Source organism: Streptomyces sp. NPDC030021, assembly GCF_055574035.1.
The window spans coordinates 1-56839 of record NZ_JBVIAH010000033.1; the positions used below are offsets into that span (position 1 = coordinate 1).

A 56839-nucleotide genomic window follows, 5' to 3' on the forward strand; every position below is an offset into this window, starting at 1 on the left:
CCCCCCCCCCCCCCCCCCCCCCCCCCCCCCCCCCCCCCCCCCCCCCCCCCCCCCCCCCCCCCCCCCCCCCCCCCCCCCCCCCCCCCCCCCCCCCTTCGCCGTTCCAGGAGCGCCAGGAGCTCCAGGAGCCCTACGCCGCCCCTGTCCGCTCTGTCGGCCTTGTCGGCCCCTGTCGGCTCTGCGGCCGCGGCGCGGCTACGACCAGGCGGCGACGAAGTACCCCACGCCGTACGGTGCGTCCTCGTACAGCAGGCGCCCTTCCAGCTCCGCGCCCTCGGCGGCGCCGGCCAGCACCTGCCAGGGGGCCCGTCCGGCGGCCTGGAGCTCGGCCGCGAGAGCGGCGTCGATCCCGGCCAGCGCGGCCACGTCGGCGGCGCCCAGCGCGCGGGCGGCGGCGGCGTCGAAGGCGGCGGCCCGCTCGTCGAGGTAGCCGGGTGCCTTGAGGGTGCGGCAGGCACTGCCGTCCCCGAGGACCAGCATGGCCACGCGTTCGGCGGAACCGCCCAGGTCCGCGCCGAGGAGGCCGCAGCCGCTCGGGGCGAGGTCCGCGGCGACCGCCACTCCGGCGACCGGGGCCGCCGCCCAGCGGGCCTGTCCCAGCAGCCAGCCGGCCACCGCGAGGGAAGCCGGGAGGACGGTCCCGGTGGCGTGGCCGCTCGGCGGCTCGCCCAGGTCGGGGCCCAGGGTGACGCTCAGGTCCACCCCGAAGCCGGCGAAACCGCCGGGAGTGCCCTGGTCGTACGCGCCGCCCTCGGCGGCGGCCCCGACCACGACCAGCAGGTCGGGCCGGGACGCGGCGAGCACCGCCAGCGCGTCGGAGCAGGCGGTGCGGGCGTCGCCGAGTTCGGCGGCGGCCCCCGCGGCGACCTCCGGCACGAGCAGCGGCGGGGCGGGACAGACGGCAGCGGCTACGAGCATGATCCGCAGCCTAGCCGCAGGCGCGGGACCCGTGTCGCTCAGGAGGAGGCGGGCACCGAGCAGCCGGAGGCGACGGTCGGCAGCGGCGCCGGGACGCCCAGCGTCGGGATGCCGAGCATGACGCCCGCCGGCTGGGCGGGGGCGGCGTTGCGCTTCTCCCAGGCGTCGCCGGCGCGCGTCCGGCGCACGGTCAGCGTCGGGCCCTCGGCCAGCAGGTGGTGCGGGGCCGCGTAGGTGATGTCCACGGTGACCACGTCACCCGGGCGGACCTCCGCCTCCGGCTTCGTGAAGTGGACCAGGCGGTTGTCGGGCGCGCGGCCGGAGAGGCGGTGCGTGGCGCCGTCCTTGCGGCCCTCGCCCTCCGCGACCATGACCTCCAGCGTGCGGCCGACCTGCTTCTTGTTCTCGTCCCAGGAGATCTCCTCCTGGAGGGCGACCAGGCGCATGTACCGCTCCTGGACCACCTCCTTGGGGATCTGCCCGTCCATGTCGGCGGCGGGGGTGCCGGGCCGCTTGGAGTACTGGAAGGTGAAGGCGTTCGCGAAACGGGCCTCGCGCACCGCGTGCATCGTCTGCTGGAAGTCCTCCTCCGTCTCACCGGGGAAGCCCACGATGATGTCGGTGGAGATCGCGGCGTGCGGGATCGCGGCGCGGACCTTCTCGATGATCCCGAGGAATCGCTCCTGCCGGTACGAACGGCGCATCGCCTTCAGGATCGTGTCCGATCCGGACTGCATCGGCATGTGCAGCTGCGGCATCACGTTCGGGGTCTCGGCCATCGCCGCGATCACGTCGTCCGTGAAGTCGCGCGGGTGCGGGGAGGTGAAACGGATCCGCTCCAGGCCCTCGATCTGGCCGCAGGCGCGCAGCAGCTTGCTGAAGGCCTCGCGGTCACCCAGGTCCGAACCGTACGCGTTCACGTTCTGGCCGAGCAGGGTGATCTCCGAGACGCCCTCGGCGACCAGGGCCTCCACCTCGGCGAGGATGTCGCCGGGCCGGCGGTCCTCCTCCTTGCCGCGCAGGGCCGGGACGATGCAGAAGGTGCAGGTGTTGTTGCAGCCGACGGAGATCGAGACCCAGGCGGCGTACGCGGACTCGCGGCGGGTCGGGAGCGTGGAGGGGAAGGCCTCCAGCGACTCGGCGATCTCGACCTGCGCCTCCTCCTGGATGCGGGCGCGCTCCAGCAGCACGGGCAGCTTGCCGATGTTGTGCGTACCGAAGACGACATCGACCCAGGGGGCCCGCTTGACGATGGTGTCGCGGTCCTTCTGCGCGAGGCAGCCGCCGACGGCGATCTGCATGCCGGGGCGCTTCGTCTTCATCGGGGCCAGCCGACCGAGGTTGCCGTACAGCTTGTTGTCGGCGTTCTCGCGGACCGCGCAGGTGTTGAAGACCACGACGTCGGCGTCGCCGTCGGCGCCCTCGGGCGCCCGGACGTAGCCGGCGTCCTCCAGCAGACCGGAGAGCCGCTCCGAGTCGTGCACGTTCATCTGGCACCCGTAGGTGCGCACCTCGTAGCTTCGCTTCACGTCCACTGCCTGGCTCCGGTCGCTGCTGGTCATGCAACAAGGGTAGGCGGTACCCGGTGGCCCTCCGGTCCCCCGTTCAGCCGACCCGGGGGAAGGCGGCGGCCGAAGAGGACGAGCAGCAGGTCCTGGGCTTCTCCGTACACCGGAGTTCCCTCGCCGAAGGACCAGTCCAGGTCCTGCGCGCGCAGCTGGACACCGGTCAGGTCGGCGCCGAAGAAGCGCAGGGACCGGGGGGTGACCGCGTCGAGGAGGAGCCGCAGCCGGTCCTCGGGGACGCGGCGCGGGTGGCCGAGTGCGACGGTGATGTCGAGGCCGTGGACCACGTCGTGGGCGAGGGCTCCGGTGGGGCCGGCGGCGGGCGGCTTCCAGGGGTGTCCGGCGTTCTCGCGGAGCAGCGCGGCGAGCTCGCGCGCGGTGAAGGCGGCGGCGTCGCGGCGGGCCGTGCGATCGGTCATCCGGTGCAGGCTGCCGCGGGCCCGCAGCAGTTCGGCGGCGAAGCCGGGGAGGGTGGTGCGGAAGCCGAGGGACAGGTGGGCGGCGACCTCGCGGACGCGCCAGCCGGCGCAGAGCGACCGGGCGTCCCACCGGTCCGGGGTGAGGGCGTCCAGTACGTCGGCCAGCTCGCGGCGTTCGGCGGCGACGGCCGCGGCGATCGTACGGCGGCGCACGGAGGCGGGAGAGGTGGAGCGGGACGCGGGTCGGGGCACGGGTCCGGGCGTGGGTCCGGGCTTGGGTCGGGGCGCTGATCGGCTCATGGCTTCAGGGTCGAGGGGCAACCGGACATAAGTCCAAGAGTGGGTCCTTCTACGATCTAGAATCTGTGCTTATGGAACTGGCTCAGCTGCGCTACTTCGTGGCCGTGGTGGAAGAGGGCGGCTTCACGCGGGCCGGGGCGCGGCTGCACGTGTCACAGCCCGGGGTGAGCGCTCAGGTCGCGCAGCTGGAACGCGAGCTCGGGCAGCGGCTGCTCGACCGGTCCGGGCGGCGCGTGACCCCGACGGAGGCGGGCCGGGCGGTCCTCTCGTACGCGCGGGCCGCGCTGGCGGCGGTGGAGGGCGTGCGGCGGACGGCCGAGGAGTTCTCCGGCCTGCTGCGCGGGCGGGTGGCCCTGGGGCTGGTCCCGGGGGCGGCCGGGGCGGTGGTGGACGGGTTCGACGTGGTGGAGGTGCTCGGGGCCTTCCACGACGAGCACCCCGGGGTGGAGATCGCGCTCTCCGAGGACACCTCGGAGCGGATGCTGGCCGCGCTGCTGCGCGGGGAGCTGGACCTGGCGGTGGTCGGCCTCGCGGGGGAGCCGCCGACGGGCGTCTCCTGCCAGGTGGTGCTCGACGAACCCCTGGTCGCGGCGGTACGGGCGGACGATCCGCTGGTGGCGGCCGCCGTGGACGGCGCGATCCCGCTGACCGCCCTGCGCGGACGGGCCCTGATCAGCCTGCCGCGGGGGACCGGGCTGCGCGGGGTGCTGGAGCGGGCGTGCGCGCAGGCGGGCTTCGCGCCGCGGGTGGACTTCGAGGCGGCGGCGCCCGCCGTGCTGGTCCGGCTGGCCGCGCGGGGCCTGGGGGTGGCGGTGGTGCCGTCCGGGGCGGAGTCGGGAGCGGGCCCACGGGCCGGCGTCGGCAACGACACCGCCGGCGGCAGCGGCAGCGGCAGCGGCAGCGGCAGCGGCAGCGGCAGCGGCAGCGGCAGACTGTGCGCGCTGCGGATCACCGAGCCGGGGCTGACCGGGAGGGTCGCGCTGGCCTGGCGCACGGACGGACCGCCCGGGCCGGCCGCGCGCAAGCTGCTGGGAAGGCTCCGCTCGGGAGCTCCCGGACGGCCCGCGCCGTGACAGGACGGCGGACGGGTGGCAGGATCGCGGCCATGCCTCTCGTACCGCCCCGGATCAGCAGGCGCCACGCCCTGCGGGTCCTGGTGGCCGTACTCGCCGTGCTCGGCGTCCTGACGTGGTGGCTGAAGCCCTTCGGGCAGCCGGAACTGCAGGGCGAGCTCACCTTCAGCACGGGCGCGCGGACCGGGGTCTACCACCGGTACGGGCAGCTCCTGGAGCAGGCGCTCGGCCGGGACATGCCCGGGATGGACGTACATCTGGAGACCAGCGAGGGCTCGCAGGAGAACCTGAAGCGGCTGGCCACCGGTGAGGCGGACTTCACGGTGGCGACGGCGGACGCGGTCGCCAAGTACCAGCTCGACAAGAAGCCCGGCGCGGACCGGCTGCGCGGGGTCGCACGGCTCTACGACGACTACGTGCAGCTGGTGGTCCCGACCGACTCCCCGGTGCAGTCGGCCCGTGACCTGCGCGGCAAGCGGGTCGCGATCGGCCAGCCGGGGTCCGGCGTGCGGCTGGTCTCGGAGCGGCTGCTGAGGGCGGCCAAGATCGACCCGGTGCTGGACATCACGTCGGTGTCCATCGGCATCGACACCATGCCGGGCGAATTGGAGGCCGGCCGGATCGACGCGTTCTTCTGGTCCGGCGGCCTGCCGACGAACGCCGTGCGCGAGCTGTCGGAGCGTTTCGACATCCGGCTCGTGCAACTCGGCGACCTGGTGGAACAGCTGCAGGAGAGCGGCAGCCCGGGGCGCTACTACCGGACGGCCGTGATGCCGCAGGACGCCTACGCGCGGGCGCGCAACACCAGCTCGGTGTCGACCCTGGCCGTGCCGAACCTGCTGGTGACCACGGCGGGGACCGACCCCCAGCTCACCGAGCAGCTGACGCGGACGGTGATCCTCAGCCGCGACCTCGTCGGGCGCCAGGTGCATGCGGCGCAGCTCGTGGACCTGCGGACGGCGATCTACACCGACCCCCTGGACCTGCACGAGGGCGCGCGCCGGTACTACCGGTCCGTCAAGCCTTGAGGCTCCTGAAGGTCCCGAGCGTCCTGAGGGTCACGAGGGTCCCGAGCGTCCCAAGCGTCACGAAGAGGACGGCGCCGAAGGCAGCAGCATGGTCGCCGCCGCGGCCGCGCCGATCAGCCCCGCATGGGTGCCCAGCATCGCCGGCACCACCTGGATGTCCTTGACGAACGAGAGCGTGGCGTAGGCCGCGAGGTGGCTGCGGATCGGGGCGAAGAGGGTGTCGCCGGCGGTGGCCACCCCACCGCCGATGACAGCGATGTCCGTCTCCACGAGGGTCGCGGTGGCCGCGATGGCGGCGGCCAGGGCGCGGCCCGCCCGGTCGAAGGCGGCCAGGGCGATCGGGTCACCCTCGGCGGCGGCAGTGGCCACGCCCGCCGCCGTGGCATCGCCTCCGCCGCCTGCCTTGTCCGATCCGTTGTCCGACGGGGTCCAGCCCTGGTCCAGGGCCCAGCGGGCGATCGCCGTACCGGAGGCGATCGACTCGACGCACCCGTGGCCGCCGCACGCGCAGGGTTCGCCGTCGAAGGCCACACTGATGTGGCCGATGTGGCCCGCGTTGCCCGTGGGGCCGGGGTGGAGCTGGTTGTTCAGGATCAGGCCGCCGCCCACGCCCGTGGAGACCACCATGCACAGGGCGTTCGCGTGGCCCCGGGCCGCGCCCAGCCAGTGCTCGGCGGCGGTCATCGCCACCCCGTCACCGGCCAGCACGGTCGGCAGGTCGGCCCCGCGCGCCGCGAGCTCCGCCACGACGCGCTCCTGGACCGGGAACTCCCGCCAGGCCCCGATGTTGACCGGGCTGACCGTGCCCCGGGAGGTGTCCACCGGGCCGGCGCTGCCGATCCCGCAGCGGACCGCCGAGGCCCACAGCGGCGATGCGGAGAGGTCGGCGACGACCTCGGCGACCGCCGCCATGACTCCGTCGGCGTCCGCCCCGCGCGGGGTCGGGCGGCGGGTGGTGGCCGTCATCGTGCCGTCGGGGTGCACCAGCGCACCGGCGATCTTCGTACCCCCGATGTCGATCGCCACCGTCGGTCCGGAGGCCGCTGCGGCGGCCCGCGGTGCGGGGAACGGGGCGCTGGGAATGATCACGGTGGCGGCTCCAGGAAGGTTTCAGGATTAAGTATGCGCCGGGGGCGGCGCCGTGCTCTCGCGAGGCTCCAGCCTCGGCCGCTCGCTGATCCGCACGCCGGGCGGGCTGCCCGCGAGGACGGCCAGGAGTTCCTCGGCTGCCAGCCGGCCGAAGCCGGCGGTGTCCCGTACGAGCGCGGTGAGCCGGGGATGGGTGACCCGGCAGAGCGCGGAGTCGTCCCAGGCCACGATCGACAGCCGGCCCGGGACGGGGATGCCCAGCTCGGCGGCGACCGCGCTCCCGGCGACGGCCATCACGTCGTTGTCGTAGACGAGCGCCGTGGGCGGATTCGGCTCGGCGAGGACCCGTCGGGTGGCCGCCGCGCCCTCGGCGTCGGAGTAGTCGGTGACCACCGAGCGCACCTGGTCCGCGCCGAGACCGCGACGTGCGGCCTCGGCCCGCAGGGACTCCATCCGGCGGACCGTGTGGGCGAGGCCGGGGAGCCCGGCGACGTGCACGATCCGGCGGTGGCCCAGCCCGTACAGGTGCTCCAGGACCTGGGCCATGGCGCCGGCGTCGTCGGCCCGGACCGAGGACAGGGTCGTGGGGGGAGCCGGGGCAGGAGCCGGGGAGAGACCTCGCCCGCCCCCGTCGACGCCCCCGTCACCGACGCCCCCGTCACCGAGACCGCCGGCCGCTCCGCCGGCGGAGGACAGGGCCTCGCCGATGGTGACCGCGGGCAGGGCCAGTCCTTCCAGGAGCGCCGGTCGCGGGTCGCTCGTACGCGGGTCGACGACGAGGACGCCGTCGACCCGTCGCTCGGCCCACCAGCGGCGGTAGACGGCGCATTCGGCGTCGATGTCCTCGACGACCTGGAACAGCAGGGCCGTCCGGGCGGCGGAGAGGACCTCCTGGATGCCGGAGACGAGCTGGAGGAAGAAGGACTCGACGCCGAGCGTGTGCGCGGGCCGGGCGAGGACCAGGCCGACGGCTCCGGAGCGTTCGCCGGACAGGGCCCGGGCCGCGCTGTTGGGCTGCCAGCCGAGTTCCTCGGCGACACGTCGGATCCGGGCCCTGGTGTCCTGCGAGACGCCCGGCCGGTCGTTGAGCGCGAAGGAGACGGCGCTCTCCGACACACCGGCCTGCCGGGCGATGTCCTTGATCGTGGGTCTGCGGGCCATGGCCTGCCTCATTCGTCCTTCGGGTGCGTCACACGTGGCGGAATACGGACGGCAATGGCCGGACCGTACGCGATCCTGCCCTGACAGGCCGCTTTTATGACGATCCATTGGTTTCCGGGAGGGGTGTCGAGCCGGGGACGGGACTCCGTGACACGTCACCGCATCACGTCACCGCATACGGCGTGCCCCCAGCGGGGCCGTCCCCGTGCCGTGCGGCCAGGAGCTGCTGAACACGGGCTGCTGCGGCCTCCCGTTCCACCAGGTCCCCGGCCCGGCACCACAGGAGGCCCTGGCGGTCCGATGCGCGTACGGAGCTTCGCGCCCGGCCACCCCGGCCGGCTGCCCGGCGGCCTCCAGGCGGCCCGAGGCGGCGACGGCCCGGGCGAGTTCCGCCGGTGACCCGGTGTGCACCGGGGCCGGCAAGTCCCGGACCCGGTAAGGAGGTCGAGGCCGGGGCTCCGCAGCGCGCGCAGCGGTGCCCGGGCCGGGGTGGCGGCGGCCCGTGACCGAAATACCGCTGATACCACTGTCCATTTCCACACACTTCCTTGCCGCCAACCCACAACTAAAGCGCATTAGTTTCCTCAGACTCTTCTCCATGGAAGCCTTGTGTCAACTGGACTGAAGCGCATAAGTACACGAGTGGGGGCCCTGTTGACTTTCCTCACCCGCACCGGCAGGTTGTGCCGCATCCGGTGAATTCCTCCAGTACTCGCGTACTCCAGAACTCCAGGACGCCCCGTGCCCGATGACGCGCTCCGCTTCGGCGCCAACTACACGCCGGCCTGCGGCTGGTTCCACCACTGGCTGGACTTCGACCTCGCCGAGGTACGGGCCGACCTCGACTCGATCGCCGCACTCGGGCTGGACCACATCCGCGTATTCCCGCTGTGGCCGGTCTTCCAGCCGAACCGGACGCTGATCCGGCCGCGCGCCGTCGAGCAGCTCGTCGCGCTCGCCGACGCGGCCGCCGAGCACGGGCTCGACGTCAACGTGGACGGCCTGCAGGGGCATTTGTCGAGTTTCGACTTCCTGCCCGCCTGGACCCGGACCTGGCACCGGCGCAGCATCTTCACCGATCCGGACGTGGTCGCCGGGCAGGAGGAGTACCTGCGCACGCTGGCCGCGGCCCTCGCCGACCGGCCGAACTTCCTGGGCATGACGGTCGGCAACGAGATCAACCAGTTCTCCGGCGCCCCGCACCCCGACCCCGACCGGATCACCCCGGACCAGGCCGCCCGCTGGCTGGAGCGGATGCTCGCCGCCTGCGAGGCGGGCGCCCCGGGGCGGCTGCATCTGCATGCCGAGTACGACGCGGCCTGGTACCAGGACGGGCACCCCTTCACCGCGGCCCAGGCGGCCCGGCTGGGCGGGGCCACCGCCGTGCACTCCTGGGTGTTCAACGGCACCGCGCAGCGCCACGGCCGGAGCGGAACGGCGACCGAGCACCATGCCGCGTACCTGATCGAGCTGTCCAAGGCCTGGGCCCTGGACCCGCACCGCCCGGTGTGGCTCCAGGAGGTCGGCGCCCCGGCGCCGCTGATCCCGCCCGAGCACGCGGCGCACTTCACCGAGGCCACCGTCGCGAACGCCCTGGACTGCCCGGACCTGTGGGGCGTGACCTGGTGGTGTTCGCACGACGTGTCCCGGGAGCTCGCGGACTTCCCGGAGCTGGAGTACGGCCTCGGCCTGCTCACCAACGACCGCCGGACCAAGCCGGTCGGCGCCGCCGTCTCCCGGATCGCCGCGCGGTGGCGGGGCCGCGCACACCGCCCGGCACCGCGGTCCACCGCGCTCGCCGTGGACGTCGGCGGGGATGCGGGCGAGGTCACCGGCGCTGACGCCGGCGGGGCGGCGGGGGCTCCGGGGCGCTCGGTGTGCGCCCCGGGCGGCGCGTTCTTCGAAGCCTGGGCCTCGCTGACGGCCCAGGGGGTGCGCCCTGCGGTGGTCCTCGCGGAACGCGCCGCGGACCCCGCCCATCTGGCCGCGCGCGGCATCACCGAGGTGCTGCGCGTGCGCGACGTGACCTGACCTGACCTGACCTTTCCTGCCCTGACCTTTCCTGCCCTGACCTGACCTGACCTGACCGAGCGATCCCCCGATCCTTCGATCCACCGATCCCTTCGTGAGGAGCCCCGCATGCCCGAGACCGACAACGGCGTCGATCCCCGTACGCCGCCCGCCGCGGTACGGCCGACCCGGCGCAGGGTGCTGGCCACCGGGGCCGGGGCCGCCGCGCTGCTGGGCCTGGCGGGCCGCGCCCGGGCCGCCGCCGCGCCCGCCCCCTTACCCGTGGGAACGCCGGCACCGGCCCCGGCCGGCCTGGCCCCGTACGCCTCGTACTGGTTCCCGGACTCCCTCCCGTCGGGGACCCCCGGACCCGGGATCGTGTGGCGCTCGCTCAGCCGGTGGACCCCCGAGAGCGACCCCGACCTGGCCCACAACACCTCGACCGTGCCCCTGGCGGAACGATTCACCCCGGTCCCGGCGAACCGGGACGCCCGCGTCGGCCAGGCCCGTATCTCCTCCCTGGTCTCCTTCGGGCCCACGGCCGGGAACCCGTCCCAGGGCTCACCGACCGCCGACCACTACGCGCTGACGCACTGGGCGTACATCGACGAGCTGGTCTTCTGGGGCGGCTCGGCCGGCGAGGGCATCGTGCTCGCGCCGAACGCGCCCGTGGTCGACGCCGCCCACCGCAACGGGGTCCGGGTGCTGGGCAACGTGTTCCTGCCGCCCGTCGCCTACGGCGGCGACCTCCGGTGGACCCGCGACCTGGTGCGGCGGGACTCCCTCGGCCGCTTCCCGATCGCCGACAAGCTCGTCCGGGTGGCGCGGACCTACGGCTTCGACGGCTGGTTCGTGAACGCCGAGACCGACGGCGGGGACAGCGCGCTCGCCACCCGGATGCGGGAGTTCCTGCGCGCCCTGCGGGCGGCCGGCGAGCCCCACGGTCTGCGCATCACCTGGTACGACGCCATGAACAGCACCGGCCGGGTGGGCTGGCAGGGCGCCCTCAACGCGCTCAACCAGGAGTTCTTCGAGGACCGGGCCGGGAAGGTCTCGGACACGATGTTCGTGGACTTCCGCTGGACCCCGGACACCCTGGCCGCCTCGGGCACGCTCGCCGGCCGCCTCGGCCGCTCCCGCCACGAACTGTGGGCCGCCGTGGACACCGAGTCCCGCGGCTGGGACTCCGTCGTCGACTGGGACGCGATCGTCCCGCGCGGGCGGGACCACGTCGTCAGCTACGGCTTCTACCGGCCCGAATGGACCCGCAACCACCTCACCGACCGCTCCCCCGGAGCCTTCCACCGCGCCGACGACCGGTTCTGGACGGGCGAGTCCCTGGACCCGGCCCGGCCCGCGCCCGAATCCGGGTCCGGGTCCGGGTCCGCGTCCGGGTCCGCGTCCGGGTCCGCGTCCGGGTCCGCGTCCGGGTCCCGCTGGCGGGCCCCCGCGACGGTCGTCGCCGACCGGTCCACCGTCACCGCGCTCCCCTTCGCCTGCTCCTTCAACACCGGGCACGGGCTGCGCTGGTACGACGGCGGCAGGGTCGTCTCGGACGTGCCCTGGAACCACCTCGGGCTCCAGGACCGGCTCCCCGGCCGCCGCTGGGCGGTGGACACCGCCGGGGCGCGCCCCTCGGTCGGCCTGGACTTCGCGGACGCCTGGCGCGGCGGCTCCAGCCTGCTCGTCGAAGGCGCGCTGACCGCGCCCGCGATCATCGGGCTGCACTCCACACGGCTGCCGCTGACCCGCGGGTCGGTCCTGGAGCTCGTGCACGCCACCGGGCCGGAGCCGGTCCCGGCGGAGAACACGACGGAGACCGCGGCTGAGACCGCGGCTGAGATAGCGGTGGAGGTCGGTGTGGCCCTCCGCGAGCCGTCAGGCCCCGGCGAGCCGGTCCCCTACACGTGGCTGCCGGCCGGGACCCGGGACGCCGGGCAGGGCTGGCGCACGACGCGGGCCGGGCTGGCGTCGCTGGCGGGCAGGACCGCGTACGGCCTGGCGGTACGGATCACCGCGCTCGGGAAGAAGCCGGTGGTGTGGCGGATCGGCGCCGTGTCGGTGCGCGACGAGACCCGCACCCGGCGCCCGGCCCCGCCCACCGCCCCGGTCGTGGACGCCTCGTCCCGACAGGACGGCCGGGCCTGGCTGCGCCTGTCCTGGCGGGCGTCGGCCGGTCCCGGCGGGCGGCCGCGCCACTACGAGGTGTGGCGGGCCCTCCCCGACGGCACCCGGCGCTTCCTCGGGGGTACCTGCGGCACCGCCCTGTACCTGCCCGCCGTCCCGCGTGCCGGGCGGGAGCGGGCGGCGGCCTTCGAGGTCCGGGCCGTCGACGAGCTGTACGCGGTGTCGGAGGCGGCCCGCACCACCCTCGTCTGGTAGCCGGACCCACGAGACCTGGGGGTCAGGCGCCGTGGGGGTCGGTGCGCGGGACGGTCACCGTCACCCGCAGCCCGTGCGGCGGGTTCTTCTCGTAGGAGAGGGTCCCGCCGCCCGCGGCGAGCAGGGCACGGGAGATCGACAGGCCGAGCCCGGAGCCCTTGACGTTCTGGTGGCGGCCGCTGCGCCAGAACCGGTCGCCGACGCGGAGCAGCTCGTCCTCGGTGAGGCCGGGGCCGCGGTCGGAGACGACCACACGGACGGAGCGCCCCTCGCTGGAGACGGAGACTTCGACCTCCTCACCCGTGGGGGTGAATTTGAGGGCGTTGTCGATGACCGCGTCGAGCGCGCTGGACAGGGCGATGGGGTCGGCCCACCCGGTGAGGGCGGTCCGGCCCGTCTCGGTGAGCCGTACGCCCTTCTCCTCGGCGTACGGGCGCCACGCGGCGACCCGCTCGGCCGCCAGGGCCCCGATGTCGGTGAGGCTGATCTCGGCGGAGGTGTGCTCGGCCAGCGCCAGGTCCAGCAGGTCGTCCAGGACCTGGGTCAGGCGCTTGCCCTCGGTGCGCACGGAGGCGATCTCCTCGTTCCCCTCGGGCAGCTCGAGGGCGAGCAGCTCGATCCGCAGGAGCAGCGCCGCGAGCGGGTTGCGCAGCTGGTGGGAGGCGTCGGCGACGAACGCCCGCTGCTGTTCCAGGACCTCTTCGACGTTGTCGGCCATCTCGTTGAACGAGTGGGCCAGGCGTTGGAGTTCCGGGGGCCCGCCGGCGGCCGCGACGCGCGAGTTCATCCGTCCGGTGGCGATGCCGTGGGCGGCCGCGTCCAGGGTCTGCACGGGCTTGAGCACCCAGCTGGTGAGCTTGAGGGCAGCGCCGAAGGCGACCAGCATGGCGGCGGCGAGCCCGCCCGCGATCAGCAGCCAGCCCTTCAGGATGCGGGCGCGCATCTGGTCGGTCGGCGATTCGGTGGCGACGACCGCGACCACGTCGCCGTCGAGGACGACCGGGGAGACGACGAGCAGTTTGCCGTCGGTCTGCCAGGGCCACACCTGTGGGGGATCATGGCTGCGCCGGCCGGCCAGCGCCTCCGCGAAGGCCCGGCGGCCCTCGCCCGATTCCGGGAGCTGCCACCAACCCGGGGACCGGGCCAGGGCGTTGTAGTTGCGGTGGAAGATGCCGACGCGGATTCCGTACAGGGTCTGGTAGCGGGCGAGTTCGAGCCCGAGGGCATCGCGGCGCTCTTCGGCTCCGGTAGTGGATCCCGAACCCTCGGCATCGATGAAGAACTGCGCGAGGGCGGCGAAGCGGGCGCTGTCGTCGATCCGGTCGACCACCACCCGCTGCTGCTGGCCGGCGGCCAGGCTCACGGCGAGCGGGAAGCCGAGGGCGAGCAGCGTGCCCGCCATCAGGATGACGAGCAGCGGGAGCAGACGGGCACGCACGGCAGAGGGCCCCTAGGGAGCGGCCGGGGCGACGAGCCGGTAGCCCACCCCTCGGACGGTCTCGATGAGGGCGGGCATGCGCAGCTTGGAGCGGAGCGAGGCGACGTGGACCTCCAGGGTGCGCCCGGTCCCCTCCCAGCTGGTGCGCCACACCTCGCTGATGATCTGCTCGCGGCGGAAGACGACGCCGGGCCGCTGCGCGAGCAGGGCCAGCAGGTCGAACTCCTTGCGGGTGAGGGGTACGTCGGCGCCGTCCACGCTGACCCGGCGGTTGGGCAGCTCGATGCTGACGGAGCCGAGGTGGACCGTGGTGGGCGTGCCGGAGCCGGGGGCGGCGGCCTCGTCGGCGGCGCCGGTGCGCCGGGCGACGGCGTGGATCCGGGCGAGGAGCTCGCCGGTGTCGTAGGGCTTGACCACGTAGTCGTCGGCGCCCATGTTCAGGCCGTGGATGCGGGAGCGTACGTCGGCCCGCGCGGTCACCATGATCACGGGTGTGGCGGTGCGCTTGCGGATCTTGCCGCACACCTCGTAGCCGTCCTGGTCGGGCAGACCGAGGTCGAGCAGGATCACACCGTAGGGCTGGGGGCCGGCCGGGGCGCCGGCGACCAGGAGCGCCTGCAGGGCCTCTTCACCGTTGCGGGCGTGGGTGACCTGGAAGCCGTGGCGGGCGAGGATCGCGGACAGGGCTGCCGCGACGTGATCGTCGTCCTCGACGAGCAGCAGTCTCATGCCGTCCCCCTCTCCTCTTCTCTCACTCGGGCTTCACCACGCATGGTCACACGCAGGGCCGCACGTAGGGCCACCATGCATCCACGCCGATGCGGAGTCCCACGTCAAGGGGGTCCCGCCCCGGCGCGCCTTCCGTTATGCACCCGGTACGCGTCCATGATCGACCACATCGGTGGTGCGCACGGAGCGTATCCGGAAGAGGCCGGATCGTTATCCTCAATTCTCCCTCAGATGTGATGACGTTGTGCGCGTCACGTCACTACTGTCCTCCCAACCGAGGAGGACGGAGCAAGAAGCCGATGAGCGGAGTATCAGTGACCAAGGACGTGCAGGACGCGGCCGGTGCCGCAGACGACCTGGTCGTACTGAGCAACGTCAACAAGCACTTCGGCGCGCTGCACGTGCTTCAGGACATCGATCTGAGCATTGCCCGCGGTGAGGTAGTCGTGGTGATCGGTCCCTCGGGATCGGGCAAGTCCACGCTGTGCCGGACCATCAACCGCCTGGAGACCATCGACTCGGGCACCATCACGCTCGACGGCAAGGAACTGCCCTCGGAGGGCAAGGAACTCGCCCGGCTGCGCGCCGACGTCGGCATGGTCTTCCAGTCGTTCAACCTCTTCGCGCACAAGACGGTGCTGCAGAACGTCATGCTGGGCCAGCTCAAGGTCCGCAAGACCGACCAGGCGGCGGCCAAGGCGAAGGCGCTGTCCCTGCTGGAGCGGGTGGGCGTCGGCACTCAGGCCGACAAGTACCCGGCGCAGCTCTCCGGTGGCCAGCAGCAGCGTGTGGCGATCGCCCGGGCGCTGGCCATGGAGCCGAAGGTGATGCTCTTCGACGAGCCGACCTCGGCCCTGGACCCGGAGATGATCAACGAGGTGCTGGAGGTCATGCAGCAGCTCGCCCGCGAGGGGATGACCATGGTGGTCGTCACGCACGAGATGGGCTTCGCCCGCTCGGCGGCCAACCGGGTCGTCTTCATGGCCGACGGCAAGATCGTCGAGGAGGCCACCCCCGAGCAGTTCTTCAGCAACCCGCGCAGTGACCGCGCCAAGGACTTCCTGTCGAAGATCCTGCACCACTGAGGTCTGCTTCTGGTAGTCATCCGTATGCGGATCGCCGCCGGATCGTTCCTGTCGGCCGCGCGGGCGCCGTAAGCCTCGCTCGTCGTTCAACAACGTCTCATCCGAGGGAAGTTCACCATGAAGATCTCCAAGGCCGCTGCGGCCGCGGCCGTCGCCGTCGCCCTTGCCCTGACCGCGACCGCGTGTGGCGGCAGCAAGCAGGACGCCGCCGCCGACGGCGGTGCGTCCGGTGGCGCGAAGGACAAGCTCGTCGTCGGCATCAAGTACGACCAGCCCGGTCTGGGCCTCAAGACCCCGGACGGCAAGTACACGGGCTTCGACGTCGACGTGGCGACCTACGTCGCCAAGGAGCTCGGCTACGAGCCGAACCAGATCGAGTTCAAGCAGGCCGTCAGCGCCGAGCGCGAGAACCTGATCGCGAACGGCGACGTGAAGTTCGTCGTCGCGACCTACTCGATCAACGACAAGCGCAAGGAGAAGGTCGACTTCGCCGGCCCCTACTTCCTCGCGCACCAGGACCTGCTGGTCCGCGCCGACGACACGAGCATCACCAAGGCCGAGGACCTGAACAAGAAGAAGCTCTGCTCGGTCACCGGCTCCACCTCGGCGCAGAACGTCAAGACCAAGCTGGCCCCCGAGGCCGACCTGCTGGAGCAGGGTGGCTACTCCGAGTGCCTCACCGGCCTGGAGAACAAGGCCGTCGACGCCCTGACCACGGACAACTCGATCCTGGCGGGCTACGCGGCCCAGGAGAAGAACAAGGGCAAGTTCAAGCTGGTCGGGCTGAGCCTGAGCAACGAGAACTACGGCATCGGTCTGAAGAAGGGCGACAAGGAGCTCCAGACCAAGATCAACGCCGCGCTCAAGAAGATGGTCGAGGACGGCAGCTGGCAGAAGGCCGTGGACAAGAACCTCGGTCCGGCCAACTTCAAGAGCGAGCCTGCCCCGCAGATCACCGAAGGCAGCTGATTCATCGGTGAGGGGCGTCGCCGCCCGCCTGCCGCGGGCGGCGGCGCACCTCACCGGCCATCCTGGGGAGAGCGCAGGGCATCGTGTTCGATTTTCTTGATTCCGGGCAGTACGACGTGCTCGGAGCCTTCTGGGTGACGGTTCAGCTCACCCTCTACTCGGCGGCCGGATCCCTGGTCTGGGGCACCGCCCTGGCCGGGATGCGGGTCAGCCCGGTCCCGCTGCTGCGGGGCTTCGGCACCGCTTACGTCAACCTGGTGCGCAACACCCCGCTGACGTTGCTGATCATCGGCTGCTCGCTGGGACTCAACCAGACCCTCGGCATCGCCCTGGGCGGCAGCACGTTCAAGGAGATCGGCTTCCGGCTCGCGGTCCTCGGATTCATCGCCTACACCGGCACCTTCGTCTGCGAGGCCCTGCGCTCCGGCATCAACACCGTGCCCGTCGGCCAGGCCGAGGCGGCCCGCGCGCTGGGACTGAGCTTCTTCCAGGTACTCACCCTGATCGTGCTCCCCCAGGCTTTCCGGGCGGTCGTCGCACCGCTCGCCAACGTACTGATCGCGCTCACCAAGAACACCACGGTGGCGGCGACCATCGGCGTGGCCGAGGCGGCCCTGCTGATGAAGGAAATGCTCGAGAACGAGCCGCAGGCGCTCTTCGCGGTCTTCGCGATCTTCGCCCTCGGTTTCGTCCTTCTGACCCTGCCCACCGGTCTGCTGCTGGGCTGGGTCGCCAAGCGAGTGGCGGTGAAGCGATGAGCTCCGTGCTGTACGACACCCCCGGCCCCAAGGCCAAGGTGCGCAACTGGATCTACAGCGGGATCTTCGTCGTGCTGTTCGGCCTCGTCATGTGGTGGGCACTGTCCCTCATGAGCGAGAAGGGCCAGCTCGACGCCGACAAGTGGACGCCGTTCGTCACCGACAGCCGGGTCTGGACCACGTACCTGATCCCCGGCCTGCTGGAGACCCTCAAGGCCGGCGCGCTCTCCATGGCCATCGCCCTCCCGCTGGGCGCGCTGCTGGGCATCGGCCGGCTGTCGGACCACGCGTGGGTGCGGTGGCTGGTCGGCACGTGGGTGGAGTTCTTCCGGGCCATCCCGGTGCTGATGCTGATGCTGTTCGGCTTCGCGCTGATGGCGCCGCGGTTGATCGACGTGCCGTCCGACACCCGCCCCTTCTGGGCGGTGGTCACGGGCCTGGTCCTCTACAACTCGGCCGTCATCGCCGAGATCGTCCGGGCGGGCGTGCTCTCCCTGCCCCACGGCCAGAGCGACGCCGCCAAGGCGATCGGCATGCGCAAGGGCCAGACGATGTTCCACGTGCTGATCCCGCAGGCCGTGACGGCGATGCTGCCGGCCCTGGTCAGCCAGCTCGTGGTGATCCTCAAGGACACCGCGATCGGCGGCGCCCTGCTGGGCTTCGCGGAACTGCTCTCCACGAACCGGCAGATCTCGGCCAACTACAGCAACACCATCGCGACCCTCGTCGTGATCGCGCTGATCTACATCGCCGTGAACTTCGCCCTCACCTCGTCCGCCTCCATGCTGGAAGGCCGACTGCGGAAGTCGAAGAAGAGCACCGGTGCGGTGGTCGGCGTCAACGATGTCAACGACATGGCCACCGGGGCGAACTCGGGCGGGATCTGACCGCCCTCCCGGTTCAGGTTCAGGGCCCTTCGAGGGCCGATGAACGGTCAGCCATATTGCGTAGCCCGTGTGGTGCGGCGGAAATCATCCGCCGCACCACACTGCGTTGTACCGACCGATGCGGCCTCCGGCTTCGGCGGCGACCGGGAGGGAGGAGGGCCGATCGATCCGGTCCGTCAATAGGACCTTGTAATGATGCCGCCGCTCTTTACCGAGGTGAGCGGCGGGCAGGCGATGAAGGAAGGATCGCCATGGTCCTTCCACGTCACCGAATGGACGGTGACGTCGGGGCCGCCACGGTCACGCGTGCAGATGACGGCCGCCTTGTAGTGTCCGCCATTGCTGTGACCGCATTTGGCTAACCAGCCCCCACCGGTCGAGGACTGGTAGTTGACGCACCCGGTCGGCCAGCTCGCAGGGGTCGCGGTCGCCGCGCCTTGAAGTCCGAGGAGTGCCGTCGCCGCACCGGCGAGCAGTGCCGTGTACCGCTTCTTCATTGTCGCCCATCCTTTTCTCGGTGGATCCGGACATTCCCAGGGGACAGGAGGCAGCCGCCGGGGGAACTCCGCCGAATCCAATTCGAGCGACGTACTTCCCCCCGCTGCGCACGAAAGGCCTTCCGCTCCCCCGCACAGTCATGACGGTTCCACGCCCGCCGGAGCCGGGCAATCGGAAAAGCGAACTCCTGAGGGTTACTTGAGCATCACATTTCCCGGCTACGGAAAGGAACGGGGAAAACGCTGATCAGCCCACCCCCAAGAAGAGCAGGGGGGGATGAATTCCGAAAAACCGGCCGAATCGCGAAAGGGTGAATTCAGGCCACGTGGCGTCGATAATCAGGCTTCCGAGTGGCTGCGCCCGCAGTGAAGGCACGATCACGACCCCGCAGAACGGCTGGGCCGCTCCGCGACTCGGCGGTGCACGGCGGTGCCGGTCCCGGCGGAAGTGGCGGCCACTTCGGAATTTGCAGTTCCAGTTACCGCTCTGCCGACCGGTGTCACTTGACGCAGGCACCTACAGTGGGTTGCATACGTTCTGTGATCACATACCGGACATCGGGAGCCGCGCCATGGACCCGGTGATCATCGTCGGCGCGGGACCCGTCGGGCTGTCCCTGTCGCTCGCCCTGGCGGGTGCGGGCGTGCCCTCCGTCGTGCTCGACGAAGGGCCCGGCAAGGAAGAGGTCCGCCCGGCCCGTACCGTCGTCCTGCACGCCGAAACGGCGGCCATGGCGCACCGGCTGGGCTGTACGACGCTGCGCGACGAGGGGGCGTACTTCGCCGCCTGGCGCACGATGCGCCGCAGCCGGCCCGAGCGGCGGATCACCTTCGATGACCACCCTGCCCCGCTGCACGTACCGCAGCACGCGCTGACGCGCGGACTGCGCCAGGCCGCCGCGGCCCATCCGCTCGTCCAGCTGGTCACCGACAGCAAACTGGACTCCCTGGAGCAGGACGGCCGCGGCGTCACCGCGCACACCCGGGGCGCCGAGACCACCTGGTGGCGCGGGAGTTACCTGGTCGGCTGCGACGGCGCCCGCTCCAACGTGCGCAAGCTGCTCGGCATCCGCTTCCCGGGCCGCACCGCCGTGGAGCGGCACGCCGTGGCCGCGCTGCGCACCGAACTACCCTGGCCCGGCGAGGCCTTGCTGCACCGCAGCCCGCCGCAGGAGGTCACCTCGCGGCCGCTGCCCGACGGGGTGTGGCGGCTGGACTGGCTGCTCCCGCCCCGCGGGGAACTCGTGACTCCCGACGCGCTGGTGACCCTGATCCGCGACACCCTCGCGGTGTGGTGCGGCGGCACGACACCCCCGTACGACCTCATCGACACCGGGGTCCACACCCTGCACCACCGCCTCGCCCGCCGTTGGCGCGACGACCGTGCCTTCCTCGCCGGAGACGCCGCGCACCTGCTGGGCGCACTCGGCAGCCAGGGTGTCGAGGAGGGGCTCCGGGACGCCGAGAACCTGGCGTGGAAGCTCTCCCTGGCCTGGCACCAGGGAGCCTCCGAAGCCCTGCTCGACAGCTACGAGAGCGAGCGGCGCACCGCGGTCGCCTCCCGGCTGCGCGTCGCCGACCAGGCGATCCCGGCGCTGCGGGCCGGCGGCGGCCTGCGCACCTACCTGCCCGGCGCCGCGCGCTCCGCCGAATCCCTGCTCACCGACGGCCACCTGGGGCGCGGGCCGCTGGGCGCGGAACCCACGTACGCGCCACCGGTCGCCGTCCGGGAGGTGCCGACGGCCACGGAGCCGGGCGGTCCGGTGGCGAACGTCCCGGTGACCGCGCCCGACGGGGCGACCGTGCCCCTGCGGGACCTGCTCGGGCAGGGCCGGCTGCTGGTGGTCCTGGTGGCTCCCGGCACCGGGGTCTGGGACCGGCGCCACTGGCTCGGCGCCGGGCTGATGCCCCGCCTCGCGGCGGCGGTGAGCGCCCTGCCGGTCCGCACCGACCTGCTGGTCGCGGACAGCTACCCGGGGGCCCCGGCGCACACCGTGCTGCTGGTGCGGCCGGACGGGCACCTGGCGGCGACCTTCGCCGGGGTCCGCCCGGCGGAGCTGTACGAGGCAGCGGACACGGTACGGGCGGGCGCGCCCGCGTCCCGGGGGCCCGCGCCCTCCACGACGACACCGACTCCCACCCCGGCGCCGACACCCACCCCGGCGCCGACACCGACCGTGGTGATCGATTGACCGTCTCCGGGACTCCGTGGTTCACTCGCGGAATGACCGGCAACGACGTACGCCTGTGGCGGAGGGTCCATATGGACCTGCTCCGCTACGCGGGCTGCGTGTGTCGCCCTTCCTGCTGATTCGCCCTTCCCTCCGCGCGCCCCGTGCCGTCCACCGGCCTGCGCGCACCTCCGCGAACCCAGGAACGGTCCCCTTTGATGTCTGCACCTTTGATGTCTGCACCCGTATCCGCACCCTCGTACGCCCCGGAGTCCGGCTCCGCGGCCGGGGGCCACACGGCCGCCGAGCTCCTCGGCTTCGCCCTCCGCACGGCGGCCGACCCCGCGGTCGTGGCCTCGCTGCCGCTCGATCCCGAGGGCCGCACCTGGATCCGGCTGGACGGGCCGGGCGGCAGCGAGGCATGGCTGATCGGCTGGCCGCCGGGCACCGGCACCGGCTGGCACGACCATGCCGAATCGCGGGGCGCGTTCGCCACCGCCCGGGGTCGGCTCACCGAGCACTCGCTGACCGTGCGCCTGCCCTCGGAGGGCTGGAAGTCCCTGGAACTGGCCCCGGACGTCGACCGGCGCCGCACACTGGCCGCGGGCTCGGGGCGCGCCTTCCGGGAACACCACGTGCACGAGGTCTTCAACGAGTCGCAGGCCGAGCACGCGATCTCCGTGCACGCCTACTACCCGCCGCTCCCGCTGATCCGCCGCTACAGCCGCAGCGGCCCGGTGCTCAGCCTGGAGCACGTCGAGCGTCCGGCGGACTGGCAGTGAGCACCCCGGTCGGCATCGACGAGCTGCTGGAGCGGGTCCGCGCGGGCTACACCCGCGTGGATGCGCGGGAGGCGTACGCCGCCTCCCGCGCCGGGGCCCTCCTGGTGGACATCCGCTACCAGGCGCTGCGCGAGCGGGACGGGCTGATCCCGGGCGCGGTGGTGGTCGAGCGCAACGAGCTGGAGTGGCGCCTGGACCCCCAGGGCAGCCACCGCCTCCCCGAGGCCACGAGCCACGGCCTCCAGGTGGTGGTGATCTGCAACGAGGGCTACGCGTCCAGCCTCGCCGCGGCCTCGCTCCACGCCCTGGGCCTGCACCGCGCGACGGACCTGACGGGCGGTTTCCAGGCCTGGAAGTCGTCCGGCCTCCCGGTCGTGCCCGCCTGACGCTCCCCGGGCTCCGCCCGGACCCCCGCCGGCGTTCGAGGCGCTCCTTCAAGCCTCGCCGGCGTTTGAGGCGCGGGGGTCCGGGGGCAGCACCCCCGGACCGACGGCGCCGCACTAGCCCTTGGCCGTGGCCACTTCCACCGGAGGTACCCGCAACGCCACCCGGCCCGGGAGGGCAGTGGCTGCCAGGGCGAGCACCCCGGCGACCCCCACCACCGCCGCGTAAGCCACCGGCAGCACCGCGGGCGCCGCCGCCCCCGTCATGCCCACGCTGAACGCGGTCAGTACCGCCAGCGCGATCCCCGACCCCAGCGCCGTCCCGATCAGAACCACCGCCAGCGCCTCCGTCCGCAGCATCCGCAGCACCTGCCGGCGCTTCGCCCCGGCCAGCCGCAGCATCGCGAACTCCCGGAACCGCTCGGCGGTCGACATCGCGAGCGTGTTCGCCACCGCGATGGCGGTGAAGGCCAGCACCAGCCCCATCGCCAGCAGGTTGATCTCCGCCCCGGCGTCCTGCCGCTCCGCCCGTGCCGCGTCGGCGTCCGCCGCGGACAGCACCTGTACGCCCGGGAACACCCGTACCGCTGCGGCCAGTTGCTCCCGTCCGGTCCCCGAACCCGGTTCCGCCGCCACCAGCACGCCGCCGGCCAGTGGATTGTCCGCGTGCGCGGCCACCAGCCCGTGCGGCAGCGTCAGATCGCCGAAGCCGAGCCCCCGCGCGTACACGGCCGAGACCGTCAGCGTGACCGGGGTTCCGTCCCCCAGCGTCAGCTTCAGCGAGCTTCCCGGCTTCAGCCCCAGCTGACCGGCGGTGAGTTCGCTCACCGCCGCGCTCCCCTCGCCGAAGCCGTCCAGGCTGCCGCCGGTGACCTCCGGGTCCCAGGTCCGGGTCAGCCCGGCCGGGGTCACGCCCTGCGCGGCGTACTTCGTCAGCCCCACCCGTACCGACGTGTGCACGATCTCGGTGGCCGCCGTGACCCCCGGGGTACGCCGGATCCGCTCGGCGGCCTCCCGCGTGATCCCGGGACCCTGGGCGGCCAGGACCCACTGGGCCCGGATCCCGTCGCGGGCCTGGGCCCGGGCGGCGTCCCCGAGCGTCGGGGTGATGAAGAGCACGGTGCAGGTCATGCCGATCAGCAGTGCGAGCGGGGTGACGGCGGAGGCCATGCGCGTGGCGTTCCCGCGCAGGTTGGCCGTGGCCAGGTGGCCGCCCGGGCCGGCCAGCCGCAGCGGTCCGGCGAGCAGCGCGGTGGCGCCCCGTACGAGCAGCGGGCCGAGCAGCGAGACCGCCCCGGCCAGTACCACCACGGCGAGGAAGGTGACCGGGGTGGAGGCCGGCTCGGTGCGCAGCGAGCCGAGTACGACGACCAGCACCGCCCCGCCCGCCAGCAGCAGCACCCCGAGCACGCTGCGGATCCAGCCGGGCCGCCGCCGCTCGACGGCGGCTTCGGCGAGCGCCTCGGCCGGGCGGATCCGGGCGATCCGGCGGCCGGTGATCCGGGCGGCGGCCCAGGCTCCGAGCAGGCTGGCGGCGACGGCCGCGAACATCGGGAAGATGCCCGCGGTGCGCTCCAGGGTGACGGGGACGACCCCGCTGTCGACGAACCGGCCGTGCAGCCAGGCGGCGAGCGGCAGCCCGGCGAGCGCTCCGGCGATGCCGGCGGCCAGGCCGACGAGCAGCGCTTCCCGGCCGATCATGCGCCGTAGCTGCCCCGGGGTGGCGGCGATGGCCCGCAACAGGGCGAGTTCGCGGTAGCGCTGCTGGACGGAGAGCGCGAAGGTGCCGACGACGACGAGGATCGCGACGAGCAGCGAGGTGCCGCCCATCGCGCCGCCCATAGAGACCAGCTTGACGCGGGCGCCGGCGGCGTCGAGGAATTCGACGGGGCCGCGCTCGTCGCCCGTGGCGACCTGCGCGGTGGTGCCCTGCAGCGCCCGCTCGACCCGGGCGGCGAGCTCGGCGGCGCCGACACCCGGTGCGGGCAGCACTCCGATGGCGCTGACCTGGCCGTCGCGGGCGGCGAGCCGCTGGGCCTCGTCGTCGCTGAAGAAGAGCGCGCTCTGCTGGGCGAGGTCGCCGCGGTCCGTCGTCGCGACCCCGCTGACCCGGTACGTCCTGGGTTCGCCGGTGGACTGCACGGCGAGCTCGGAGCCGGGCTTCAGCCCGGCGCGGGCGGCCAGCGCACGGTCGACGACGACCTCGCCGCCGCTCTGCGGGGCGCGGCCCTCGGTGAGGGTGAAGGGGCTCAGTGCGGCGGAGGTCCAGGCGTGCCCGTACGAGGGCACCGGCCCGCCGGGGCCCTTGACCAGGGGGACGGCCTGGAAGGTGAGCTCGGGGACGGCCCGTTCGACGCCGGGCACGGCGCGGACCGTGTCCACGGTGGCGGCGGGGAGCCAGGCGCGCTCGGCGACGGGCTTGGCCTTGTGCTTGGTCTTGGTCCGGCCGCCCTTCTTCTCCTTGACCGTGGTCTCGTGGACGTTCTGGTCGGCGGAGACGAGGATCGGCGTGGCCGCGTAGCGCTCGGTGCCGATCTTTCCGCGGAGTCCCGTTTCCAGGAGCGTCCCGCAGGCGGTGACGAGGGCGGCCGCGCACAGCAGTGCGACGAAGGCGCCGAGGAAACCGGCCTTGCGGTCCCTGACGGTCTGAAGGGCGTAACGCAGCATCATGCGGCCAACTCTGCCGCCGTGCCCGGCGCCTGACACTGGCGTGCCCCGGCGTCCGGCCCCGGGGGCTACCCCCACCCCGGGCTCACCGGCTCACTCCCCCGGGTACCCGAGGTCGTCGGCGTCCTCGCCCTCCGTCTCCAGGGCGCGGCGCACCACCCGCAGGGCCATGCCCTCCGGGTATCCCTTGCGGGCGAGCATCCCGGCGAGGCGCCGGATCCGCTTGTCCCGCTCCAGGCCCCGGGTGGAGCGGAGCTTGCGCTCCACGAGTTCCCGGGCGGTCTGCTCCTCCTGGTCGGAGTCCAGCAGCTCCAGGGCCTCCTCCACGAGGGTGGCGTGCACCCCCTTGGTCCGGAGCTCCTGGGCCAGTGCCCGGCGGGCCAGGCCCCTGCCGCGGTGCCGGGACTCGACCCAGGCACCGGCGAAGGCCGCGTCGTCGATCAGGCCCACCTCCTCGTACCGGGAGAGGACCTGCTCCGACACCTCCTCGGGGATGCCCCGCTTGTGCAGGGCGTCCGCGAGCTGGCGCCGGGTACGCGGGCTCCCGGTGAGCAGGCGCAGACAGATCGCCCGCGCCTGCTCCTCGGGGCTCTGGGGCGGCAGCTCCGAACGGCCCTCACGGCCGCCTCGGCGCTCGCCGCCCCCTTCCTGCTCCCGCACGGGTCAGCTCTTGGCCACGGCGGCCTTGGCCGTCGTCTTGGCCTTCGATGCCGGGGCGGGCACGGCGGTGGCCGCGGCGTCGGCCGCGTCCGTACCGGCTTCGGCGGCGGCGTCCTTGCGGACACCCACGCCCAGCTTCTCCTTGATCTTCCGCTCGATCTCGTTGGCGAGGTCGGGGTTGTCCTTCAGGAAGTTGCGGGCGTTCTCCTTGCCCTGGCCGAGCTGGTCGCCCTCGTACGTGTACCAGGCGCCGGCCTTGCGCACGAAGCCGTGCTCCACGCCCATGTCGATCAGGCCGCCCTCGCGGCTGATGCCCTGGCCGTAGAGGATGTCGAACTCGGCCTGCTTGAACGGGGGCGCGACCTTGTTCTTGACGACCTTGACGCGGGTGCGGTTGCCGACCGCGTCCGTGCCGTCCTTGAGGGTTTCGATGCGGCGGATGTCGAGGCGCACGGAGGCGTAGAACTTCAGCGCGCGACCACCGGTGGTGGTCTCGGGCGAGCCGAACATCACACCGATCTTCTCGCGGAGCTGGTTGATGAAGATCGCGGTGGTCTTGGACTGGTTGAGCGCACCGGTGATCTTCCGGAGCGCCTGGCTCATCAGCCGGGCCTGGAGACCGACGTGCGAGTCGCCCATCTCACCCTCGATCTCCGCGCGCGGCACGAGGGCCGCCACGGAGTCGATGACGATCAGGTCGAGGGCACCGGAGCGGACCAGCATGTCCACGATCTCCAGTGCCTGCTCGCCGGTGTCCGGCTGCGACAGGATGAGGTTGTCGGTGTCGACGCCGAGGGCCTTCGCGTACTCGGGGTCGAGCGCGTGCTCGGCGTCCACGAAGGCGACGGTGCCGCCGGCCTTCTGCGCGTTGGCCACGGCGTGCAGGGTCAGGGTCGTCTTACCGGAGGACTCCGGGCCGTACACCTCGATCACACGGCCGCGGGGCAGCCCGCCGACGCCGAGGGCGATGTCCAGCGCGGTCGACCCGGTGGGGATGACCTCGATGGGGTCGTTCGGCTTGTCGCCGAGGCGCATGACCGCACCCTTGCCGAATTGCCGTTCAATCTGTGCGAGAGCGGCGTCGAGAGCCTTCTCGCGGTCGGTGCCTGCCATGGGTTCCACCCGGTTTGCTTGAGTCGATCGCTTCACGTCACCGACGCTAATGCCTGCCACTGACAATGCGCCTCCACGAGCGTTTCGGCTGTGGATAACTCATCAGAATGGATGTTCGATTTTCCTGTCAAGCGCGCCACGCCCACCCCTCCCCCACCTGCACCGCTGCCCGTCGGCGGCCACGTCCGCGCCTCACCCGGTCGCGACGCCGCGACCGCTCGGATCCCACGGACGCCGAGCTACTCGTCCTCGTCCGTGACCGCGTCCCAGGCCTCCAGCGGGGTCCCCGCCGCGGTCGTGACCTCCAGCACCCTGCATTCCATGAGCTCGGCGGCGGCGAAGAGCCGGTGGCGGACGTGCTCCGTTTCCTCGGGCGGGAAGGCGATCCGGATCTGGTGAGGGTGGGGGGTGTCGTAGGTGAGCAGCCAGTCGGCGTCGAGGGTCGCGAAGTGGTCCTGTCCGCTCCCGTCGCGCTCCGAGCGCCACGTGCCGCGGTCCGTGGTGGGGGCCAGCGCCGTACGCAGGCGCCTCAGGCGCTCGTCATGGGGCAGGGGCCCCTCGGACAGGACCAGGCACCGGTCGACGCGGGGCCGGAAGGTGTTGAACCAGGGCGCCAGGTCCGGATCCATCGCGCCGAGCAGGCGGGAGTGGACGCGGCCGCCGACCCAGCCCTCGACGAACCCGGCCGCGCCCGTGCGGTGGGTCTCGTACCAGCCCTCGCTGCTCCACACCACGACGGGCCACTCCTCGGGGTCCCCGTCGGTGAGCCAGCAGAGCCGGTCGGCGTTCATGGTGGTGCCCCAGATCAGCAACCCGCCCGGCGCGGGGTGCAGCGGGTACGGGTAGCGCTCGCGGTCACGCTCCGGCGATTCCGTCGGATGCGCGCTCTGCCACTCGACGCGGTTGTACCAGTTCGCACCGAAGGGCGTGTGGAGGTAGAGGAAATCGCCGAACTCCCCCCATCCGTAGGTGGCGACCAGCCACTTGTAGTCGTCGGGCAGCCGTACCCCGAGCGCGGTCTCGGCCGCGGTCCAGTCGCCACGGGCCTCGACGGGCGCGGGCGGCGGTGTCACGAGCCGCGCGAGGGCGTCGTGCCCGGTCACGGCAGGTCACGCAGGACGAGCGCCTCCGCGAAGGGCGTGCCGGTCCGCTTCGCGTACGTCATCCGCTCACGCACCTCATGCAGGGTGCGCGGCCGGTAGCCCGGCCCGCCGCAGCAGCTCTTGTGGAACCGCACGCCCGCGTTCAGCAGCACGGCGAGGGTCCGCCATCCCGCGGTGTCCCGGCGCGGGGGTGCGGCGAAGGCCGAGCCCACATGGACGAGGGCCCCCGCACACCGCGGGCAGATCCGCTCCCGGTCCCTGTCGTAGGGCTGCTTGTACGAGGCCCGGCAGGGCAGGCAGACGTAGGAGGTCTTCGCATGAGCCATGCCAGCAGCCTAGGCAGCACCCCGCGCGGGGATCGACACGATTACCGCGCGAGGTGTCCCCCGCCCAGAGTGGAGAGGCCGTCCGTCAGTCACCGGAGAAGCCCCAGAAGTAGATCTCCTCCGGCCTGCCCTGGGCGTCGTGCAGGACCGCGCATCGGCCGAACCACCGTCGCTCGGCGAGCGGTTCGATGTCCGGGACGTGGGCCCGCGTGAGGCGGTCGGTACCCGCCACGCGATGGGCCTCGGCAGGCTGAACGGGCTGCACGGTGCCATGGTCGGGGTCCTCGCCGGGGCGCACGATCCGCCACATGTCGAGGATGGAGTGCGTCCCCTCCTCCTGGACCCGCTCGTCCTGCCACAGCTGGTCGAACGTCGACGGCCAGGCCTTGGCCTCGTCCCCCTCGCCCTCGTCGTCGTCCCAGGGGTCCCAGTAGTAGTCCTGCCTGTCGAAGACCTGCTGTCTCAGGGCGTCCAACGCGGCTCCGAGATCCTCTCGATAAGGAACGTAGTACTCCCACCCCGACGCACCCACGACAACGACCCCGCCTCGCCGCCCGGTACCGGCAACGGAGCGGAAGCTAGCAACCGCCACTGACATCCGGCCCGTTCAGGTCACTTGGCCGCCGCCAGGCCCGCCTTGATCATCGTGACGGTGCTCACCAGCTTGGGGAGGCCTTCCGTCTGGACCCCCGTGATGCCCCGGGAGACCTGGCTCCCGTCCTTCTTCGCGGCCCCGTCGGCGCATTCGCCCGCCCCCCGCCTGAATCCGCCGAGGGCCTCCTTCCAGTACCGCTGGGCGGCTTCGTCCGGGATCGGGTCGAGCTTCTCGGCCTTGGCGGTCTGGGCGAGCAGGTTCTGGCAGGCGGGCCCTTGGACGTCGATCGTGCGCATGCTCACCTCGTTGACCCGGCCGGCGTCCTCGTTCAGCTTCCTGATCTGGGCCTCGCCCCCCGAGCTGTACCACTCCTCCAGCCGCTCGGCCGGGGTCTGGGAACAGCCTCCGAGCAACAGCGGGACGGCTGCGACGGTGACGACGGCGGTGACGCGGGTCGCCGCGGGGACACGCACACGGAATCTCATGGAACCTGGAACCCCCTGGATCGGTCCGACCGATGCTGCCAGGGACGCTCCGGGCCCGTGCCCCTCGTGATGGTTTCGTGACGGGTCGTCGGTCAGAGGGAGATCGCCGTCCCGAGGGATTCGGCGCACAGGAACTTCGGCGCGCCCTCCTCGTAGAAGACGTCGAGGGCGGTGATCGTGAATCCCGCCGCCGCCAGCAGGTCCGGGGCGGACCGGGTGAGGTGGCAGCCGCCCAGGAGCCGCATGTTCAGCGGCTCCAGCCGTCGCTGCAGGCGGCGTACGCGCCAGTCGCCCTCCGGGGCGAGCCCGTGTTCGAGGAAGTGCAGGGTCCCGCCGGGCTTGAGCACGCGGCGCAGCTCGCGCAGGGCGGCCACGGCGTCCGGGATGGTGCACAGCGTCCAGGTGGACAGCGCGGAGTCGAAACCGCCGTCCTCGAAGGGCAGCGACTGGCCGTCCAGGCCGGACCGCCGGACCGGGACGCGGGCTCCGCGTACGCGCTCCGCGGCCAGCCGCCACGCGACATCGGACGGCTCGACCGCCGACACGCCGGTGACGCCCTGCGGATAGAAGGGGGCGTTGTGCCCCGCGCCGAAGCCGATCTCGACGACCTCGCCCGCCAGCCCCGCGCAGACCCGGCGGCGCAGCGGCCGGGCCATCCTGGCCCCGCAGGCGACGTTGAGGATCCGCGGCACTGCCTGCTCGGCGTAGAACCCCATGGCAGCCTCCGCGTCTCGCCCCTCCTCCTCAGGATGGCACCGCGACCCCGTACCCACGAACGCCCCACCTGAGTGACAACCCAGGGTTGACGCTCACCGAAGTGTCAACCTACGGTTGCACCTATGACGAACCCTTCGGTGGAACCCGTTCGCATGACCAATCCGGTACGCCTCGACGACCTGATCGAGGCCATCAACAAGGTCCACACCGACCCCCTGGAGCAGCTCAGCGGCGCCGTCGTCGCAGCAGAGGCTCTCGGGGACGTCGCGGACCACCTCATCGGCCACTTCGTCGACCAGGCCCGCCGCTCCGGCGCCTCCTGGACCGACATCGGCCGCAGCATGGGCGTCACCCGCCAGGCGGCCCAGAAGCGCTTCGTCCCCAAGGCGGACAAGGAGGGTGCCGGCGGCCTCGACCCGAACGCGGGCTTCGGCCGCTTCACCCCCCGCGCCCGCAACATCGTCATGACCGCCCAAAACGAGGCTCGCGCCGCCGGCAACACCGAGATCCGCACCGAGCACCTGGTCCTGGGCCTCCTCGCCGAACCCGAGGGCCTCGCCGGGTACGCCCTGCACGCCCAGGGGGTCGCGGCGGACGACGTACGCGCCGCCGTGACCGACCTGCTGCCCCCGGCCCAGCCGGAGGTCCCCGACCTGGTCCCCTTCGACGCGTCCGCGAAGAAGGTCCTCGAGCTCACCTTCCGCGAGGCCCTTCGCCTCGGCCATGACTTCGTCGGCACCGAGCACGTCCTGCTCGCGCTCCTGGAGCTGGAGAACGGCGAGGGCCCGCTGAGCGGCCTCGGTCTGGACAAGGCCGCCGTCGAGACGACCGTCAGCGAAGCCTTGGCAGCCGTACGCGTCGTCTCGGACGAGAAGTAGAGGAATCCGCGTCCCGGGTCAGTTCGTAGCGCTTGACGTACGCGCCCAGGAAGGCCTGCAGCGTGGCGACGGCCGGGATCGCGATGAGCGCCCCGACCGCGCCCAGCAGGGCGGTGCCCGCGATGACCGATCCGAAGGCCACCGCCGGATGGATGTCCACGGTCTTCGAGGTCAGCTTCGGCTGCAGGACGTAGTTCTCGAACTGCTGGTAGATCACCACGAAGCCCAGTACGTACAGCGCGTACCAGGGGTCCACGGTGAAGGCGAGCAGGACCGGCAGCGCGCCTGCGAGATAGGTGCCGATGGTGGGGACGAACTGCGAGACCAGCCCCACCCACACGGCGAGCGCGGGCGCGTACGGCACCCCGAGGACCGCCAGCACGATGTACGTCGCGACACCGGAGATCAGAGCCATCAGCCCGCGCGAGTAGAGGTACCCGCCCGTCTTGGCGACGGCGATCTCCCAGGCGCGCAGCACCTCGGCCTGCTTCGCGGGCGGCAGTACGGAGCACAGCGCGCGCCGCAGCCGCGGTCCGTCGGCGGCGAAGTAGAAGGAGAACAGTCCGATCGTCAGCAGCTTGAAGAGCCCGCCGAGCACCGTGGCGGAGACGTCGAGCACGCCGGACGCGCTGTTCTGCACGTACTTGCGCAGCCAGTCGGAGCGCAGCACGCTCTCCTGGATCTCCAGCCGGGACAGTTCGGTGTGGAAGGTGGAGTTGATCGCTTTGATCACCGAGTCGAGATAGCCCGGGAAGCCCTCGACCATGGCGACGATCTGCCCGGCGAGCAGCGAGCCGAGCAGCGCGAGGAAACCGGCGGTCACGACGAGCACCGCGAGGAACATCACGAAGGTGGCGACCCCGCGGCGCATGCCGCCGGCCGCCATCCTGGCCACCGCCGGTTCGATCGCGAGCGCGAGGAAGAACGCGATCAGGATGTTGACGAGGAGGCCTATCAGCTGGTGGAAGGCCCAGCTGCCGAGCTGGAAACAGGCCACGAGGGCCAGTACGAGGATCACGGCGCGCGGCAGCCAGCGCGGCATGCGCGCATCGTCCGGGGCGGGGGCCGCACCGGCCGGCGGTGGAACCGGCGGCGCGGGCGGACCCGGCCGGCCCGGCCCACCCGGCTGACCCGGCTGACCCGGCGATTCCGGCTCCTCCGCCGGCACCGGCGGTGTCACTCCCCGCGCGTCGGCGGACTGATCGGTCGTCTCTTCGCTGGCTGCCACGGCGCCAAGTCTGTCCCACCCGCGCCCGCCACCGCGAAACCGTGCGCCGGTCAGCGCAGCGACGCCGGCACGTCCATCGCCGAACACACCGCGCGCCACACGTCCTTGGCCTCCCAGCCCGCGTCCAGCGCCTGGTGGACGGTCCGTCCGCCCAGCTCCGTCATGACGTGGTCCCGCGCGAAGGAGTCGGCATAGCCCGCACCGAAGTGCTCCGCCATCCGTTCCCAGAAAATCGTCAACCGCATGCCCCCAGTATCCCGCCCCGGGAGAGTGCACCGCCCGCGTTCGGCCCTCCCCGGCGCACCACCGCGTCCTAGGTTGCACGCATGCCCGGAGACGAAGCTTCCTCGCAGACCCAGCCGTCCCCCCAGACCCCCCGGACCCCGCAGACCCCCCTGGCCCGCGCCGAGGGGTTCATCTGGCTCACGGCCCGCGTGCTGGAGCAGCGGCGGTTCGCGTTCCACTTCCTCGGCGGGGCCGCCGACCCGGTGGACACGGCCCTCGGTTCATATCTCAACGCGGACGGAGGCTACGGTCACGCACTCGATCCGGATCTCCGCGGTCCGCTCAGCCAGCCCCTGCACACCGCGCACGCGCTGCGCGTGCTCGACAGCCTGGGCCGCTGCGCCGGGCAGCGCATCGAGCGGCTCTGCCGCCACCTGACCGGGGTCTCCACCGCGGACGGCGCGCTTCCGGTGGTCTTCCCGGCCCCCCGCGACTATCCCGCGGCCCCCTACCACCCGATGCACGACGACCCGCCGGGCGAGCTGCTGACCACGGGCCCGGTCGTCGGCGTACTGCACCGCAACCGGGTCTGGCACGCCTGGCTCTTCCGGGCCACGGACTTCTGCTGGGACCGGGTCGAGAACCTGCGCCACTCGCACCCGTACGAGGTCCAGAGCGCGGTGGCCTTCCTCGACGGCATCCCCGACCGGGCACGCGCGGCGGCGGCCGCGGACCGGCTGGGCCGGCTGGTGCGCGAGCAGAAGCTCGTGGTGCTCGATCCGGTGCGGCGGGCGGACTGTCCGGAGGCCCCCGGCTACGCGCCGGGCGAGCGGCTGTACCCGCACGACTTCGCCCGGCGGCCGGAGTCGCTGGCCCGCGGCTGGTTCACCGACGCGGAGCTGCGCCGCTCACTGGACTTCCTGGCCTCCGAGCAGCAGCCGGACGGCGGCTGGCCGGTGCGCCGGCGGGCCTGGGCGCCGGGCAGTTCGCTGGAGCGGCGGCCGATCGCCACCCTGGAGGCCCTGCTCACCCTGCGGGCGTACGGGCGCCTGCCCGCCGAGGTCAGCCACCCAGGGCCCGTACCCCCGCGGTGACGACGACGGCGGCCGCGACCACGACCAGGAACGGGGCCCGAAGCAGCAGCGCCAGCCCGGCGGCCGCGAGTCCGGCGGCGCGGGCGTCGACGACGAGGGCGGACCCGGTGCTGAAGGTCTGCTGGGCGGTGAGCGCGGCGAGCAGGGCGACCGGCAGCAGGGCGGCCAGGCGGCGCACGAGCGGCCGTTCCAGGGCCCCGGCGGGGACGAGCAGCCCGGCGAGCTTGACGGCGTAGCAGCCGACGACGGTGAGGCCGATGGCGATCCAGACGTTCACGAGCGGCGTCCCTTCATCCACAGCACGACGGGGGCGGCCAGGGCCGCGATCAGCACGGGCACCCCTGCGGGCAGTACGGGCAGGAAGCCGAGCCCGAGGACGAGCGCGAGGGCGGCCACGGCCCGCTCGGTGGAGGTCTTCAGCATCGGTGCCAGCAGCGCCAGGAACACGGCGGGTCCGGCGGCGTCCAGGCCCCACGCCCTGGTGTCCCCGATGGCCTCGGCGCCGAGCGCGCCGAGCAGGGTGGTGAGGTTCCACAGCACGTAGAGGGTGAGCCCGGTGACGGTGAAGCCGAGCCGGGCCGACTTCCGGTCGGGCTGGGCCAGCGCGACGGCGGTGGTCTCGTCGATCACCCAGTGCGCGGCGAGGGGCCGCACGGGTCGGGGCAGCTTGAGCAGCTGTGACAGGCGCAGTCCGTAGAAGGCGTTCCGGGTCCCGAGGAAGAAGGCCCCGGCGGCGGCGGTGAACGGGTTCCCGCCCGCCGCGAGCGCCCCGACCAGGGCGAACTGCGAGGCCCCGGTGAAGACGAGCAGGCTGAGCACACAGGCCTGCAGGGTGCTGATGCCGGCCCCGGCGGCGGTCACGCCGAAGGCGAACCCGGACAGTCCGACGGCAACGCCGACCCCGAGCGCGTCGCGTACGACGGCGGCGCGCGGCCGCTCGTCGGGCGCGGGTGTCTCACGTATCTCTGGTTCTGTGACCAGCTGGTTCTCTCGCACGCTCCGAAACTACGGGGTGCCCGCGGGATGGGTCTTGTACGTTCTTGCGCCCGCCCGGCGCCCGGCAGGGCCTAGACGGCCCGCTCCCGCCGGTACGCTCCCGGTGGGACGCCCACGATGCGGGTGAAGTGCCGGTTCAGGTGCGGCTGGTCGGTGAAGCCCACGGTGACGGCCGCCTGAGCGGGCGCCGTGCCCGCGTCGAGGAGCCGGCGCGCCTGCCGGACGCGGGCGTCGGTCAGCCAGGTGTGCGGCGGCATCCCGTACCGCTCGCGGAAGGCCCGCAGCAGGGCGAAGGGGCTCGTGCCCAGCTCCGCTGCGAGCCGCTCCAGCGAGGGCGGGTCGGCCATCCGCTCCTGCAGGACGGCCCGGGCGGCCTCCGCGTCGGCGCCGCCCGCGCCGCGGACCGTACGGGCGGGCATCGGTCCGGCGTGCCGGGTCAGCATCCGTGCCACCAGGCCCCGCAGCAGCGTGTCGGCGGCCAGCGCGTTCCCCGCCTCGGCGGCCCGGTGGACCTCGGTGATCGCCCGGGCTCCCTGCGGGTCGGTGACCATGTCGGCGGTGAAGCCCGGGGTGCCGCGCAGGATGCCGATCTCGTCGGCGACCTCGACGATCAGGTCGCGCGAGGGGTAGAGGGTGGCGTAGGCCCAGCCCTCGGGCACCCCGGCGCGCGCGGTGTGCGGTACCTCGGGGTTGATCAGGACCACACTGCCCGGTCCGGCGTGCACGACGTGGCCGGGCAGCCCTACCTCCTCGACGCCGCCGGTGACCGCCGCGAGGACGTACCCGTCGTGGGCGTGGCGCGGGAAGGTGTGGCGTACGTAGTGGGCGCGCAGCAGGTCCAGCCCGGGCAGTTCCGCGTACTGCCAGTGCCGTGCCCACTCCCGGCGGCCCCCGGCGCCCTCTTCCGTCCCCATCCCCCCATTCTGCGCCCCCGCACCGACTCACGTTTCCCCAGGTCCGGCCCGTTGTCAGTGGCCGGGTGCACGATGGGGGCATGGCAGGCGCTGCGCTCGACTCGTTCTCCCCCGCGACCCGCTCGTGGTTCACGGGGGCCTTCGTCACGCCCACCGACGCACAGGAGGGCGCCTGGCGGGCCATCGGGGAGGGCTCGGACGTGCTGGTGGTGGCCCCCACCGGCTCCGGCAAGACCCTGGCCGCGTTCCTCGCCGCCCTCGACCGGCTCGCGTCGACCCCGCCGCCCGCCGAGTCGAAGAAGCGCTGCCGCGTGCTGTACGTATCGCCCCTGAAGGCCCTGGCCGTCGACGTGGAGCGTAATCTGCGCAGCCCGCTGACCGGGATCCGCCAGGAGTCGGTCCGCCTGGGCCTGCCCGAGCCGGACATCCGGGTCGGGATCCGCTCCGGCGACACCCCGCCCGCCGAGCGGCGGGCACTGGCCACCCGCCCGCCGGACATCCTCATCACCACGCCCGAGTCGCTGTTCCTGATGCTGACCTCGGCGGCCCGGGAGGCCCTGGCCGGGATCGAGACGGTGATCCTGGACGAGGTGCACGCGGTCGCGGGGACCAAGCGCGGCGCCCATCTCGCCCTCTCCCTGGAGCGGCTGGACGAGCTGCTGCCGCGCCCGGCGCGCCGGATCGGGCTGTCGGCGACGGTCCGGCCGGTGGACGAGGTGGCCCGGTACCTGGCGCCGCGCGGCAAGGTGGAGATCGTCCAGCCGCCGTCGGCCAAGGAGTTCGACCTGTCGGTGGTCGTCCCGGTGCAGGACATGGGTGAGTTGGGCGGCTCCCCCGCGACCGAGGGCAAGGAGGGCGGGGACAAGCCGTCGATCTGGCCGCATGTGGAGGAGCGGATCGCCGACCTGGTGCAGGCGCACCGCTCGACGATCGTGTTCGCCAACTCCCGCCGGCTCGCCGAGCGGTTGTGCAACCGGCTCAACGAGATCGCGTACGAGCGTGCTCTGGGCGAGAAGCTGCCGGAGGGCAAGCCGCCGGCCGAGATCATGGCCCAGTCGGGCGCCGCCCTGGGCGCCCCGCCGCTGCTGGCCCGTGCGCACCACGGCTCGGTGTCCAAGGAGCAGCGGGCGCTGGTGGAGGAGGACCTGAAGGCGGGCCGGCTGCCCGCCGTGGTCGCCACCTCCAGCCTGGAGCTGGGTATCGACATGGGCGCGGTGGACCTGGTGGTGCAGGTGGAGTCGCCGCCCTCGGTGGCCTCGGGGCTGCAGCGGGTGGGCCGGGCCGGGCACCAGGTGGGCGCGGTCTCCACCGGGGTGGTCTTCCCCAAGTACCGCGGCGACCTGGTGCAGGCGGCGGTGGTCACCGAGCGGATGCGCACGGGGGCGATCGAGTCGCTGCGGGTGCCGTCCAACCCCCTCGACGTACTGGCGCAGCAGCTGGTCGCGATGGTCGCGATGGACACCTGGCAGCTGGACGACCTGCTCGCCCTGGTGCGGCGGGCGGCGCCCTTCGCGGCGCTGCCGGAGTCGGCGTTCACGGCGGTGCTGGACATGCTGGCCGGGCGCTATCCGTCGGACGCGTTCGCCGAGCTCAGGCCGCGTGTGGTCTGGGACCGGGTGGCGGGGACGGTCACGGGCCGGCCGGGTGCCCAGCGCCTCGCGGTCACCTCGGGCGGCACGATCCCCGACCGCGGCCTGTTCGGTGTCTTCCTCGCGGGCTCCGACCCCAAGAAGGGCGGCGGCCGGGTCGGGGAGCTCGACGAGGAGATGGTCTACGAGTCGCGCATCGGGGACGTCTTCACCCTGGGCACCACCTCGTGGCGGATCGAGGACATCACCCGCGATCGGGTCCTGGTCACCCCGGCCCCCGGGGTGCCGGGGCGGCTGCCGTTCTGGAAGGGCGACCAGCTCGGCCGGCCGCTCGAACTGGGCCGTGCGGTCGGCGCGTTCCTCCGCGAGCTCGGCGGCCTGAGCGAGGAGGACGCCCGGCTGCGGCTGCTGGCGGCCGGCCTGGACGCCTGGGCCGCCGAGAACGTGCTGTCGTACCTCGCCGAACAGCGCGAGGCCTGCGGTCACGTCCCCGACGACCGGACCATCGTGGTCGAGCGGTTCCGCGACGAACTGGGCGACTGGCGGGTCGTGGTCCACTCCCCCTTCGGCGCGCAGGTGCACGCCCCGTGGGCGCTGGCTCTGGGCGCCCGCCTCGCCGAGAAGTACGGCATGGACGCGCAGGTGATGCACGCCGACGACGGGATCGTGCTCCGGCTGCCCGATGCGGACCTGCTGTCCATGGACCTCCTGGACCACGACCCGGCCGCCGCGCACGGGTTCGAGTACGACGACGAGAAGGCCCCGCTGGGCGCGGCCGATGTCGCCTTCGACCAGGGTGACATCAACCAGATCGTCACCGACCAGGTCGGCGGGTCCGCGCTGTTCGCCTCCCGCTTCCGCGAGTGCGCGGCCCGCGCCCTGCTGCTGCCGCGCCGGAGCCCCGGCCGGCGCACCCCGCTGTGGCAGCAGCGCCAGCGCGCCTCCCAGCTGCTCCAGGTGGCCTCGGAGTTCGGCTCCTTCCCGATCGTGCTGGAAGCCGTACGGGAGTGCCTCCAGGACGTCTTCGACGTGCCGGGCCTGACCGAGCTGATGGGGGACATCGAGGCGCGGCGCGTGCGGATGGTGGAGGTCACCACGCCGGAGCCCTCGCCCTTCGCCCGTTCGCTCCTCTTCGGGTACGTGGCCCAGTTCCTCTACGAGGGGGACTCGCCGCTGGCCGAGCGCAGGGCGGCCGCGCTGTCGCTGGACTCCCGGCTGCTGGCCGAGCTGCTCGGCCAGGCGGAGCTGCGCGAACTCCTCGACGCGCAGGTGCTGGAGGAGCTGGAGCGGGAGCTCCAGTGGCTCACGGAGGACCGACGGGCCAAGGATCCCGAGTCGGTGGCCGACCTGCTGCGTCTGCTGGGCCCGCTGACGCAGGACCAGTTGACCGAGCGCGGGGCGGATCCGGCCTGGGCCCGCGAGCTCGCCGCGGCCCGCCGCGCCATCCCGGTCAGGATCGGCGGCGCGGACCACTGGGCGGCGATCGAGGACGCGGGCCGGCTGCGGGACGCGCTGGGCACGGCGCTGCCCGTCGGTGTCCCGGAGGCGTTCACGGAGCCGGTGAAGGACCCGCTCGGGGACCTGCTGGCCCGGTACGCCCGCACCCACGGGCCCTTCACCACGGCCACCGTCGCCGCCCGCTTCGGCCTGGGTGCGGCGGTGACCGAGGGCGCCCTGCACCGGCTGGCCGCGGCCGGCCGGGTGGTGCAGGGCGAGTTCCACCCGGCGGGCATCGGCCAGGAGTGGTGCGACGCGACGGTGCTGCGCAGGCTCCGCCGCCGCTCCCTCGCCGCGCTCCGCCAGGAGCTGGAGCCGGTGCCGCCGACCTCGCTGGCCACCTTCCTCCCCCAGTGGCAGCACCTGGGCGGAGCCCTGCGCGGCCTCGACGGGCTGGCCCGGGCGGTGGAGCAGCTCCAGGGCGCGCCGGTCCCGGCCTCCGCGCTGGAACGCCTGATCCTCCCGTCGCGGGTGAGCGGGTACTCCCCGGGCCTGCTGGACGAACTGACCACCGCGGGCGAGGTGGTCTGGGCGGGCGCCGGGGCGCTCCCGGGCAAGGACGGATGGATCTCGCTCTACCTGGCCGAGGCGGCCCCGATGCTGCTGCCCCCGCCGCATCCGCTGGAGCAGAGCCCTCTCCACCAGGCGGTCCTGGCGTCGCTTGCGGGCGGGTACGGCCTGTTCTTCCGGCAGATCGCGCAGTCGATCCGTGCCGAGTTCCCCGAGGTGTCCGACGTCGCCCTCTCCGAGGCCGTATGGGATCTGGCCTGGTCGGGCCGGCTCACCAACGACACCCTGGCCCCGTTGCGCTCGCTGCTCGGTTCGGGCCGCACGGCCGGCTCGACAGCCCACCGGGCCCGGCGCACCGTCCCCCGCGGCCGGTACGGCACGCTCAGCGCGACCGTGTCCCGTACGGGCCCGCCCACGGTCTCCGGGCGCTGGTCCCTGCTGCCGGCCGCGGCCCCCGACCCGACGCACCGGGCCCATGCCCTGGCCCGCACCCTGCTGGACCGGCACGGGGTGGTGACGCGCGGGGCGGTCGCCGCGGAAGGGGTGGAGGGCGGCTTCAGCGCGGTCTACCGCGTCCTGTCTGCCTTCGAGGACAGCGGCCAGGCACGCCGGGGCTATGTGGTCGAGGGGCTGGGCGCGGCCCAGTTCGCGATGGACGGCGCGGTGGACCGGCTCCGGGCCGCCGAGCGGACCCCGCCCCCGCTGGCGGCGGTGGTGCTGGCGGCCGCCGACCCGGCGAACGCGTACGGGGCGGCCCTGCCCTGGCCCGAGCCCCCGGCCGGGGCCACCCACAAGCCGGGCCGCAAGGCGGGCTCCCTGGTGGTCCTGGTGGACGGGGAGCTCATCCTGTACCTGGAGCGCGGGGGCAAGACCCTGCTGGCCTGGCCCGCCCCGGAGGATCCCCGGCTCACGGCGGCCACGACCGCCCTGGCGGCCGCCTCCCGCGCGGGCACCCTCCCGGCCCTCACGGTGGAGCGGATCAACGCGGCGGCGGCCCTGACCTCGCCGCTGGGCCCGACCCTGGAGGCGGCCGGCTTCCACGCGACCCCGAGGGGTTTGCGCTTGCGTTCCTGATGGCTGCAAAACGGCGCCGACTGTTCCGCTCACGTCCTGGACATGTCACAGAACCGTAGTGAGCCGCCCCTGAGCTGGCAGTGGCGCTTATTCATCCCTTATCAAGATGATCACAGGCATTGCATGGGCGATGCGCAGTCATGGGGGAGAAGAAAAGTGAGCACCATCAGCATGCGTTCCACCACCCTCGGTGCGATCGGCCTGGCCGTCGCCGGAACCCTGGCCCTGACGGGCTGCAAGAACGGCAACGAGGAGCCGGCCCCCGCGCAGTCGGGCGGGGCCAGCTCGGCCGCTGCACCGTCCGCCTCGCCCGCCGCCCCTTCCGAATCGGCCGCCCCCGGCGCCGACGGCAGCGAGGCCCCCGGGGCGAACGGCACGGCGAAGTCCGGCCAGACCTTCAAGATCGGCGAGGCCGCGGAGATGCCGTTCAGCTACGGCAGCAACAAGGGCGGTCAGATCGCCCTCACGGTCACCGCGATCGAGCAGGGCAACCCCGCCGACCTGGACACGCTCAAGCTCGGCGACAAGGTGAAGGGGATGATTCCGTACTACATCCGCTACTCGGTCAAGAACACCGGCACCACGGACCTGTCGCACTCGTCCGTGACCCAGGTCAAGGGCCTGCTCGCGGACGGCACCGAGGCCCAGCGCGTGTCGATCATAGGCAAGTTCGAGAAGTGCCCGAACGAGGCACTGCCGAAGGGCTTCACCAACGGCCAGACGCAGACCAGCTGCGCCGTGGCCCTCGCCCCGTCGGCCCAGACGAAGGTCACCGCCGCCGAGTACTGGGGCAACCCGTACAGCTACCCGAACAAGGGGCTCGTCTGGAAGTGATGGGCGGCCCCGGCGGCCCCTCGTCCCCCTCCTGACCCGAGGGCCCCTGCGGCTGCACCACGCCGCAGGGGCCCTCGCCGTTCGCCCGCACCGCCCGTTGCCCGCACCGCCCGTCGCGCGCACCGCCCGTCGCCCTTACCGCCCTTCACGCGCACCGCCGGGCTCCCGGGACGCAGGGCTCCCGGACCACCCGAGCCCTCCCGAGCCCTCCCGGGCCACGGCGGAGGGACAATGGGCCCATGCCCGAAGGCGACAGCATCCGGCGCGCGGCGACCCGGCTCCACGCCGTCCTCGCCGGCCGCGTGCTGACCCGCAGCGACCTGCGGGTCCCCCGCTTCGCCACCGCCGACCTCACCGGCCGCGTCACCCTCGACGTCACCCCTCGTGGCAAACACCTCCTCACCCGCTTCGAGGGCGGCCTCACCCTGCACAGCCACCTCCGGATGGACGGCGCCTGGCACGTCTTCACCTCCGGCGAGAAGTGGCGCGGCGGCCCCGCCCACGAGATCCGGGCCGTCCTCGGCACGGCCGACCACAGCGCCGTCGGCTATCGCCTCCCCGTCCTGGAGCTGATCCGCACCGCCGAGGAGGACCGGGTCGTGGGCCACCTCGGCCCCGATCTCCTCGGCCCGGACTGGGATCCGGCCCTCGCCGCCGCCCACCTCCTCGCCGCCCCCGGGCGCGCCCTCGGCGAGGCCCTGCTCGACCAGCGCAACCTCGCCGGGATCGGCAACATCTACAAGGCCGAGCTGTGCTTCCTGGCCCAGGTCACCCCGTGGACCCCGGTCGGCGCACTCCCCGAGTCCGACCTCCCCCGGCTGGCCGCCGCCGCCCACCGGCTGCTGTCCGCGAACACCGGCGAGCGGCCGGGCCCGCGCAACACCACCGGCAGCCGCCGCCCCGGCCAGGACCTCTTCGTCTACGGCCGCACGCACCGCCCCTGCCTGCGCTGCGGCACCCCCGTCCGCGAGGCCCCGCAGGACGGCCGCCCCACCTACTGGTGCCCCCGCTGCCAGCAGGGCCCGACCCCGTAGAGCGCGGGAAGCGGCACCGCACACCGATTGACGGTCCGTCAGATACGGTCGTACGGTCCGGGCATGCCCACACCCACAGCCCCGTACGGCCTCACCGGCCGCACCGCCCTGATCACCGGCGCCGCCAGCGGCATCGGCCGCGCCACCGCCGTCCTGCTCGCCGAGGCGGGCGCGCACGTGCACTGCGCGGACCGCGACGAGCAGGGTCTCGCCGAGACGGCCGCCCTCGTCGCCAAGGCCGGCGGCGCCGCCACCGTCCATCCCCTCGACGTCACCGACCGGGCCGCGCTCCGGGCGGCCGTCACCGCGGCGGGCTCGCTCGACATCACGGCCGCCATCGCCGGAGTCATGCACAGGAGCAGCGTCCTGGAGACGACCGACGAGGACCTCGACCGGATCCTGGACATCAATTTCAAGGGGGTCCTGCGCACCTGCCAGGAGGCCGCCCGTTCCATGATCGCGGCGGGCCGCCCGGGCTCGATCGTCACCATGGCCTCCGGAGCCGTGGACGCCGCCCAGCCCGGCCTGCTCTGCTACAGCGCCGCCAAGGCCGCCGTCGTCCAGCTGACCAAGACCCTCGCCACCGAGGCCGGCCCGCACGGCATACGGGTCAACGCAGTCGCCCCGGGCTGGGTCCGCACGCCCATGACCGGCCGCCACAGCCCCGAGGTCCAGCAGCAGACCGAGGCGGCGATGGTCCGTATGTCCCCGCTGCGCCGGGTCGGCGAGCCCGAGGACATCGCCCGGGCGGTGCTCTACCTGGCCTCGGACGCCTCGTCCTTCATGACGGGTCAGATCCTTCGCCCGAACGGTGGGGTGTCCATGCCCTGGTAGCCCCGTCGGCGGCCCGCAGCGCCTTCCGCCGCGCCTTCCGCACCGGGCCCGGCACACAGTGCACCGGCAGCAGGCCCAGCCCCCAGCCGCCCACCGCCACCGCGCCCTCCACGGCCCCGGACTCGGCGGGCGCCAGGACCAGCCGCAGCACGGCCCACCACCACAGCGCCCCCACCGTCAGCGCGAGGACCGACACCGCGGGTATGCGCAGCAACCGCCGCACGACTGCCTCCCAGGGGCCGGAACCCGGACGGCCCCATCCTCCCGCACCCCCCGCGCCCCCGCACCCAGAACGGCCGGGAGCCCCGGCCGGTGCACCAGGCACCGGCCGGGGCTCCGGCCACGCTCAAACACGCACATGCTCGCTCACGCGGCTACGACATTCACCGCTTCCGCAGGCGCCTTGATGGTCACCCGCTCCGGTCCACCCGTGACCGAAGCCATGGAGACCGAATTGAGCATCGGGCGGACCGGCACACTCACCGGTTCGCTTGCCGCGGCCGACTGTGCCAGCTCGGCCAGCGACAGTTCGTCACTGACTTCGCGCATCAGCTCGGACATCCGTACGTCCAACGCGTCGCAGATCGCGGAGAGCAGCTCGGAGGATGCCTCCTTCTGCCCCCGCTCCACCTCGGAGAGATAGCCGAGAGAAACTCGGGCCGACGAGGAGACTTCGCGCAGAGTACGGCCCTGGCGCTGGCGCTGCCGACGCAGCACGTCACCCAGCAGGCGACGGAGCAGAATCATCGGTGGCTCCCTCCTCTGACCGTGTAGCCGCATCCTTCACGCCCCACCGTACCGCCTCGCGCCGCGGCCGTGCGGGGAGCGATGTCGTGTTCACTCAGGGCTGCAAACATCAAATCCCCCCGTTCTGTTCCGTATCCTGCCTCCGCGCATTCTCACGGAGTTGGTCCGAGAGAAGCCCGAGCACTGTGCGTGCACTCTCCCTACGAATTTCCGCGCGGGAGCCTTTCAACCTCAGACGGACCGTTTTCCTGCCCCCTGGACCGTCCACCGCGACGAAAACGGTGCCCACCGGCTGCCCGTCCTGCGGCTCCGGACCGGCCACCCCGGTGGTCGAGATTCCCCACGACGCGCCCATCACGCGCCGCACGCCGGCCGCCATCTCCGCCGCGACCTGCGCGTTCACCGCGCCTTCGGCTGCAAGCAGTCCCGCGTCCACCCCGAGGACCAGGTGCTTGATCTCCGTCGCGTACGCCGTGACCGAGCCGCGGAAGGACCGGGAGGCTCCGGGGACGGCCGTGAGCTCGGCGGCCACCATGCCGCCGGTCAGTGATTCCGCCACGGCGAGGGTCTGGTCACTCTCCGCAAGCAGGCGCAGCGCATCCGCAGCCACTCCGGCCGCACCCACCGCTCCCGAAACGGCTTCCGCCGCCGGAAAATCCCCCGCCGCGTGGGTCACCGCGCGGCCCGCTCCGCAGCCCGCTCCTCGGCGAGACCCTGGCGGCGCATCACGACCGCCTGCCGGATGTAGTCCAAACCGGTGACGACGGTCAACACGACGGCGATCGCCATCACCCAGAAGCGCATGGTCGCCAGCGCCCCGGTCAGCGCGAGTACGTACATGCCCACAGCCGTGCCCTGGGCCAGGGTCTTCAGCTTTCCGCCCCGGCTGGCCGGAATCACTCCGTAGCGGATGACCCAGAAGCGGAGCAGGGTGATCCCGAGCTCCCGTCCGAGGATCACCCCGGTCACCCACCAGGGCAGGTCACCGAGCCAGGAGAGACAGATCAGCGCCGACCCCATGATCGCCTTGTCGGCGATGGGGTCGGCGATCTTGCCGAAGTCCGTGACCAGGTTGTACGTCCGGGCCAGGTGCCCGTCGAAGATGTCCGTGATCATGGCGACGGCGAACGCCGCCCAGGCCCAGGCCCGCCAGGCCGGGTCGTAGCCGCCGTCGGCGAGCAGCAGCAGGACGAAGCCCGGCACGAGCACGAGCCGGATCATCGTCAGGATGTTGGCGATGTTCCACAGGCTGGCCTGATTGACCGCCGCGGCCCCCAGCTTCGCGCCGGGTACGGGCCGGCGGCCGGTCCCGCCCGCCGCAGATGCCGGGACTCCGGTCATCCGGCCGCCTCCTCAAGATCCATGCCGAGGGGCTCGGCCACCAGGTCGACGCCCAGGGTGCCGACCACCTTTGCCGTGACGATACGCCCGGGGACCAGGCCCGTGCTGTCCGTGAAGACCACCTGGCCGTCCGTTTCGGGTGCCTGGTGCGCGGCGCGCCCGTAGGCGCCCTCGCCGTCCTCGTCGACCGCTTCCACGGTCTCGACGAGCACTTCGAGGGTCTCCCCGATGCGCTCCTCGGCGCGCTGCGAGGTGAGTTCCTCGGCGAGCCGCTGCATGTGCGCGAGCCGCTCGGCGATGGTGTCCTCGTCCAGCTTGTTCTCGTAGGTGACGGCCTCGGTGCCGTCCTCGTCGGAGTAGCCGAAGACGCCGATGGCGTCGAGGCGCGCGTGGGTGAGGAAACGCTCCAGCTCGGCGAAGTCCGATTCCTTCTCGCCGGGGAAGCCGACGATGAAGTTGGAGCGGACGCCGGCCGTCGGGGCCTTGGAGCGGATGGTGTCCAGCAGCTCCAGGAAGCGGTCGGTGTCACCGAAGCGGCGCATGGCGCGCAGCACGTCGGGGGCCGAGTGCTGGAAGGACAGGTCGAAGTACGGCACGACCTTGGGGGTCGAGGTGAGTACGTCGATCAGGCCGGGCCGCATCTCGGCGGGCTGGAGGTAGCTGACGCGGACGCGCTCGACGCCGTCCACCTCGGCCAGCTCCGGCAGCAGGGTCTCCAGCAGCCGGATGTCGCCGAGGTCCTTGCCGTACGAGGTGTTGTTCTCGGAGACCAGCATGATCTCCTTGACGCCCTGCTCGGCGAGCCAGCGGGTCTCGCCCAGCACGTCGCTGGGGCGGCGGGAGATGAAGGAGCCGCGGAAGGACGGGATGGCGCAGAAGGAGCAGCGCCGGTCGCAGCCGGAGGCCAGCTTGACCGAGGCGACGGGGCTCTTGTCCAGGCGGCGGCGCAGGGGCGCGCGCGGACCCGAGGCGGGCGCGAGCCCGTCCGGGAGGTCGGCGGGGGCCTCGGCGACCGGCTCCTGGGCGTGGCCCGGGAGGGAGACCTCGGCGGCCTGGCGCGCGGCCGGGCTGATCGGCAGAAGCTTGCGCCGGTCGCGCGGGGTGTGGGAGGCGTGGATGCCGCCGTTGAGGATGGTCTGGAGGCGGTCGGAGATGTCGGCGTAGTCGTCGAAACCGAGGACTCCGTCGGCCTCGGGGAGCGCTTCGGCGAGTTCCTTGCCGTAGCGCTCGGCCATACAGCCGACGGCGACGACGGCCTGGGTCTTGCCGTGATCCTTGAGATCGTTGGCTTCCAGCAGGGCGTCTACGGAGTCCTTTTTGGCGGCTTCGACGAAGCCGCAGGTGTTGACGACGGCTACGTCCGCATCGGCGGCGTCCTCGACGAGCTCCCAGCCATCCGCCGCCAAGCGGCCTGCGAGCTCCTCCGAGTCCACCTCGTTACGGGCGCAGCCAAGAGTGACAAGGGCGACGGTACGGCGTTCGGGCATGGACTCAAGACTACTTCGTCCCGGCGTCGGCCCCTGCCGCAAGTCCCCGTACGGCAAGATCCCCGGGGTGCGGCGCAGCACCCCGGGGATCCGGATTCAAGCCTTCCGCCCTAGGGCGGTCCCGCGTCAGCCCGCCTGGGGCTGGTCCTGGGCGGGGTCGGCCTTCGTGTATTTCAGACGCTGCACCTGACCCGGCTGGAAGTCGTCCTTGATCTCCTTGCCGTTCACGAAGAGCTTCACGGCCCCGGCGTCGCCGAGCACGAGGTCGACGGACTCCTTGTCCGTGAAGGTCTTGGACTCACCCTGCGTGAGGGTGCCGTCGAAGAGCAGCCGGCCGGTGGAGTCCTTGGCGGAGATCCAGCTCTCGCCCGTGTCGGCCGTCAGGACCACGGTGACGAGGTCCTTGGGCGCGGCGGCGATCGCACTGTCCGAGGGCTCCGGCTTGGGCGCCTGCGGGGTCTGCGGGGGCTGGGGGACCGGCTTGGCGCCGGTCTGCTTGGGTGCGGGCTTGGGGGAGGCGGAACCTTCCGCCACAGGGCGCTTGTCCTTCTCGTCGCCACCGCTGAAGGCGGTGAAGCCCACGAAGCCGATCACGGCGACGATGGCGGCGACCATGGCCGCGGTCCAGTTGGGCCGCTGCCGCTCGGGGCGGATCCGCTCGGCTTCGAACATCGGCGCGGCGGGCGTGGGTGCCGGCCGGCCGCCGTGGGCCGCGTCGTAGCTCTCGACCAGGGGTGCCGGATCGAGGTTGACGGCGCGGGCGAGCGTACGGATGTGACCGCGGGCGTAGACGTCGCCGCCGCACCGCGTGAAGTCGTCCTCTTCGATCGCGTGCACGATCGGGATGCGCACGCGGGTGGTGGAACTGACCTCGTCGACTGTGAGCCCGGCGGCGATCCGGGCCTTCTTGAGGGCCGTCCCGATGGACGGTCCTTCGACGGGACGTTCGACGATGCGGTCCTCGGACCGGTCGTCGGTCGAAGGCCGCTCTTCTTCGGGGGAGTTGGAGTTGCCGATGGACACGTGGGCGCCTTTCGAGCGTGTAGCCACCTGCTGGAAGTCCAGTCTAGGGGGGTGACGAAAGGGTGGAGCAACCGGAGGGTGCACTCCCTACGCCATCCGAATGGCGAAGGGAAGTCATGCTCGGGTGCGGCGGCCCGGCGCTGTGAGCGATCTCGTGCGCCTACCGCCACCTCTCTTCAACTTGACGCGGGCCCAAGGGAAACGGTTGCCCGGGATTTCATTACGGATGGGCCTCGCCGCGGATGACGGCGAGCACTCCGTCCAGGTCATCGGCCTTCAGCAGGACGTCGCGCGCCTTCGAACCCTCGCTCGGGCCGACGATTCCCCGCGACTCCATGAGGTCCATGAGCCGTCCGGCCTTCGCGAACCCCACCCGCAGCTTGCGCTGGAGCATCGAGGTGGACCCGAACTGCGTGGAGACCACCAGCTCCGCCGCCTGGCACAGCAGGTCCAAGTCGTCGCCGATGTCCTCGTCGATCTCCTTCTTCTGCTTCTGTCCGACGGTGACGTCGTCACGGAAGACGGGCGCCATCTGGTCCTTGCAGTGCTGGACGATCCCGGCGATCTCGTCCTCGGTGACGAAGGCGCCCTGCAGACGGACCGGCTTGTTCGCACCCATCGGCAGGAACAGCCCGTCGCCCTTGCCGATCAGCTTCTCGGCGCCCGGCTGGTCGAGGATGACCCGGCTGTCGGCGAGCGAGGAGGTGGCGAAGGCCAGGCGCGAGGGCACGTTCGCCTTGATCAGGCCGGTGACCACGTCCACCGAGGGCCGCTGGGTGGCGAGCACCAGGTGGATGCCGGCCGCGCGGGCCAGCTGGGTGATGCGGACGATCGAGTCCTCGACGTCGCGCGGGGCCACCATCATCAGGTCGGCGAGCTCGTCGACGATCACCAGCAAATACGGGTACGGGCTGAGCTCCCGCTCGCTGCCCGGCGGCAGTTTGATCTTGCCGTCCCGGATGGCCTGGTTGAAATCGTCGATGTGCCGGTAGCCGAAGGCGGCCAGGTCGTCGTAGCGCAGGTCCATCTCCCGCACGACCCACTGGAGCGCCTCGGCGGCCCGCTTGGGGTTGGTGATGATCGGCGTGATCAGGTGCGGGATGCCCTCGTACGCCGTCAGCTCGACCCGCTTGGGGTCCACGAGGACCATCCGGACGTCCTCCGGGGTGGCCCGGATCATGACCGAGGTGATCAGGCAGTTGATGCAGGAGGACTTGCCGGAACCGGTGGCACCGGCGACCAGCACGTGCGGCATCTTGGCGAGGTTGGCCATGACGTAGCCGCCCTCGACGTCCTTGCCGAGCGCGACCAGCATCGGGTGGTCGTCCTCGGCCGCGTCCGCGAGGCGCAGCACGTCACCGAGGTTGACCATCTCGCGGTCGGTGTTCGGGATCTCGATGCCGACCGCGGACTTGCCCGGGATCGGGCTGATGATCCGGACGTCCGGCGAGGCCACCGCGTAGGCGATGTTCTTGGTCAGCGCGGTGATCCGCTCGACCTTGACCGCGGCGCCCAGGGTGACCTCGTACCGGGTGACGGTCGGGCCCCGGGTGAAGCCGGTGACGTCCGCGTCGACCTTGAACTCGGTGAACACGTTGCGCAGCGAGGCGACCACCGCGTCGTTGGCGGCACTGCGGGTCTTGCCGGGTCCGCCCTTCTCCAGCAGGTCGAGCGAGGGCAGCGCGTACGTGATGTCCCCGCGCAGCTGGAGCTGCTCGGCGCGCGGCGGCAGCGCCTGCGTCTGCGGCGGGGCCTTGGTCAGGTCGGGCACCGACAGCGTCCCGGAGGCCGCGGCGGTGGTGGCGTGCGGCTGCCCGGCGGCCGGTTCGGAGGCGCTCTCGGGGGCGCTCGCCGGGGTGGTGTCCGGTACGGGACGCTCCGCGCGGGCGGTCGGCACTGGAGCGGTGAGCTCCGCGCCGTCGCGCTCGACGGTGATCCCCTGCGTGAGGTCGGCGACGAGCGGGGAGGGCGGCATTCCGCCGTAGACCACCCCGTCCAGCGCGGCGGCGGCCGCCGCGGCCACGTCGACGGCGTCCATCCCCCGCTCCATGGCGGGCCGGGCCTGGGTCCTGCGCGGCCTGCGCCGCCGGGCGAGCGCCTCCTCCTCGGCCTCGTCCGCCGGGTCGCCGGAACCCTCACCGGCTCCGCCACGGGCCCGCCACTGCTCCGGGTCGTGCCGCTCGCCGGCGGCGCCCTCGGCCTCGCCGTAGCCCTCGTCGTACTCGTTCGGGGCGATGATCCCGAGCCGGATGCCGAGCCTGCGCAACCGCTGCGGGATCGCGTTGACCGGGGTCGCCGTGACCACGAGCAGCCCGAAGATCGTGAGCAGCACCAGCATGGGCACGGCCAGCGGTGCGCCCATGGTGAAGATGAGCGGCTTGGAGGCGCCCCAGCCGATGAGCCCGCCCGCGTTCTGCATCGCGGTGGTGCCCTCGTCTCGGCCGGGCGCCCCGCAGGCGATGTGGACCAGGCCCAGGACGCCGATGACGAGGGCGGACAGCCCGATGCCGATGCGGCCGTTGGCATCGGGCTGCTCGGGATGCCGGATGAAACGCACCGCCATGACGCCGAGCAGGATCGGCACGAGCAGATCCAGCCGTCCGAAGAGACCGGTGATCAGCATCGTGACCAGATCCCCGACGGGACCGCTCAGATTCGACCAGGTACCGGCGGCGACGATCAGTGCGAGGGCGAGCAGCAGCAGCGCCACGCCGTCCTTGCGGTGCGCCGGGTCGAGGTTCTTGGCCCCCTGGCCGATCCCGCGGAAGACGGCGCCGACCGCGTGCGCGCAGCCCAGCCAGAGGGCGCGCACCAGCCGCACCACGCCTCCGGTCGGGGAGGGCGCGGGCTTGGCCGCGACCTTCTTGACCGGGGCCCGCTTGGCTGCCGCGGCCTTCTTGGCCGGGGGCTTGCGCGCGGGCGCTGCCTTCTTCGCCGGCGCCGTCGTACGGCCGGTGCGGCCCTTCGCGGTGCCCGCGGTGCTCTGGGAACCCTTACCGGACGTACGTGAGGCCATGGGCCCGAGGTTACCGGTGCGCGCGCCGGTGGACACGCGTGCCCACCCCTTCACCCGTTCGTGTCGTCGGCTCCGTAGGCGCTTTGACACACCGCCAGTGCCGACCCGCGCACGATCAGTTCTGCGCGGGCAGGACCGAGGCCCCTCCGGCGGTCCCGGGCTCCAGCGCGTCGAGTGCCCTCCGCAGCCCGGTGAGTTTGCGCTCCAGGTGGGCCGCCGTCGCCACCACGCCGGCGTCGGCCGAGTCCTCGCCGAGCTGCTTGGTCAGCGCCTCGGCCTGCTCCTCGACCGCCGCGAGCCGGGCGGAGAGCTCGGCGAGCAGTCCGGCCGTCTCCTTGCCCGCGTCCACGCCGTTGGAACTGCCGCCCTCCAGCTGGAGCCGCAGCAGGGCCGCCTGCTCCCGCAGTTGGCAGTTCTTCGTGTACAGCTCCACGAAGACCGAGACCTTGGCCCGCAGCACCCACGGGTCGAAGGGCTTGGAGATGTAGTCGACCGCACCCGCCGCGTAGCCGCGGAACGTGTGGTGCGGACCATGGTTGATCGCGGTGAGGAAGATGATCGGGATGTCCCGGGTCCGTTCCCGCCGCTTGATGTGCGCGGCCGTTTCGAATCCGTCCATGCCCGGCATCTGGACATCCAGCAGGATGACCGCGAAATCGTCCGTCAGCAGCGCTTTGAGCGCTTCCTCCCCCGACGACGCCCGGACCAGTGTCTGATCGAGCGCGGAGAGGATGGCCTCCAGCGCCAGCAGATTCTCCGGCCGGTCGTCGACCAGGAGGATCTTGGCCTTCTGCACCATGCCCTGTCCTCCTCGCCCCGGCATGGGGCCTCCCCGGCTCCGGGCTCCGGCCTGTGCGCCGGGCCCCGCCCCAGAGGACGGCATCCTTGCGCCGTCCGTCCTTGTGCCGGTCATCGTAGCCCCAGTCCCGAGATCGCCACACCCTGTCACCGAGATGTCACTGTGCACGAAGCGGAAACGCGGGGGGAGAACAGAAGGTTCCCCGTTCACAGCCCTCTCACACCGCCCCTGGCGCAGTGGGTCGGCGATCGGTGTCCTTCCGCTCTCCCGGCGATCATTTGCCGCGCATCCACTGCTCCATCACCGACAGCAGGTAGTCCGGATCGACCGGCTTGGTGACGTAGTCGGAAGCACCGGAGTCGATCGCCTTCTCCCGGTCCCCCTTCATCGCCTTCGCCGTCAGCGCGATGATCGGCAGGCCTGCGAACTGCGGCATCCGCCGGATCGCCGAGGTCGTCGCGTACCCGTCCATCTCGGGCATCATGATGTCCATGAGTACGACCGTCACATCGTCGTGCTGCTCCAGGACTTCGATGCCCTCCCGTCCGTTCTCCGCGTACAGCACGGCCAGTCCGTGCTGCTCCAGCACGCTGGTGAGCGCGAAGACGTTGCGTACGTCGTCGTCGACGATGAGCACCTTCTCGCCGTGGAAGTCGTACGTCCGGGGCACCACCGGAAGCTCGTCGTCCGCGCTGCCCCAGCCGTCCTCGGCCCCCACCACGTTCGGCTGGCCCGGCACCGCCGTACGCGGCTCCAGATCGCTCGCCGCCTTGCGCCGCCGCCGGAACAGCGCGGCCCCGCCGCCCTGCCCCTGACCGGCCGGCTCGGCCGCCGACAGCGCCGGCCGCACCGGCTGCGCCTGCACCGACGACATGGCCGCCGGCCCGGCCTGGGTGCCCGGCAGCACCGGCCGGCCCGCGGCCGGCGACCTGCGGTACAGCTCCCCGCGGGCGCCGCCGGGGGTCGGCGGCGCGTACCCCTGCGGAGGCAGCTCGCTCGGGTGCAGCGGCAGGTACAGCGTGAAGGTGGACCCGCGGCCGGGCTCGCTGGCCGCGTGGATCTCCCCGCCCAGCAGCCGGGCGATCTCCCGGCTGATGGACAGCCCCAGCCCGGTGCCGCCGTACTTGCGGCTCGTCGTCCCGTCCGCCTGCTTGAACGCCTCGAAGATCACCAGCATCTTGCTCGCGGCGATCCCGATCCCGGTGTCGGTGACCGAGAAGGCGATCAGGTCCGCGTCCGCCTCCCGCAGCGAACCGGCCTCCAGCAGCTGCTCGCGGATCGCGGTGGGCACATCGGCGCCGGCCGGCCGGATCACCAGCTCCACCGCCCCGGTGTCGGTGAACTTCACCGCGTTGGACAGCAGGTTGCGCAGCACCTGGAGCAGCCGCTGCTCGTCGGTGTGCAGCGTGGCGGGCAGCTCCGGGGAGACCCGTACCGAGAAGTCCAGGCCCTTCTCCGCCGTCAGCGGCCGGAAGGTCGCCTCCACGTAGTCCACGAGCTGGACCAGCGCGATCCGGGTCGGCGAGACGTCCATCTTCCCGGCCTCGACCTTCGACAGGTCGAGGATGTCGTTGATCAGCTGCAGCAGGTCCGAACCCGCGCCGTGGATGGTCTCGGCGAACTCCACCTGCTTCGGCGAGAGGTTCCCCTCCGCGTTGTCGGCGAGCAGCTTGGCCAGGATCAGCAGCGAGTTGAGCGGGGTCCGCAGCTCGTGCGACATGTTCGCCAGGAACTCGGACTTGTAGCGCATCGAGACCGCGAGCTGCTCGGCGCGCTCCTCCAGAACCTGCCGGGCCTCCTCGATCTCGGTGTTCTTCACCTCGATGTCCCGGTTCTGCTGGGCCAGCAGCTCGGCCTTCTCCTCCAGCTCCGCGTTGGCGGCCTGCAGGGCCTTCTGCCGGTTCTCCAGCTCGTCGGAGCGCTCGCGCAGCTGCTCGGTCATCTCCTGCGACTGCTTCAGCAGCATCTCCGTCTTGGAGTTGACGCTGATGGTGTTGACGCTCGTACCGATCATCTCGGCGATCTGGCCGAGGAAATCCTTCTGGATCTGGGTGAAGGGCGTGAAGGAGGCCAGCTCGATGACGCCGAGCACCTTCCCCTCGAAGAGCACCGGCAGCACGATCACATGCGCTGGCGGCGCCTCGCCCAGGCCCGAGGAGATCTTCAGGTAGCCCGGCGGGGTGTTCTCGACGAGGATCATCCGCTTCTCCTCGGCGACCGCCCCGATCAGCCCCTCCCCCGGCCGGAAGGAGATGGGCATCTGGCCGCCCGCGTACGCGTAACTCCCGCGCATCCGCAGCTCGTACGAGCCGTCCGCGCCCCCCTCCGTCCCGATCTCGGTGGTACCGCCGGCCGGCAGCGCCAGGAAGAAGGCGCCGTGCTGCGCGGAGACCACCGGGGTCAGCTCGCTCATGATCAGCGAGGCGACGTCGTCGAGCTCCCGGCGGCCCTGCATCAGGGCGGAGATCCGGGCGAGGTTGCCCTTGAGCCAGTCCTGCTCCTTGTTGGCCAAGGTGGTGTCGCGCAGGTTCGCGATCATCGTGTTGATGTTGTCCTGGAGGACCTGGATCTCGCCCGCCGCGTCCACGTCGATCTTCAGGTTGAGGTCGCCGCGGGTCACCGCGGTGGCCACGGCCGCGATCGCGCGCACCTGCCGGGTGAGGTTCCCGGCCATCTCGTTCACGGACTCCGTCAGGTCCCGCCAGGTGCCGTCGACGTCCCGGACCCTGGCCTGGCCGCCCAGAATGCCCTCGGTACCCACCTCGCGGGCCACCCTGGTGACCTGGTCGGCGAAGGAGGACAGCTGGTCGACCATCGTGTTGATGGTGGTCTTGAGTTCCAGGATCTCGCCGCGGGCATCGATGTCGATCTTCTTGGTCATGTCGCCCTTGGCGATGGCGGTCGTGACCATGGCGATCTGCCGCACCTGACCGGTGAGGTTGGAGGCCATGAAGTTCACCGAGTCGGTGAGGTCCTTCCACGTCCCCGAGACGCCCGGCACGTGCGCCTGGCCGCCCAGCCGGCCCTCCGTACCCACCTCGCGGGCCACCCGGGTCACCTCGTCCGCGAACGAGGACAGCGTCTTCACCATCGTGTTGACGGTGTCGGCGAGCTGCGCGACCTCGCCGCGCGCCTCGACCGTGACCTTCTTCGTCAGGTCGCCGTTGGCGACCGCCGCCGAGACCTGCGAGATGTTGCGCACCTGGGAGGTCAGGTTGTTGGCCATCAGGTTGACGTTGTCGGTCAGGTCCTTCCAGATGCCCGTCACCCCGCGCACCCGGGCCTGGCCGCCGAGGATGCCCTCGGAGCCCACCTCACGCGCCACCCGCGTCACCTGCTCCGCGAAGGACGACAGCTGGTCGACCATCGTGTTGACGGTGGTGACCAGTTCGAGGATCTCGCCCTTGGCATCGACGGTGATCTTCTTGGAGAGGTCGCCCATGGCCACGGCCGTGGTCACCTCGGCGATGTTGCGCACCTGGGACGTCAGGTTGTTCGCCATGAAGTTGACGGACTGGGTGAGGTCCTTCCAGGTGCCGGAGACCCCCTTCACCTCCGCCTGGCCGCCGAGGATGCCCTCGGTACCCACCTCACGCGCCACCCGCGTCACCTGCTCCGCGAAGTTCGAGAGCTGGTCGACCATGGTGTTGAGGGTGTTCTTCAGCTCCAGGATCTCGCCCCGGGCGTCCACGTCGATCTTCTGCGACAGGTCACCGCGGGCCACCGCCGTCGCGACCTGGGCGATGTTGCGCACCTGCGAGGTCAGGTTCCCGGCCATGCCGTTCACGGAGTCCGTCAGGTCACGCCATACGCCGGCCACCCCGGGCACCTGCGCCTGGCCGCCCAGCCGGCCCTCGGTACCCACGTCGCGGGCCACCCGGGTCACCTGCTCGGCGAAGGCCGAGAGCTGGTCGACCATGGTGTTGATGGTGTTCTTCAGCTCCAGGATCTCGCCCCGGGCGTCCACGTCGATCTTCTGCGACAGGTCGCCCCGCGCCACCGCCGTCGTCACCTGGGCGATCTGGCGCACCTGCGAGGTCAGGTTCCCGGCCATGAAGTTGACGGAGTCGGTGAGCTCCTTCCAGGTGCCGGACACCCCCTCCACCCGGGCCTGGCCGCCGAGGCGGCCCTCCGTACCCACGTCCCGCGCCATCCGCGTGACCTGGTCGGCGAAGGAGGACAGCTGGTCCACCATCGTGTTCACGGTGTTCTTCAGCTGGAGCATCTCGCCGGAGACGTCCACGGTGACCTTCTGCGACAGGTCACCGTTGGCGACCGCCGTCGTCACCTGGGCGATGTTGCGCACCTGCCCGGTGAGGTTGCGGAAGGCGGTGTTCACCGAGTCGGTGAGGTCCTTCCACGTCCCCGCCGCCCCCGGCACCTGTGCCTGGCCGCCCAGTTCGCCCTCGACGCCCACCTCGCGGGCCACACGCGTCACTTCCGCGCCGAAGGAGGACAGCTGGTCCACCATCGTGTTGACGGTGTTCTTCAACTCCAGCATCTCGCCGGCCACGTCGACCGTGACCTTCTGCGACAGGTCGCCGTTCGCCACCGCCGTCGTCACCTGCGCGATGTCCCGCACCTGCGTGGTGAGGTTGCGGAAGACCGTGTTCACCGAGTCGGTGAGGTCCTTCCACGTCCCCGCCGCCCCCGGCACCTGTGCCTGGCCGCCGAGCAGACCCTTGGCCCCGACCTCGCTGGCCACACGCGTGACCTCGTCCGCGAAGGTCCGTAGCGTCTCGGTCATCTGATTGATCGTTTCGGCCAGCTGCGCCACCTCGCCGCGCGCGCTGACCCGTACCTTCTGCGACAGGTCGCCGTTCGCGACCGCCGTCGTCACCTGCGCGATCCCGCGCACCTGGGCCGTCAGGTTCCCGGCCATGGTGTTGACCGAGTCGGTCAGGTCCTTCCACACACCCGCGACCCCGGGCACCTTCGCCTGGCCGCCCAGCTCGCCCTCCGTACCCACCTCGCGGGCGACACGGGTCACCTCGGAGGAGAAGGACGACAGCTGGTCCACCATCGTGTTCACGGTGTTCTTCAGCTGGAGCATCTCGCCGGCCACGTGCACCGTGACCTTGCGCGACAGATCGCCCTTGGCGACGGCCGTCGTGACGAGAGCGATGTCACGCACCTGAGCGGTGAGCCGGTACGCCATCGTGTTGACGGAGTCGGTCAGATCCTTCCAGGAACCCGACATCCCGCGCACCTGGGCCTGACCACCGAGCTTGCCCTCGGTACCCACCTCCAGCGCCACGCGCGTCACCTCGTCGGTGAACGCCGACAGCTGGTCGACCAGGTTGTTGACCGTGCGCCCGACCTTCAGGAACTCCCCGCGCAGCGGATGCCCGGCCCCCTCGGCCGCCTGCGTCCGCAGATCCATCCGCTGGTCCAGATCGCCCTCGGCCACCGCCGACAGCACCCGGCCCACCTCGGACACCGGCCGGGCCAGATCGTCCACCAGCTGGTTCGAGGCATCGATCGCGGCCGCCCAGGAGCCCTCACAGGCACCCGTTTCCAGCCGTTCGCTCAGCTTGCCCTCACGGCCCACCATCCGCCGCACCCGGGACAGCTCCCCCGTCAGGTGGAGATTGCGGTCGGCGACCTCGTTGTAGACGGCGGCGATCTCCGCCATCACGCCCTCGCCGGACACCGTCAGCCGCTTGCGGAAATTCCCGTCCCGCATCGACACCAGGGCCGTGAGCAGCCGGTTCAGTGCGGCGGTATCGACCTCCGTCGTGCCACTGCGCCGGGAACGTCCGCCCTTCGGCCGCGTTCCCGTACGCCGTACCGCTGCGCCAGACTCCACCGTGTCCCTCCCGAAAGGGTCGACCACTTTTCCACCGGACGCCTGACTCGTCACAAGCCGGCTCTGCAAGCCTGCCCAGTGTTTCACCCTGGCCGAACCCGGCCATAACACTTCGGCACCATCGCACACCCGCCGTACCCTGCGGGTGGAATCCCCGACGACGGCACCATGCCGACCGCGAAGGTAAGTAACCTGGCACCCGATGTCCAACCGCGTCGAAGGAGACTCGTGATCACGGCACGGGCGGCTGCCAGCTTCGATCCCCTCGGGCGCTCGGTCGCCGCCGCCCGCGGGTTCGTCCGCGACACCCTGCACGGCTGGGGCTTCGCGGACATCGTCGACGACGCGGTGGTCCTCACCAGCGAGCTCGTGACCAATGCCGTGGTCCACGCCGGAACCCGGGCCGAGGTCCTGTGCCTGCGCGCCGAGGGTGGCGTACGGGTCGAGGTCGCCGACCGGTATCCGGAACGCGAGCTCCCGCTCCAGCACCCCGGCGAGCGCCCCTACGCCGACCCCGACCGCGAGAACGGCCGCGGCCTGATGCTGTGTGCCGCCCTCGCCACCCGCTGGGGCGTCGAGTACACCGCCACCCACAAGCAC

General features: G+C 72.3%; 49 protein-coding genes (1 of these 49 cut by a window edge). 19 read left to right on the forward strand and 30 right to left on the reverse strand.

Annotated features, from left to right (window positions below; genetic code table 11):
* Window positions 1-195: 195 nt before the first annotated feature.
* The 3 genes from ACZ4YL_RS38585 to ACZ4YL_RS38595 are packed head-to-tail and all read right to left on the reverse strand — an operon-like array spanning window position 196 to window position 3154.
* Entirely contained in the window at window positions 196-918 is a 723-nt protein-coding gene (locus ACZ4YL_RS38585; protein ID WP_468122957.1) for a class III extradiol ring-cleavage dioxygenase family protein, read from the reverse strand.
* Between the two features lie 38 nt (window positions 919-956).
* Window positions 957-2480: a tRNA (N6-isopentenyl adenosine(37)-C2)-methylthiotransferase MiaB gene (gene miaB / locus ACZ4YL_RS38590; protein WP_468122958.1), complete on the reverse strand. Its 1524-nt coding sequence runs from the start codon at window positions 2478-2480 to the stop codon at window positions 957-959.
* Entirely contained in the window at window positions 2477-3154 is a 678-nt protein-coding gene (locus ACZ4YL_RS38595; RefSeq protein ID WP_468122959.1) for a maleylpyruvate isomerase family mycothiol-dependent enzyme, read from the reverse strand. Before ACZ4YL_RS38595 ends, miaB begins: the two co-directional genes overlap by 4 nt.
* A 119-nt stretch (window positions 3155-3273) precedes the next feature.
* On the opposite strand from ACZ4YL_RS38595, the gene ACZ4YL_RS38600 reads away from it, so the two are divergent.
* Window positions 3274-4275, forward strand: a complete 1002-nt coding sequence (locus ACZ4YL_RS38600) for a LysR family transcriptional regulator (RefSeq protein ID WP_468122960.1) — start codon at window positions 3274-3276, stop codon at window positions 4273-4275.
* 32 nt (window positions 4276-4307) lie between these two features.
* Complete coding sequence (locus ACZ4YL_RS38605; protein WP_468122961.1) at window positions 4308-5303, forward strand: TAXI family TRAP transporter solute-binding subunit; 996 nt, start codon at window positions 4308-4310, stop codon at window positions 5301-5303.
* Between the two features lie 57 nt (window positions 5304-5360).
* Here the strand turns inward: ACZ4YL_RS38605 and ACZ4YL_RS38610 are convergent, their stop codons facing one another.
* Together ACZ4YL_RS38610 and ACZ4YL_RS38615 are read right to left on the reverse strand one after the other, a co-directional pair.
* On the reverse strand, window positions 5361-6386 hold the full coding sequence (locus tag ACZ4YL_RS38610) for an ROK family protein (RefSeq protein ID WP_468123010.1): 1026 nt from the start codon (window positions 6384-6386) through the stop codon (window positions 5361-5363).
* Between the two features lie 33 nt (window positions 6387-6419).
* Window positions 6420-7553: a LacI family DNA-binding transcriptional regulator gene (locus ACZ4YL_RS38615; protein WP_468122962.1), complete on the reverse strand. Its 1134-nt coding sequence runs from the start codon at window positions 7551-7553 to the stop codon at window positions 6420-6422.
* A 741-nt stretch (window positions 7554-8294) separates the two neighbouring features.
* Here ACZ4YL_RS38615 and ACZ4YL_RS38620 point away from each other — a divergent pair.
* Together ACZ4YL_RS38620 and ACZ4YL_RS38625 are read left to right on the forward strand one after the other, a co-directional pair.
* On the forward strand, window positions 8295-9584 hold the full coding sequence (locus ACZ4YL_RS38620; RefSeq protein ID WP_468122963.1) for a glycoside hydrolase 5 family protein: 1290 nt from the start codon (window positions 8295-8297) through the stop codon (window positions 9582-9584).
* A 108-nt stretch (window positions 9585-9692) separates the two neighbouring features.
* Window positions 9693-11945, forward strand: a complete 2253-nt coding sequence (locus ACZ4YL_RS38625) for an endo-beta-N-acetylglucosaminidase (protein ID WP_468122964.1) — start codon at window positions 9693-9695, stop codon at window positions 11943-11945.
* Between the two features lie 22 nt (window positions 11946-11967).
* On the opposite strand, the gene ACZ4YL_RS38630 is transcribed toward ACZ4YL_RS38625, so the two are convergent.
* Both ACZ4YL_RS38630 and ACZ4YL_RS38635 read right to left on the reverse strand, forming a co-directional pair.
* On the reverse strand, window positions 11968-13383 hold the full coding sequence (locus ACZ4YL_RS38630) for a sensor histidine kinase (protein WP_468122966.1): 1416 nt from the start codon (window positions 13381-13383) through the stop codon (window positions 11968-11970).
* A gap of 12 nt (window positions 13384-13395) precedes the next feature.
* Window positions 13396-14112, reverse strand: a complete 717-nt coding sequence (locus ACZ4YL_RS38635) for a response regulator transcription factor (protein WP_468122967.1) — start codon at window positions 14110-14112, stop codon at window positions 13396-13398.
* 299 nt (window positions 14113-14411) lie between these two features.
* Here ACZ4YL_RS38635 and ACZ4YL_RS38640 point away from each other — a divergent pair, with 299 nt between their 5' ends.
* From ACZ4YL_RS38640 to ACZ4YL_RS38655, 4 genes are all read left to right on the forward strand, one after another.
* Entirely contained in the window at window positions 14412-15197 is a 786-nt protein-coding gene (locus ACZ4YL_RS38640) for an amino acid ABC transporter ATP-binding protein (protein WP_468122968.1), read from the forward strand.
* 117 nt (window positions 15198-15314) lie between these two features.
* On the forward strand, window positions 15315-16166 hold the full coding sequence (locus ACZ4YL_RS38645) for a glutamate ABC transporter substrate-binding protein (RefSeq protein WP_468122970.1): 852 nt from the start codon (window positions 15315-15317) through the stop codon (window positions 16164-16166).
* Between the two features lie 83 nt (window positions 16167-16249).
* The gene (locus tag ACZ4YL_RS38650; RefSeq protein WP_468122971.1) at window positions 16250-16924 is read left to right on the forward strand and encodes an amino acid ABC transporter permease; all 675 of its coding nucleotides are present in this window, start codon (window positions 16250-16252) and stop codon (window positions 16922-16924) included.
* A complete protein-coding gene (locus ACZ4YL_RS38655; protein ID WP_468122972.1) occupies window positions 16921-17811 on the forward strand; it encodes an amino acid ABC transporter permease in 891 nt (296 codons plus the stop codon). Before ACZ4YL_RS38650 ends, ACZ4YL_RS38655 begins: the two co-directional genes overlap by 4 nt.
* Window positions 17812-17987: 176 nt before the next feature.
* On the opposite strand, the gene ACZ4YL_RS38660 is transcribed toward ACZ4YL_RS38655, so the two are convergent.
* Window positions 17988-18308, reverse strand: coding sequence for a hypothetical protein (locus ACZ4YL_RS38660; RefSeq protein ID WP_468122974.1), 321 nt, complete (start codon window positions 18306-18308; stop codon window positions 17988-17990).
* A gap of 572 nt (window positions 18309-18880) precedes the next feature.
* Here ACZ4YL_RS38660 and ACZ4YL_RS38665 point away from each other — a divergent pair.
* The 4 genes from ACZ4YL_RS38665 to ACZ4YL_RS38680 all read left to right on the forward strand — a co-directional run bounded on the left by ACZ4YL_RS38665 (window position 18881) and on the right by ACZ4YL_RS38680 (window position 21647).
* A complete protein-coding gene (locus ACZ4YL_RS38665) occupies window positions 18881-20500 on the forward strand; it encodes an FAD-dependent oxidoreductase (RefSeq protein WP_468122975.1) in 1620 nt (539 codons plus the stop codon).
* 32 nt (window positions 20501-20532) lie between these two features.
* Window positions 20533-20619 carry a putative leader peptide gene (locus tag ACZ4YL_RS38670; protein WP_311318651.1) on the forward strand — a complete coding sequence of 29 codons (87 nt, stop codon included), beginning with the start codon at window positions 20533-20535 and terminating at the stop codon, window positions 20617-20619.
* Window positions 20620-20712: 93 nt separating this feature from the next.
* On the forward strand, window positions 20713-21261 hold the full coding sequence (locus ACZ4YL_RS38675; protein ID WP_468122976.1) for a cupin domain-containing protein: 549 nt from the start codon (window positions 20713-20715) through the stop codon (window positions 21259-21261).
* Window positions 21258-21647 carry a rhodanese-like domain-containing protein gene (locus ACZ4YL_RS38680; RefSeq protein WP_468122977.1) on the forward strand — a complete coding sequence of 130 codons (390 nt, stop codon included), beginning with the start codon at window positions 21258-21260 and terminating at the stop codon, window positions 21645-21647. Before ACZ4YL_RS38675 ends, ACZ4YL_RS38680 begins: the two co-directional genes overlap by 4 nt.
* A 114-nt stretch (window positions 21648-21761) precedes the next feature.
* Here the strand turns inward: ACZ4YL_RS38680 and ACZ4YL_RS38685 are convergent, their stop codons facing one another.
* The 8 genes from ACZ4YL_RS38685 to ACZ4YL_RS38720 form a co-directional block, all read right to left on the reverse strand.
* Window positions 21762-24314, reverse strand: a complete 2553-nt coding sequence (locus ACZ4YL_RS38685) for an FtsX-like permease family protein (protein ID WP_468122979.1) — start codon at window positions 24312-24314, stop codon at window positions 21762-21764.
* Window positions 24315-24404: 90 nt separating this feature from the next.
* On the reverse strand, window positions 24405-24971 hold the full coding sequence (gene recX / locus ACZ4YL_RS38690; RefSeq protein ID WP_468122980.1) for a recombination regulator RecX: 567 nt from the start codon (window positions 24969-24971) through the stop codon (window positions 24405-24407).
* 3 nt (window positions 24972-24974) lie between these two features.
* Complete coding sequence (recA, locus tag ACZ4YL_RS38695; protein ID WP_301366006.1) at window positions 24975-26084, reverse strand: recombinase RecA; 1110 nt, start codon at window positions 26082-26084, stop codon at window positions 24975-24977.
* Window positions 26085-26323: 239 nt separating this feature from the next.
* Entirely contained in the window at window positions 26324-27187 is an 864-nt protein-coding gene (locus tag ACZ4YL_RS38700; RefSeq protein ID WP_468122981.1) for an SMI1/KNR4 family protein, read from the reverse strand.
* Window positions 27184-27513, reverse strand: coding sequence for a deoxyxylulose-5-phosphate synthase (locus ACZ4YL_RS38705; RefSeq protein ID WP_468122982.1), 330 nt, complete (start codon window positions 27511-27513; stop codon window positions 27184-27186). Before ACZ4YL_RS38705 ends, ACZ4YL_RS38700 begins: the two co-directional genes overlap by 4 nt.
* Window positions 27514-27598: 85 nt before the next feature.
* A complete protein-coding gene (locus tag ACZ4YL_RS38710; protein ID WP_468122984.1) occupies window positions 27599-27988 on the reverse strand; it encodes a hypothetical protein in 390 nt (129 codons plus the stop codon).
* A gap of 137 nt (window positions 27989-28125) precedes the next feature.
* Window positions 28126-28593, reverse strand: coding sequence for a hypothetical protein (locus ACZ4YL_RS38715; RefSeq protein WP_468122985.1), 468 nt, complete (start codon window positions 28591-28593; stop codon window positions 28126-28128).
* A gap of 92 nt (window positions 28594-28685) precedes the next feature.
* Window positions 28686-29309, reverse strand: coding sequence for a class I SAM-dependent methyltransferase (locus ACZ4YL_RS38720; protein WP_468122987.1), 624 nt, complete (start codon window positions 29307-29309; stop codon window positions 28686-28688).
* A gap of 123 nt (window positions 29310-29432) precedes the next feature.
* Between ACZ4YL_RS38720 and ACZ4YL_RS38725 the strand changes: the two genes are divergently transcribed.
* Entirely contained in the window at window positions 29433-30188 is a 756-nt protein-coding gene (locus ACZ4YL_RS38725) for a Clp protease N-terminal domain-containing protein (protein WP_468122988.1), read from the forward strand.
* Here the strand turns inward: ACZ4YL_RS38725 and ACZ4YL_RS38730 are convergent.
* Window positions 30142-31230 (reverse strand): AI-2E family transporter, encoded by a 1089-nt coding sequence (locus ACZ4YL_RS38730; protein ID WP_468122989.1) that lies wholly within the window; start codon window positions 31228-31230, stop codon window positions 30142-30144. The two genes, ACZ4YL_RS38725 and ACZ4YL_RS38730, sit on opposite strands and share 47 nt — an antisense overlap.
* Window positions 31231-31466: 236 nt before the next feature.
* The gene (locus ACZ4YL_RS38735; RefSeq protein ID WP_030154244.1) at window positions 31467-31661 is read right to left on the reverse strand and encodes a DUF3046 domain-containing protein; all 195 of its coding nucleotides are present in this window, start codon (window positions 31659-31661) and stop codon (window positions 31467-31469) included.
* An 81-nt stretch (window positions 31662-31742) separates the two neighbouring features.
* On the opposite strand from ACZ4YL_RS38735, the gene ACZ4YL_RS38740 reads away from it, so the two are divergent.
* On the forward strand, window positions 31743-32735 hold the full coding sequence (locus tag ACZ4YL_RS38740) for a hypothetical protein (protein WP_468122990.1): 993 nt from the start codon (window positions 31743-31745) through the stop codon (window positions 32733-32735).
* On the opposite strand, the gene ACZ4YL_RS38745 is transcribed toward ACZ4YL_RS38740, so the two are convergent.
* From ACZ4YL_RS38745 to ACZ4YL_RS38755, 3 genes are all read right to left on the reverse strand, one after another.
* Window positions 32704-33012 carry an AzlD domain-containing protein gene (locus ACZ4YL_RS38745; protein WP_030010743.1) on the reverse strand — a complete coding sequence of 103 codons (309 nt, stop codon included), beginning with the start codon at window positions 33010-33012 and terminating at the stop codon, window positions 32704-32706. The genes ACZ4YL_RS38740 and ACZ4YL_RS38745 overlap by 32 nt on opposite strands.
* Window positions 33009-33698, reverse strand: a complete 690-nt coding sequence (locus ACZ4YL_RS38750) for an AzlC family ABC transporter permease (RefSeq protein WP_351162435.1) — start codon at window positions 33696-33698, stop codon at window positions 33009-33011. Before ACZ4YL_RS38750 ends, ACZ4YL_RS38745 begins: the two co-directional genes overlap by 4 nt.
* A 104-nt stretch (window positions 33699-33802) precedes the next feature.
* Window positions 33803-34645 carry a helix-turn-helix transcriptional regulator gene (locus ACZ4YL_RS38755; protein ID WP_468122992.1) on the reverse strand — a complete coding sequence of 281 codons (843 nt, stop codon included), beginning with the start codon at window positions 34643-34645 and terminating at the stop codon, window positions 33803-33805.
* 80 nt (window positions 34646-34725) lie between these two features.
* Here ACZ4YL_RS38755 and ACZ4YL_RS38760 point away from each other — a divergent pair, with 80 nt between their 5' ends.
* The 4 genes from ACZ4YL_RS38760 to ACZ4YL_RS38775 all read left to right on the forward strand — a co-directional run bounded on the left by ACZ4YL_RS38760 (window position 34726) and on the right by ACZ4YL_RS38775 (window position 42017).
* The gene (locus ACZ4YL_RS38760) at window positions 34726-39315 is read left to right on the forward strand and encodes an ATP-dependent helicase (RefSeq protein WP_468122993.1); all 4590 of its coding nucleotides are present in this window, start codon (window positions 34726-34728) and stop codon (window positions 39313-39315) included.
* Window positions 39316-39471: 156 nt separating this feature from the next.
* Complete coding sequence (locus ACZ4YL_RS38765) at window positions 39472-40149, forward strand: hypothetical protein (RefSeq protein WP_468122995.1); 678 nt, start codon at window positions 39472-39474, stop codon at window positions 40147-40149.
* Between the two features lie 239 nt (window positions 40150-40388).
* Window positions 40389-41183, forward strand: coding sequence for an Fpg/Nei family DNA glycosylase (locus ACZ4YL_RS38770; RefSeq protein WP_468122997.1), 795 nt, complete (start codon window positions 40389-40391; stop codon window positions 41181-41183).
* A 63-nt stretch (window positions 41184-41246) separates the two neighbouring features.
* Window positions 41247-42017, forward strand: coding sequence for an SDR family NAD(P)-dependent oxidoreductase (locus ACZ4YL_RS38775; RefSeq protein ID WP_468122998.1), 771 nt, complete (start codon window positions 41247-41249; stop codon window positions 42015-42017).
* On the opposite strand, the gene ACZ4YL_RS38780 is transcribed toward ACZ4YL_RS38775, so the two are convergent.
* The 9 genes from ACZ4YL_RS38780 to ACZ4YL_RS38820 all read right to left on the reverse strand — a co-directional run bounded on the left by ACZ4YL_RS38780 (window position 41965) and on the right by ACZ4YL_RS38820 (window position 56239).
* Window positions 41965-42240, reverse strand: coding sequence for a hypothetical protein (locus ACZ4YL_RS38780; protein WP_468123000.1), 276 nt, complete (start codon window positions 42238-42240; stop codon window positions 41965-41967). The genes ACZ4YL_RS38775 and ACZ4YL_RS38780 overlap by 53 nt on opposite strands.
* Before the next feature lie 143 nt (window positions 42241-42383).
* Window positions 42384-42764 (reverse strand): helix-turn-helix domain-containing protein, encoded by a 381-nt coding sequence (locus ACZ4YL_RS38785; protein ID WP_030012484.1) that lies wholly within the window; start codon window positions 42762-42764, stop codon window positions 42384-42386.
* A 109-nt stretch (window positions 42765-42873) separates the two neighbouring features.
* Window positions 42874-43389, reverse strand: a complete 516-nt coding sequence (locus ACZ4YL_RS38790) for a CinA family protein (protein ID WP_468123011.1) — start codon at window positions 43387-43389, stop codon at window positions 42874-42876.
* 47 nt (window positions 43390-43436) lie between these two features.
* Window positions 43437-44105: a CDP-diacylglycerol--glycerol-3-phosphate 3-phosphatidyltransferase gene (gene pgsA / locus ACZ4YL_RS38795; protein WP_390798527.1), complete on the reverse strand. Its 669-nt coding sequence runs from the start codon at window positions 44103-44105 to the stop codon at window positions 43437-43439.
* A complete protein-coding gene (gene rimO, locus ACZ4YL_RS38800; RefSeq protein WP_468123002.1) occupies window positions 44102-45592 on the reverse strand; it encodes a 30S ribosomal protein S12 methylthiotransferase RimO in 1491 nt (496 codons plus the stop codon). The genes pgsA and rimO overlap by 4 nt, the downstream gene beginning before the upstream one ends.
* 126 nt (window positions 45593-45718) lie before the next feature.
* On the reverse strand, window positions 45719-46615 hold the full coding sequence (locus ACZ4YL_RS38805) for a helix-turn-helix domain-containing protein (RefSeq protein ID WP_468123003.1): 897 nt from the start codon (window positions 46613-46615) through the stop codon (window positions 45719-45721).
* 220 nt (window positions 46616-46835) lie between these two features.
* Window positions 46836-49631 (reverse strand): FtsK/SpoIIIE family DNA translocase, encoded by a 2796-nt coding sequence (locus ACZ4YL_RS38810; protein WP_468123005.1) that lies wholly within the window; start codon window positions 49629-49631, stop codon window positions 46836-46838.
* Between the two features lie 115 nt (window positions 49632-49746).
* Complete coding sequence (locus tag ACZ4YL_RS38815) at window positions 49747-50430, reverse strand: response regulator (RefSeq protein WP_189738679.1); 684 nt, start codon at window positions 50428-50430, stop codon at window positions 49747-49749.
* 274 nt (window positions 50431-50704) lie between these two features.
* Window positions 50705-56239 carry a HAMP domain-containing protein gene (locus tag ACZ4YL_RS38820; RefSeq protein WP_468123006.1) on the reverse strand — a complete coding sequence of 1845 codons (5535 nt, stop codon included), beginning with the start codon at window positions 56237-56239 and terminating at the stop codon, window positions 50705-50707.
* Between the two features lie 168 nt (window positions 56240-56407).
* Between ACZ4YL_RS38820 and ACZ4YL_RS38825 the strand changes: the two genes are divergently transcribed.
* Window positions 56408-56839 carry the 5' portion of a SpoIIE family protein phosphatase gene (locus tag ACZ4YL_RS38825; RefSeq protein WP_468123007.1) on the forward strand. Its footprint extends 2154 nt past the window's final position, so the window shows 432 of its 2586 coding nt (coding positions 1-432); its start codon is at window positions 56408-56410; its stop codon lies beyond the right edge, outside the window.

What these genes read in the sequence shown, in the direction of transcription:
- ACZ4YL_RS38585 (WP_468122957.1), bottom strand. Translation starts at nt 918, where the DNA reads ATGCTCGTAGCCGCTGCCGTCTGTCCCGCCCCGCCGCTGCTCGTGCCG.
- miaB (WP_468122958.1), bottom strand. Translation starts at nt 2,480, where the DNA reads ATGACCAGCAGCGACCGGAGCCAGGCAGTGGACGTGAAGCGAAGCTAC.
- ACZ4YL_RS38600 (WP_468122960.1), top strand. Translation starts at nt 3,274, where the DNA reads ATGGAACTGGCTCAGCTGCGCTACTTCGTGGCCGTGGTGGAAGAGGGC.
- ACZ4YL_RS38605 (WP_468122961.1), top strand. Translation starts at nt 4,308, where the DNA reads ATGCCTCTCGTACCGCCCCGGATCAGCAGGCGCCACGCCCTGCGGGTC.
- ACZ4YL_RS38615 (WP_468122962.1), bottom strand. Translation starts at nt 7,553, where the DNA reads ATGGCCCGCAGACCCACGATCAAGGACATCGCCCGGCAGGCCGGTGTG.
- ACZ4YL_RS38625 (WP_468122964.1), top strand. Translation starts at nt 9,693, where the DNA reads ATGCCCGAGACCGACAACGGCGTCGATCCCCGTACGCCGCCCGCCGCG.
- ACZ4YL_RS38635 (WP_468122967.1), bottom strand. Translation starts at nt 14,112, where the DNA reads ATGAGACTGCTGCTCGTCGAGGACGACGATCACGTCGCGGCAGCCCTG.
- ACZ4YL_RS38640 (WP_468122968.1), top strand. Translation starts at nt 14,412, where the DNA reads ATGAGCGGAGTATCAGTGACCAAGGACGTGCAGGACGCGGCCGGTGCC.
- ACZ4YL_RS38645 (WP_468122970.1), top strand. Translation starts at nt 15,315, where the DNA reads ATGAAGATCTCCAAGGCCGCTGCGGCCGCGGCCGTCGCCGTCGCCCTT.
- ACZ4YL_RS38655 (WP_468122972.1), top strand. Translation starts at nt 16,921, where the DNA reads ATGAGCTCCGTGCTGTACGACACCCCCGGCCCCAAGGCCAAGGTGCGC.
- ACZ4YL_RS38660 (WP_468122974.1), bottom strand. Translation starts at nt 18,308, where the DNA reads ATGAAGAAGCGGTACACGGCACTGCTCGCCGGTGCGGCGACGGCACTC.
- ACZ4YL_RS38665 (WP_468122975.1), top strand. Translation starts at nt 18,881, where the DNA reads ATGGACCCGGTGATCATCGTCGGCGCGGGACCCGTCGGGCTGTCCCTG.
- ACZ4YL_RS38670 (WP_311318651.1), top strand. Translation starts at nt 20,533, where the DNA reads ATGACCGGCAACGACGTACGCCTGTGGCGGAGGGTCCATATGGACCTG.
- ACZ4YL_RS38675 (WP_468122976.1), top strand. Translation starts at nt 20,713, where the DNA reads ATGTCTGCACCCGTATCCGCACCCTCGTACGCCCCGGAGTCCGGCTCC.
- ACZ4YL_RS38685 (WP_468122979.1), bottom strand. Translation starts at nt 24,314, where the DNA reads ATGATGCTGCGTTACGCCCTTCAGACCGTCAGGGACCGCAAGGCCGGT.
- recA (WP_301366006.1), bottom strand. Translation starts at nt 26,084, where the DNA reads ATGGCAGGCACCGACCGCGAGAAGGCTCTCGACGCCGCTCTCGCACAG.
- ACZ4YL_RS38705 (WP_468122982.1), bottom strand. Translation starts at nt 27,513, where the DNA reads ATGGCTCATGCGAAGACCTCCTACGTCTGCCTGCCCTGCCGGGCCTCG.
- ACZ4YL_RS38715 (WP_468122985.1), bottom strand. Translation starts at nt 28,593, where the DNA reads ATGAGATTCCGTGTGCGTGTCCCCGCGGCGACCCGCGTCACCGCCGTC.
- ACZ4YL_RS38720 (WP_468122987.1), bottom strand. Translation starts at nt 29,309, where the DNA reads ATGGGGTTCTACGCCGAGCAGGCAGTGCCGCGGATCCTCAACGTCGCC.
- ACZ4YL_RS38725 (WP_468122988.1), top strand. Translation starts at nt 29,433, where the DNA reads ATGACGAACCCTTCGGTGGAACCCGTTCGCATGACCAATCCGGTACGC.
- ACZ4YL_RS38730 (WP_468122989.1), bottom strand. Translation starts at nt 31,230, where the DNA reads ATGCCGCGCTGGCTGCCGCGCGCCGTGATCCTCGTACTGGCCCTCGTG.
- ACZ4YL_RS38735 (WP_030154244.1), bottom strand. Translation starts at nt 31,661, where the DNA reads ATGCGGTTGACGATTTTCTGGGAACGGATGGCGGAGCACTTCGGTGCG.
- ACZ4YL_RS38740 (WP_468122990.1), top strand. Translation starts at nt 31,743, where the DNA reads ATGCCCGGAGACGAAGCTTCCTCGCAGACCCAGCCGTCCCCCCAGACC.
- ACZ4YL_RS38755 (WP_468122992.1), bottom strand. Translation starts at nt 34,645, where the DNA reads ATGGGGACGGAAGAGGGCGCCGGGGGCCGCCGGGAGTGGGCACGGCAC.
- ACZ4YL_RS38760 (WP_468122993.1), top strand. Translation starts at nt 34,726, where the DNA reads ATGGCAGGCGCTGCGCTCGACTCGTTCTCCCCCGCGACCCGCTCGTGG.
- ACZ4YL_RS38770 (WP_468122997.1), top strand. Translation starts at nt 40,389, where the DNA reads ATGCCCGAAGGCGACAGCATCCGGCGCGCGGCGACCCGGCTCCACGCC.
- ACZ4YL_RS38775 (WP_468122998.1), top strand. Translation starts at nt 41,247, where the DNA reads ATGCCCACACCCACAGCCCCGTACGGCCTCACCGGCCGCACCGCCCTG.
- ACZ4YL_RS38785 (WP_030012484.1), bottom strand. Translation starts at nt 42,764, where the DNA reads ATGATTCTGCTCCGTCGCCTGCTGGGTGACGTGCTGCGTCGGCAGCGC.
- pgsA (WP_390798527.1), bottom strand. Translation starts at nt 44,105, where the DNA reads ATGACCGGAGTCCCGGCATCTGCGGCGGGCGGGACCGGCCGCCGGCCC.
- rimO (WP_468123002.1), bottom strand. Translation starts at nt 45,592, where the DNA reads ATGCCCGAACGCCGTACCGTCGCCCTTGTCACTCTTGGCTGCGCCCGT.
- ACZ4YL_RS38810 (WP_468123005.1), bottom strand. Translation starts at nt 49,631, where the DNA reads ATGGCCTCACGTACGTCCGGTAAGGGTTCCCAGAGCACCGCGGGCACC.
- ACZ4YL_RS38815 (WP_189738679.1), bottom strand. Translation starts at nt 50,430, where the DNA reads ATGGTGCAGAAGGCCAAGATCCTCCTGGTCGACGACCGGCCGGAGAAT.